The organism is Gluconacetobacter sp. (assembly GCF_047721585.1).
Taxonomy (GTDB): domain Bacteria; phylum Pseudomonadota; class Alphaproteobacteria; order Acetobacterales; family Acetobacteraceae; genus Gluconacetobacter; species Gluconacetobacter dulcium.
The window spans coordinates 1-57,671 of sequence record NZ_JBDNXE010000005.1 but is presented as its reverse complement, the minus strand read 5'-3'; the positions used below and the strand labels follow the sequence as shown (position 1 = coordinate 57,671).

Annotated in this window: 48 protein-coding genes, 1 tRNA gene, 4 pseudogenes and 2 other annotated features (1 of these 55 running past the window's edge); of the genes and pseudogenes, 15 read left to right on the top strand and 38 right to left on the bottom strand. The window is 63.2% G+C overall.

The features are described 5' to 3' along the window. From ABF821_RS02270 to ABF821_RS02235, 8 genes are all read right to left on the bottom strand, one after another. A protein-coding gene (locus tag ABF821_RS02270; protein ID WP_415528930.1) for an L-serine ammonia-lyase crosses the window boundary here: on the bottom strand, positions 1–619 show its start. The gene continues 752 nt to the left of window position 1, outside the view; the window shows 619 of its 1,371 coding nt (coding positions 1–619); the start codon lies at positions 617–619; its stop codon lies off the left edge, out of view. A gap of 21 nt (positions 620–640) precedes the next feature. Beyond that, positions 641–1,948 carry a serine hydroxymethyltransferase gene (gene glyA / locus ABF821_RS02265; protein WP_183008032.1) on the bottom strand — a complete coding sequence of 436 codons (1,308 nt, stop codon included), beginning with the start codon at positions 1,946–1,948 and terminating at the stop codon, positions 641–643. A gap of 309 nt (positions 1,949–2,257) precedes the next feature. Further along, a complete protein-coding gene (locus ABF821_RS02260) occupies positions 2,258–4,714 on the bottom strand; it encodes a TonB-dependent receptor (RefSeq protein WP_415528929.1) in 2,457 nt (818 codons plus the stop codon). Positions 4,715–5,184: 470 nt separating this feature from the next. Then, on the bottom strand, positions 5,185–6,363 hold the full coding sequence (locus ABF821_RS02255) for a quaternary amine ABC transporter ATP-binding protein (protein WP_182973896.1): 1,179 nt from the start codon (positions 6,361–6,363) through the stop codon (positions 5,185–5,187). Continuing rightward, complete coding sequence (gene choW, locus ABF821_RS02250; protein WP_182973897.1) at positions 6,360–7,211, bottom strand: choline ABC transporter permease subunit; 852 nt, start codon at positions 7,209–7,211, stop codon at positions 6,360–6,362. Before choW ends, ABF821_RS02255 begins: the two co-directional genes overlap by 4 nt. An 80-nt stretch (positions 7,212–7,291) precedes the next feature. Beyond that, entirely contained in the window at positions 7,292–7,705 is a 414-nt protein-coding gene (locus tag ABF821_RS02245; protein ID WP_415528928.1) for a ketosteroid isomerase-related protein, read from the bottom strand. Between the two features lie 29 nt (positions 7,706–7,734). Beyond that, positions 7,735–8,616, bottom strand: coding sequence for a carbon-nitrogen hydrolase family protein (locus tag ABF821_RS02240; RefSeq protein ID WP_415528927.1), 882 nt, complete (start codon positions 8,614–8,616; stop codon positions 7,735–7,737). Then, the gene (locus ABF821_RS02235; protein ID WP_415528926.1) at positions 8,613–9,248 is read right to left on the bottom strand and encodes a GNAT family N-acetyltransferase; all 636 of its coding nucleotides are present in this window, start codon (positions 9,246–9,248) and stop codon (positions 8,613–8,615) included. The genes ABF821_RS02240 and ABF821_RS02235 overlap by 4 nt, the downstream gene beginning before the upstream one ends. 291 nt (positions 9,249–9,539) lie before the next feature. On the opposite strand from ABF821_RS02235, the gene ABF821_RS02230 reads away from it, so the two are divergent. From ABF821_RS02230 to purU, 3 genes are all read left to right on the top strand, one after another. After that, the gene (locus ABF821_RS02230; protein ID WP_182973901.1) at positions 9,540–10,517 is read left to right on the top strand and encodes a glycine betaine ABC transporter substrate-binding protein; all 978 of its coding nucleotides are present in this window, start codon (positions 9,540–9,542) and stop codon (positions 10,515–10,517) included. Positions 10,518–10,653: 136 nt separating this feature from the next. Then, positions 10,654–11,727, top strand: a complete 1,074-nt coding sequence (locus tag ABF821_RS02225) for a GlxA family transcriptional regulator (protein ID WP_220791763.1) — start codon at positions 10,654–10,656, stop codon at positions 11,725–11,727. 17 nt (positions 11,728–11,744) lie between these two features. Continuing rightward, the gene (purU, locus tag ABF821_RS02220) at positions 11,745–12,596 is read left to right on the top strand and encodes a formyltetrahydrofolate deformylase (RefSeq protein ID WP_415528925.1); all 852 of its coding nucleotides are present in this window, start codon (positions 11,745–11,747) and stop codon (positions 12,594–12,596) included. Between the two features lie 33 nt (positions 12,597–12,629). Here purU and ABF821_RS02215 read toward each other — a convergent pair whose 3' ends face one another. From ABF821_RS02215 to ABF821_RS02140, 16 genes and pseudogenes are all read right to left on the bottom strand, one after another. Continuing rightward, a complete protein-coding gene (locus ABF821_RS02215) occupies positions 12,630–13,130 on the bottom strand; it encodes a prolyl-tRNA synthetase associated domain-containing protein (protein ID WP_415528924.1) in 501 nt (166 codons plus the stop codon). Further along, positions 13,123–13,875: an electron transfer flavoprotein subunit beta gene (locus ABF821_RS02210; RefSeq protein WP_415528923.1), complete on the bottom strand. Its 753-nt coding sequence runs from the start codon at positions 13,873–13,875 to the stop codon at positions 13,123–13,125. The genes ABF821_RS02215 and ABF821_RS02210 overlap by 8 nt, the downstream gene beginning before the upstream one ends. Next, a complete protein-coding gene (locus ABF821_RS02205; protein WP_415528922.1) occupies positions 13,875–14,966 on the bottom strand; it encodes an electron transfer flavoprotein subunit alpha/FixB family protein in 1,092 nt (363 codons plus the stop codon). The genes ABF821_RS02210 and ABF821_RS02205 overlap by 1 nt, the downstream gene beginning before the upstream one ends. Beyond that, positions 14,963–16,852, bottom strand: coding sequence for a DUF3483 domain-containing protein (locus ABF821_RS02200; RefSeq protein WP_415528921.1), 1,890 nt, complete (start codon positions 16,850–16,852; stop codon positions 14,963–14,965). Before ABF821_RS02200 ends, ABF821_RS02205 begins: the two co-directional genes overlap by 4 nt. Positions 16,853–16,856: 4 nt before the next feature. Further along, positions 16,857–18,905 carry an FAD-dependent oxidoreductase gene (locus ABF821_RS02195; protein WP_415528920.1) on the bottom strand — a complete coding sequence of 683 codons (2,049 nt, stop codon included), beginning with the start codon at positions 18,903–18,905 and terminating at the stop codon, positions 16,857–16,859. Between the two features lie 10 nt (positions 18,906–18,915). Continuing rightward, positions 18,916–19,881 (bottom strand): GlxA family transcriptional regulator, encoded by a 966-nt coding sequence (locus tag ABF821_RS02190; RefSeq protein WP_415528919.1) that lies wholly within the window; start codon positions 19,879–19,881, stop codon positions 18,916–18,918. A 4-nt stretch (positions 19,882–19,885) separates the two neighbouring features. Continuing rightward, a complete protein-coding gene (locus ABF821_RS02185) occupies positions 19,886–20,968 on the bottom strand; it encodes a hybrid-cluster NAD(P)-dependent oxidoreductase (protein ID WP_259654505.1) in 1,083 nt (360 codons plus the stop codon). 28 nt (positions 20,969–20,996) lie between these two features. Beyond that, positions 20,997–22,253: an aromatic ring-hydroxylating oxygenase subunit alpha gene (locus ABF821_RS02180; protein WP_183007927.1), complete on the bottom strand. Its 1,257-nt coding sequence runs from the start codon at positions 22,251–22,253 to the stop codon at positions 20,997–20,999. 130 nt (positions 22,254–22,383) lie between these two features. Beyond that, the gene (locus ABF821_RS02175) at positions 22,384–22,926 is read right to left on the bottom strand and encodes a sarcosine oxidase subunit gamma (protein ID WP_415528918.1); all 543 of its coding nucleotides are present in this window, start codon (positions 22,924–22,926) and stop codon (positions 22,384–22,386) included. Then, positions 22,919–25,927, bottom strand: a complete 3,009-nt coding sequence (locus ABF821_RS02170; protein WP_415528917.1) for a sarcosine oxidase subunit alpha family protein — start codon at positions 25,925–25,927, stop codon at positions 22,919–22,921. Before ABF821_RS02170 ends, ABF821_RS02175 begins: the two co-directional genes overlap by 8 nt. Continuing rightward, entirely contained in the window at positions 25,924–26,211 is a 288-nt protein-coding gene (locus ABF821_RS02165) for a sarcosine oxidase subunit delta (protein WP_182973912.1), read from the bottom strand. The genes ABF821_RS02170 and ABF821_RS02165 overlap by 4 nt, the downstream gene beginning before the upstream one ends. 24 nt (positions 26,212–26,235) lie before the next feature. After that, on the bottom strand, positions 26,236–27,489 hold the full coding sequence (locus ABF821_RS02160) for a sarcosine oxidase subunit beta family protein (protein WP_415528916.1): 1,254 nt from the start codon (positions 27,487–27,489) through the stop codon (positions 26,236–26,238). 335 nt (positions 27,490–27,824) lie between these two features. Beyond that, positions 27,825–27,998: pseudogene (locus ABF821_RS02155) on the bottom strand (IS1380 family transposase); the annotation flags it as partial. After that, a pseudogene (locus ABF821_RS02150) lies at positions 27,986–28,339 on the bottom strand (IS3 family transposase); the annotation flags it as partial. The pseudogenes ABF821_RS02155 and ABF821_RS02150, both read right to left, overlap by 13 nt. Then, positions 28,021–28,136, bottom strand: a sequence feature (AL1L pseudoknot). It overlaps the preceding pseudogene by 116 nt. A 143-nt stretch (positions 28,340–28,482) precedes the next feature. Beyond that, positions 28,483–29,736 (bottom strand): arsenic transporter, encoded by a 1,254-nt coding sequence (locus ABF821_RS02145; protein ID WP_415528915.1) that lies wholly within the window; start codon positions 29,734–29,736, stop codon positions 28,483–28,485. Next, the gene (locus ABF821_RS02140) at positions 29,733–30,992 is read right to left on the bottom strand and encodes an MFS transporter (RefSeq protein ID WP_415528914.1); all 1,260 of its coding nucleotides are present in this window, start codon (positions 30,990–30,992) and stop codon (positions 29,733–29,735) included. The genes ABF821_RS02145 and ABF821_RS02140 overlap by 4 nt, the downstream gene beginning before the upstream one ends. Before the next feature lie 174 nt (positions 30,993–31,166). Here ABF821_RS02140 and ABF821_RS02135 point away from each other — a divergent pair. Beyond that, positions 31,167–31,597 (top strand): annotated as a pseudogene (locus tag ABF821_RS02135) (transposase); the annotation flags it as partial. Continuing rightward, positions 31,448–31,564 (top strand) — a sequence feature (AL1L pseudoknot). Its footprint overlaps the pseudogene before it by 117 nt. Positions 31,598–31,954: 357 nt before the next feature. Here the strand turns inward: ABF821_RS02135 and ABF821_RS02130 are convergent. The 10 genes from ABF821_RS02130 to ABF821_RS02085 form a co-directional block, all read right to left on the bottom strand. After that, a complete protein-coding gene (locus tag ABF821_RS02130; protein ID WP_415528913.1) occupies positions 31,955–33,490 on the bottom strand; it encodes an efflux transporter outer membrane subunit in 1,536 nt (511 codons plus the stop codon). Then, positions 33,487–36,627 carry an efflux RND transporter permease subunit gene (locus tag ABF821_RS02125; RefSeq protein ID WP_415528912.1) on the bottom strand — a complete coding sequence of 1,047 codons (3,141 nt, stop codon included), beginning with the start codon at positions 36,625–36,627 and terminating at the stop codon, positions 33,487–33,489. Before ABF821_RS02125 ends, ABF821_RS02130 begins: the two co-directional genes overlap by 4 nt. 14 nt (positions 36,628–36,641) lie before the next feature. Next, the gene (locus tag ABF821_RS02120) at positions 36,642–37,802 is read right to left on the bottom strand and encodes an efflux RND transporter periplasmic adaptor subunit (protein WP_415528911.1); all 1,161 of its coding nucleotides are present in this window, start codon (positions 37,800–37,802) and stop codon (positions 36,642–36,644) included. 159 nt (positions 37,803–37,961) lie between these two features. After that, positions 37,962–40,430: a TonB-dependent receptor domain-containing protein gene (locus ABF821_RS02115; RefSeq protein ID WP_415528910.1), complete on the bottom strand. Its 2,469-nt coding sequence runs from the start codon at positions 40,428–40,430 to the stop codon at positions 37,962–37,964. 203 nt (positions 40,431–40,633) lie between these two features. Next, positions 40,634–41,077, bottom strand: coding sequence for a c-type cytochrome (locus tag ABF821_RS02110; RefSeq protein WP_183007921.1), 444 nt, complete (start codon positions 41,075–41,077; stop codon positions 40,634–40,636). Continuing rightward, entirely contained in the window at positions 41,074–41,583 is a 510-nt protein-coding gene (locus tag ABF821_RS02105; protein ID WP_183007920.1) for a c-type cytochrome, read from the bottom strand. Before ABF821_RS02105 ends, ABF821_RS02110 begins: the two co-directional genes overlap by 4 nt. Continuing rightward, the gene (locus ABF821_RS02100; RefSeq protein ID WP_182973295.1) at positions 41,517–42,056 is read right to left on the bottom strand and encodes a methylamine dehydrogenase light chain; all 540 of its coding nucleotides are present in this window, start codon (positions 42,054–42,056) and stop codon (positions 41,517–41,519) included. The genes ABF821_RS02105 and ABF821_RS02100 overlap by 67 nt, the downstream gene beginning before the upstream one ends. A gap of 64 nt (positions 42,057–42,120) precedes the next feature. Continuing rightward, positions 42,121–42,720, bottom strand: coding sequence for a thioredoxin fold domain-containing protein (locus ABF821_RS02095; protein ID WP_182973296.1), 600 nt, complete (start codon positions 42,718–42,720; stop codon positions 42,121–42,123). 22 nt (positions 42,721–42,742) lie between these two features. After that, on the bottom strand, positions 42,743–43,258 hold the full coding sequence (locus ABF821_RS02090) for a MauE/DoxX family redox-associated membrane protein (protein WP_183007919.1): 516 nt from the start codon (positions 43,256–43,258) through the stop codon (positions 42,743–42,745). After that, positions 43,258–44,253 carry an amine dehydrogenase large subunit gene (locus ABF821_RS02085; RefSeq protein ID WP_182973298.1) on the bottom strand — a complete coding sequence of 332 codons (996 nt, stop codon included), beginning with the start codon at positions 44,251–44,253 and terminating at the stop codon, positions 43,258–43,260. Before ABF821_RS02085 ends, ABF821_RS02090 begins: the two co-directional genes overlap by 1 nt. A gap of 10 nt (positions 44,254–44,263) precedes the next feature. Here ABF821_RS02085 and ABF821_RS02080 point away from each other — a divergent pair, with 10 nt between their 5' ends. The 3 genes from ABF821_RS02080 to ABF821_RS02070 all read left to right on the top strand — a co-directional run bounded on the left by ABF821_RS02080 (position 44,264) and on the right by ABF821_RS02070 (position 47,910). Continuing rightward, on the top strand, positions 44,264–45,493 hold the full coding sequence (locus tag ABF821_RS02080; RefSeq protein WP_415528909.1) for a helix-turn-helix domain-containing protein: 1,230 nt from the start codon (positions 44,264–44,266) through the stop codon (positions 45,491–45,493). A 166-nt stretch (positions 45,494–45,659) separates the two neighbouring features. Continuing rightward, positions 45,660–46,438 (top strand): IS5 family transposase gene (locus ABF821_RS02075; protein ID WP_415528947.1). Its coding sequence is split into 2 segments (ribosomal slippage): positions 45,660–45,984 and positions 45,984–46,438, totalling 780 coding nucleotides; the frame shifts between segments, so codons are not numbered across the junction. Between the two features lie 833 nt (positions 46,439–47,271). Further along, positions 47,272–47,910: a hypothetical protein gene (locus tag ABF821_RS02070; RefSeq protein ID WP_415528908.1), complete on the top strand. Its 639-nt coding sequence runs from the start codon at positions 47,272–47,274 to the stop codon at positions 47,908–47,910. On the opposite strand, the gene ABF821_RS02065 is transcribed toward ABF821_RS02070, so the two are convergent. Further along, a complete protein-coding gene (locus ABF821_RS02065) occupies positions 47,836–48,684 on the bottom strand; it encodes a hypothetical protein (RefSeq protein ID WP_415528907.1) in 849 nt (282 codons plus the stop codon). The two genes, ABF821_RS02070 and ABF821_RS02065, sit on opposite strands and share 75 nt — an antisense overlap. 239 nt (positions 48,685–48,923) lie before the next feature. Here ABF821_RS02065 and ABF821_RS02060 point away from each other — a divergent pair. After that, positions 48,924–49,651 (top strand): annotated as a pseudogene (locus tag ABF821_RS02060) (IS5 family transposase). 263 nt (positions 49,652–49,914) lie between these two features. Here the strand turns inward: ABF821_RS02060 and ABF821_RS02055 are convergent. Continuing rightward, positions 49,915–50,004 (bottom strand) — tRNA-Ser (locus ABF821_RS02055). Positions 50,005–50,284: 280 nt separating this feature from the next. Between ABF821_RS02055 and rplU the strand changes: the two genes are divergently transcribed. The 4 genes from rplU (at position 50,285) to proB (ending at position 53,241) form a co-directional block, all read left to right on the top strand. After that, positions 50,285–50,599, top strand: coding sequence for a 50S ribosomal protein L21 (rplU, locus tag ABF821_RS02050; protein ID WP_114727576.1), 315 nt, complete (start codon positions 50,285–50,287; stop codon positions 50,597–50,599). A 69-nt stretch (positions 50,600–50,668) separates the two neighbouring features. Further along, complete coding sequence (rpmA, locus tag ABF821_RS02045; protein ID WP_114727575.1) at positions 50,669–50,938, top strand: 50S ribosomal protein L27; 270 nt, start codon at positions 50,669–50,671, stop codon at positions 50,936–50,938. A 123-nt stretch (positions 50,939–51,061) separates the two neighbouring features. Continuing rightward, positions 51,062–52,114: a GTPase ObgE gene (obgE, locus tag ABF821_RS02040; RefSeq protein WP_182973303.1), complete on the top strand. Its 1,053-nt coding sequence runs from the start codon at positions 51,062–51,064 to the stop codon at positions 52,112–52,114. Then, positions 52,093–53,241, top strand: coding sequence for a glutamate 5-kinase (proB, locus tag ABF821_RS02035; RefSeq protein WP_183007913.1), 1,149 nt, complete (start codon positions 52,093–52,095; stop codon positions 53,239–53,241). The genes obgE and proB overlap by 22 nt, the downstream gene beginning before the upstream one ends. Before the next feature lie 337 nt (positions 53,242–53,578). Here the strand turns inward: proB and ABF821_RS02030 are convergent, their stop codons facing one another. Then, positions 53,579–54,289 carry a hypothetical protein gene (locus ABF821_RS02030; protein WP_182973305.1) on the bottom strand — a complete coding sequence of 237 codons (711 nt, stop codon included), beginning with the start codon at positions 54,287–54,289 and terminating at the stop codon, positions 53,579–53,581. 293 nt (positions 54,290–54,582) lie between these two features. Further along, complete coding sequence (locus ABF821_RS02025) at positions 54,583–54,858, bottom strand: DUF2312 domain-containing protein (protein ID WP_114727655.1); 276 nt, start codon at positions 54,856–54,858, stop codon at positions 54,583–54,585. Positions 54,859–55,112: 254 nt separating this feature from the next. Between ABF821_RS02025 and zwf the strand changes: the two genes are divergently transcribed. The 3 genes from zwf to petA form a co-directional block, all read left to right on the top strand. Beyond that, complete coding sequence (zwf, locus tag ABF821_RS02020) at positions 55,113–56,594, top strand: glucose-6-phosphate dehydrogenase (protein WP_182973306.1); 1,482 nt, start codon at positions 55,113–55,115, stop codon at positions 56,592–56,594. Next, positions 56,591–57,055: a hypothetical protein gene (locus ABF821_RS02015; protein WP_182973307.1), complete on the top strand. Its 465-nt coding sequence runs from the start codon at positions 56,591–56,593 to the stop codon at positions 57,053–57,055. The genes zwf and ABF821_RS02015 overlap by 4 nt, the downstream gene beginning before the upstream one ends. A 34-nt stretch (positions 57,056–57,089) precedes the next feature. Next, on the top strand, positions 57,090–57,671 hold a 582-nt coding region (petA, locus tag ABF821_RS02010), incomplete at its 3' end, for a ubiquinol-cytochrome c reductase iron-sulfur subunit (RefSeq protein ID WP_415528906.1).

Below are 57,671 nucleotides of genomic sequence, written 5' to 3'. Positions count from 1 at the left end.
CGAGATAGGCTTCGATCTCGGCACGCGGCCGCAGCGCCATTTCATTGGCCATGACGATCTCGGCGATACTCAGCCCGTTGCGCCCGGTCTGCTCAAGCAGTTGCACGCCGCTGGAGAAATCGAACGGCACATCGGGCTGCACATAACCCGCGCTTTCCGTCGCATCCTCGTGCACGATGAAACCACCGCCGACCGAGCAGAAGCGCACGCACGCCACCACCGCGCCCCCGCGGTCGCAGGCTTCGAACTGCATCGTGTTGGGATGGACCGGTGGAATGGTGTCGCGGTCCAGAACCAGGTCCGCCCCCGGATCGAAGGCAATGCCGCGTCCGTGGATGACGACGCTCCCACGCGCGCCGACATCCGCCACGATCCCGGCCACCCTGTCGGGCTCCACACTCTGGGGGCTTTCACCCATCAACCCCAGAATGACGGCCGTGTCCGTGGCGTGGCCCTGAGCGGTCCACGCCAGCGACCCGTAGAGGGTGACCCGGATCCGGGCCACCCCGTCGAGAGACACCAGAGAGGCCGCGAAACGCTGTGCGGCGCGCATGGGTCCGACCGTATGCGACGAGGACGGACCGATACCGACTTTGAAAAGGTCGAACAGGCTGATCATGCGGCTCTCGGCAAAGGGCGCTCAGGCGCCGGGATAAGCGACATTATAGATCGGAAAGCGTCGGCAGAGCGCCTGAACCTCGCCCTTCACGCGCTTTTCGACGTCTTCGGCGGCCGGCGTACCATGCGCGCTGAGCACTTCGTCGATAAAGCGCCCGATCTCGCGGAACTCGGCCGTGCCGAAGCCTCGGGCGGTGGCGGCCGGGCTGCCCAGCCGCACGCCCGACGTGACGAACGGCGATTCGGGGTCATCCGGCACCGCGTTCTTGTTGGCGGTGATGCCCGCCCGTTCCAGCGCCGCGTCCGCGACTTTTCCCGTCACCTTCTTCGGACGCAGGTCGACCAGGACCAGATGGCTGTCCGTCCCCCCGGTCACGATGTCGAAACCGCGTCCCAGCAGTTCGTCGGCCAGCGCCGCCGCGTTCGCGACCACCGCGCGCTGATAGGACGCATAGGAAGGCTGTAGCGCCTCCCCGAACGCAACCGCCTTGGCCGCGATGACATGCATCAGCGGGCCGCCCTGCAATCCGGGGAAAACCGCCGCATTGACCTTTTTCGCCAGATCGGCGTCGTTGGTCAGGATAATGCCGCCGCGCGGCCCGCGCAGCGTCTTGTGCGTCGTGCTGGTGACGATATGGGCATGCGGAAGCGGGTTCGGATAAAGCCCCGCCGCGACCAGACCGGCGAAATGCGCCATGTCCACCATCAGATAGGCCCCGACCTCGTCCGCGATCTTGCGGAAACGCGCGAAGTCGATGACCCTGGGATAGGCCGAGCTGCCGGCGACGATGATCCTGGGCCGATGTTCGCGCGCCAGCCGCTCCGCCTCCTCATAATTGAGCAGGCCGGTGTCGGGGTGAACGCCGTACTGCACCGACCGGAACCATTTGCCGGAATAGTTCGGCGCCGCACCGTGCGTCAGGTGCCCGCCGGCCGCCAGGCTCAGGCCGAGTATGACATCGCCCGGCTTGCCCAGCGCCATGAAGGCCGCCTGGTTGGCATTGGCGCCCGAATGCGGCTGTACATTGGCGAACGCCGCGCCGAATATCCGCTTGACGCGCTCGATGGCCAGCGTTTCCACGCGGTCCACATCGACGCAGCCGCCATAATAGCGTTTGCCAGGCAGCCCTTCGGCATATTTGTTCGTCAGAACCGATCCCTGGGCTTCCATGACCGCGAACGAGGCCAGGTTCTCCGACGCGATCAGTTCGATACCGTCCTGCTGCCGAACCAACTCGTCACGGAGCATCGCCGCGACCTCCGGATCGGTCGTGTCCAGAGGCCCGCCGAAAAAGCGATGGCGCTCGTTCTGTTCCGCTTCATTCATCATAACGTGCATAAGACTGCCTTTCCCGTGCCAGACCACTTTTCCCTGGAGGATGCAATGCTCGCCGAGGTCACCGGGTCCCGACTGTGATGCACTCGCCGACTCATGGAATGCCGAAAATCCTAGGGCGGATTCCCTCTCGTCATCGCTGACGCAGACGACATGGCCTTGAAGTCCTGCGACAGAATATCGTCAGGGCAGGAGGCCCCACGAAAAGCAAAAACCCCCCGGCTTGCGCCGGGGGGTTGCCATCAGCCCGCGAAGGAACCGAAAACCGGCATCCCCCGCATATCGCCCAGGACAGGCGCGGCTTCAGAATTCGGCACGAACCGACCCGAAGAACTGGCGGGGAGCCGCCAGCAGGAACGACTGATAATCGCCCGACAGCGGGAAGCCGTTTTCGCCCATCGTCGAAACATAGGACTGGTTGGTCAGGTTGTAGATATTGAAGTCCAGTTCGAGGTTCTGCATGAACCCCAGAGAATGGGCATATTTCCCCATATTGCCGAATTTGTAGCGCATGCCGAAATCCGCCAGCCAGTAGGACGGCACCTTGGTGTCGCCGGTATAGCTCAGATTACGCTGCGACATGTAGGATGCGTCGATATGCGCGTCGAACCCGCGATAGCTGTAGCTCAGGCTCGATTTGTACATCAGGCGCGGATAGGCCACGACCTGAGACCCTTTGGTGTAATAGGTCACGCCCTGCGATGACACGTTGCTGTCATACGTCGAATGGTTATAGCTGATGCTGTTATAGAGCGACACCCCACGGAACAGACGCATCGTCAGGCCGGCATCCACACCATTCATCGTGATGCCGCCGACATTCAGCACCGTGGAAATCGGGTTCACGATGTTGCCGGACGTGATCTGCTGCAAACGGTTGGAAAAATCCGTGTGATAGGCATGCAGCGTCGCATCGAGGAAATGATCGGAATAGCGATAGCCGACCGCATAGGCCCAGTCGCTTTCGGGCTTCAGGCTGGGACGCGCATAATCGAATGCAGCCTGCGTCACCGCGAAAGGCGACGCGATGGTCTTGAACTGCCCCTGCGGATAGGCATGAACGTTCTCGGCGACATCGAAATACAGTTCATGATGCTTCAGGAAGTGCCAGTCGCCGCTGATATGCGGCAGGAAGGCGCGTGCGGTCGTCAACGTACCCGTCGCCGACGCACCGGCCCCGTAGTAGCTCGTATTGTAGTAACCGTCCCCGGCGCGCGAGGTATTCAGCAGCGACTTGAACCCGAAATGCAGCGCCACATTCGGCAGCGGGTTATAGGTGTCCTGAACGAAGGCGGTAAACGTATTCGTATTCGTCGTCTGTCCATAAAGCTGCATGAAAGGCGCCTGCCGGATCTCGCCGACCGGATTGAGCATCGCGCCCTGGATCACGCCATCGACCACGTTCGGCTGCGAATACCCCCACATCGTCGAGACGAACTGGTTATTCTCATACCAGACACCGCCTTCGATATGGTTATGGGCGATCTCATACTGCACCGAGGACAGAATACCGAAGCGCCGGATGCTCGGCTCCTTCACCTGCTCGAACATCGGCGCTCCCGAAGGAGACGGATAGAACGGATTGGTCCAGTGATTGAACTGATGTTCGCCATGCCCATAGAAGGTGGTCTTCCACCGCACCCTGTCCGTCAGGCGGAAATCGCCCGTCAGACCGCCGAAATAATCGGTCGAAGCCGACGAACTGTCGTAATAGGCGGCGTCGGCCTTGTCCGAGATCCCGTCGAGCGAAGCGGGATAATGCCCCAGAGCGGCCTGAATGGCCGAGAGATAGCCGCTCGTTTTTCCATTATAGTAATTGTCGATGTAATTTCCGCCATGCTTCCAGATGTCCAGCGAGTAGTCCTGATAGTTGAACTGGGCATACTGACTGAAATCGAAAAAACTCGAAATCTTGCTGTCTTCCCCGATCGGCTGGACGAATTTCGCATTCGCCTGCTGGAAGAACTGGTTGCCCCCGCCCTTCCACTTCTCGGTATCGTTGCGCATATACGACACATAGAACTTGGTGCCGGTATGGTTCAGCGCGCCGCTGTCCACACGGATGAAGGTATGATACAGCGCGTTGCTGCCGAACGTCTGGGCCACCGTGCCGCCCAGCTTGTTCTTCGGGTCCGATGAATGGTACTCGATGGAACCGCCCAGATTATTGGTGCTGGCCACGGATTCGGCACCCGCTCCGGTCGATACGTCCAGCCGCCCGACATTCTCCGAACTGATCGCCTGAATGGGATTCAGGCCGTTATAGTTGCGGTAGGACAATTCACCCAGCGGGATGTCATCCAGCGTCGTGCTGATCTGGTTCTGCAAAAACCCGTGCATGTAGATCTGGGTCGACCAGGTATCGACACCCTGCGGATCGTCCGCCTGGAACATCACGCCGGGCTGCTGCGCCAGAACCTTCAGCGGGTTCGTGCCCGGCACGGACCGCGCGATCGCACTGGCCCCCACCGTGATCATCGTGCCATGGGCGCGACGACGGGCCGAAATGGCGACATCCTCGTTCTGCGGCAGCGGGGCGCGGACAATCGCCCGCTTCGTCGCGGCATGGGCGGCGGCTGGCGCAGGTACCGCCGCGGCAGGCGTGGCCGTGGCTGCGGTCCTGGAAGCCTTGGCGTGGTGCCGACTGTTCGGCGACGCCGCGCTTGCGCCATAGGTCGCCGCCAGGATGGACGCCATGACGGTGGACGAAAACAGGATCGTCGAGAACCGTTCGCCGTGGTTTTTTGCAGGTCGTCGCATACTGCCAAGGACTCCGAGATCTATGTCCGCAACCGGACTCTGAGAAGCAATATTCAGGATGGAAAGACCTTCGACATACGTCCCCGAAGCGGGCGGATGGCCTTCATCCGCGCCTCCCGGAGCAACCTTTCGCCCGGAGCACACCGGCAAAACCGGTGGTCCGCCATGGGCGATGCGGTCGTCTATCTGTTCAGTCCGTCCCCGGGACGAGGCTTCGCCAGCCCGTCTCTAATACGGAACGTTACAGAACCAGATTGAGATACGCATGAACGAAAGCGACGCCTATTATTTCGTTCTCGTCATAATATTCCCATCCTCGTGAACCCCGGATTGCCCGTCCCGAACGGCCGATCCGGCACGGCCGGCTTCAACCGCCGAAGGTCCGAGGACGACCCCGCGTCAAGGCGGCGAAGGTCAGGACGACAGGGACACGTTACCGCCCGAAGCCGATGCCTCGCACCGGCCACGGACTATCCGTGGCGCGCTTCTCCCGACAGGGCCTGGAGAATATCGGCATCGTCGCACAGCCCGATCAACCGCCCCTCGTCCTCCACCAGAACGGGAAAACCACTGCGCTGGCGCACCGCGATGACCTCGCCCAGGCTCATCCCGACCGGTACGATACAGACGGCCCCGCGCACCCACTCATGATGTGCCGTCGCCACGCGCTCCTGATCGCCGATGCGTACCGCCCTCGCGTCCGGACCGATTGCGATATTCCCGCCATCAATCATCCCGTCCGCCCGCAGGGGCAGATCATGGAAACGCCGCATGAAGGTCGATGCCAGAATGGTCGGCAGCGGATTCATGTGCCGGATGAATTCCGCGACATAGTCATTGACCGGACGCAGGGCGATATCGTCGGGCGTGCCGGTCTGGATAATGCGCCCCTCGCGCATGATCGTGATCCGGCTGCCGATCTTCAACGCCTCGTCGATATCGTGGCTGACGAACAGAATCGTCTTTTTCAGCCGTTTCTGCAGGTCCATCAACTCGTCCTGCAATTTTCGGCGAATCAGCGGATCAAGCGCGGAAAACGGCTCGTCCATCAGCAGGATATCGGCATCGGTGGCGAATGCGCGCGCAAGGCCCACACGCTGCTGCATCCCGCCCGACAGTTCGTGGACCTGGGCATCGGCCCAGTTCGAAAGCCCGACCAGCGCCAGTTTTTCCTCGACGATCTCCCGCCGGATCGACGGCGCCATCCCGCGCAGTTCCAGCCCGAATCCGACATTGTCACGCACACTCCGCCACGGGAGCAGGCCGAATTGCTGAAAGACCATGGCGATGCGCGTCTTGCGCAATTCGCGCAACGTCTCGTCGTCGCAGCGCGCGATATCCAGCCACGCGGACCCGTTGCCGATGCGCACTTCGCCACGCACGGGCCGGTTCAGGCGATTGGCCGCGCGCAGCAGCGTCGATTTGCCCGATCCCGACAGCCCCATCAGCACGCTGATTTCACCGCGTGCCACCGCCAGGTTCGCGCCCGCCACGCCCACCGTCACCTTCAGGGCGCGGCCGATTTCCTCGCGCGTCTCGCCGGCATCCAGCCGCGCCAGCGCCGCCTCGATCGCGCCGCGCCGGCCGCTGCGGTCGAACAGGATGTCGATATTGCGGAATTCCAGCGCCGCGGTCTTCGTCTCGGTCACGATGCGCTATCCTTCGAACGGCAGAGACGATCGAGCATGATGGCGAGAAGCACGATCACGAAACCGGATTCGAAACCAACATCGACCTGCACCGTATTCAATGCCCTGACCACCGGAACGCCCAGGCCGCCGGCCCCAACCAGCGCCGCGATCACGACCATGGACAGGCTGAGCATGATGCATTGCGTCAGTCCGGCCTGGATCATCGGCAGGGCGGCCGGCAATTCGATCTTCCACAGAATCTGCCGTTCTGTGGCGCCGAACGCCTCGCCGGCCTCGATCAACGCCCGCGGCACCCGCGCGATCCCCATCTGGGTCATGCGGATCGGCGCGGGCACGGCAAAGATGATGGTCGAGATCATGCCCGGCACCGTGCCCAGCCCGAACAGGATCAGCGTCGGGATCAGATAGACGAAGGTCGGCAATGTCTGCATCAGGTCAAGGATCGGATGCAGCACCATCGCCAGGCGCGGACGATGCGCGGTGGCAACCCCCAGCGGCACGCCGATCGCCATGCAGCACAGGGTCGAGAACAGGATCAGCGACAATGTCGCCATCGTCTCGTTCCAGTATCCCTGGTTGATGATGAACAGCAGCCCCAGCGCGATCAGCGCCACCAGCCCCCACGACCGGCGCAGGAACCATGCCCCGGCCACGGCGGCCGCGACCACCAGCAACGGCGGCACGTCCAGCAGCACCGTGGTCAGTCCGTCCGCACAGGCGCCGACCACGTCGCTGATCGCGTCGAAGACGCCCATCCCATAATGCCGGATCACATCGATCACCGCCGCCATGGCGGTGCCGATGGGAATCTTGTGTCCTGCAATCCAATGTTCTGGTGCCATCATCCGTGCGCCCTTCATTCAGCAGTGATCAACGCCGGTCCGTTCGATCGTCATCCATCGCGGCAATCCCATGCAAGCCGGCGCTATCCGCCGGTAACCTGGCGCGTCCATTCCGGCAGATTGTAAAAGTTCGAGATCCGGGCGACCTTGCCCTCCCGCAGGGTAAAGAATGCGCCCGCGGGCAGGACGTAACGCTGGCCATAGGCCTCCGGCAGCCCGTCGTCGGTGCTCAGATAGGTTCCGTGAACGACGAATTCCGCCGCCGCCCGGTCGCCAAGCCCATCGACCATCACCACCACGTCCCGGATCTCTTCGCGATAGCAACGGTCCATGCGGGCCAGGAAGGTACGAAACGCCTCCACGCCGCGCTCGCAGCCGCCCTGGTTGATGTCATGCACGACATCGTCGGTCAGCAGGGCCAGAAAAGCCTCGCGATCGCCGGAATTGAAGGTGCGGTAATAGGTTTCGATCAGCGTGCGGGTATGTTCAGCGGACATGATGGGCTCCGGTCGATCTTGCTTGAAATTCAGACAAAGGAATGGACGCCGGCCGGAGGCACATGGGCTGGCCAGTCGCGGCAGTTGCGCACCGCCCCATCCTGGCGCACCGCGTCCAGCGCGGCCGGGTCGAGTGTGGCAAAGGCCCAGGACCCGGTATTCATCGCCCCCTGCGCGATGATGCCATCGGGCGGAAATCCCCGATCCATCGGGCCATAGATCGCGGCACAGCCGCAATTCGCGTCCAGCGTCTGCAACCACGGCGCGTCGCCGACCGTCGGCGCCACCGCGACGAAACACTGGTTTTCCAGCGCCCGCGCCTGGGCCGACACGCGGACGCGGTTGAAGCCGTGCAGCGTATCGGTGCAGGTCGGCACCAGGATCAGCCACGCCCCCGCCTCGACCTGCGCGCGGGTCAACATCGGAAATTCGGAATCGTAGCAGATCGCCGTGCCGATCCGGCCCCAGGGGGTGTCGAACACGCCCGGCGGGTCGCCGGCCCGCACGCCCCAGGCTTCGGTCTCGAAACGGGTCATGACATGCTTGTCCTGAAACGCAACCCGCCCGTCGGGCGCAATCAGCGGCGCGCGGTTGCGCACGAAACCGGCTTCGGGGCGCGGCAGGGTGCCGGGCATCAGCCACACCCCATGGCGCTTCGCGGCACCGATCATGATGTCCAGCAGGGCATCGCTGCGCCGGCATACGGCATGCAGTTCCGCCGTGGGGTCGGACTGCCCCGGCGCCGTCATCGCCGATGCGGCCTCCATGCAGGCATATTCCGGCAACAGCAGCAGGTCGGCCTGGCGCGCGCCTTCCGCGACGACACGATCCAGATGGGCGTCGTAATCCTCCAGGGTGCGTGCCCGCTCGACCGGCCACGCATAGGCTCCAAGACGCAATGTCCGGCTCATCTGTCCTCCACAATCCGTTCGGGCAACGCTGCCGTGCCCAGGGCTTTCCCCCAGAAATCGAGGCGATGGGGAACCTCGTGCCCGGTCCCGACCTCCTGCCAGGGATAGACGCAGGTCAGACCGGGCAGCGGGGCGTACCCCCGGCGGGCCCAGAATGCGTCCAGCGGCGCCCAGCCCTCGGGCCTCGCCGGGTGGTCCGGCGGGCGGCGGACCGCGCAGAATACGGCGAAATCAGCACCGGCCGCGCGCGCCACCTCCTCGCGCATCGCAAAGAAGCGGACCCCGGCCCCCTGCCCCCGCCATGCCGGCAGCAGAACGGATTCGCCAAAATAGAAGAACCGTCGCAGATCCTGCCCCCGCGCCTCGAACGGCGCACGCATGGGACCGGCTTCGTCGGCCAGCGGCAGGCAGGTGGACGCACCGACGATCCGCCCGCCACCGTCACGCGCGACGATGGCCGCCGCCTGCGGGCTGCGCAGATAGACTTCGAGATACTGCCGCTCATAAAGCGGGTCGGCCCCGTCATAGAGATAGGGCCACTCGCGGAATACCGTAATTCTGAGCCGCGCCAGGTCGTCGGCGATCTCGGCCAGGCATCCGGCATGGCGGATTTCGAACGAAAGCGGCTCCATCAGGCTTCATCTCTCCGCAGGGACTGCGCATCGCAGCGCGAGGCATCGATCCGGATATGGCGCGAGACGACATCCGCACACACCAACGCCCACGCGTTTTAAGGCCGACGCGCGGGTGATGGAATACGCAGCATGCCGAACCAAGCCCACAAAACCGGCCCGGCGGCCTCAAACATCGCCTCATGTCGAAACCAAACCATTCCGCGACGCAAACATTCGGGTGAATAACGAATGGAGGCGGACATGATATTCCCATGACGTCCGCCAGTCCGCGAAGGAGTGATCATCCGGATGCCCAAACGCACCGCCCGCCCTGGCCGGATCGCCTGCCTGTTCGCGGCGGCGAGCCTGCTCGCCGCGCCCGCCGTCGCGGCGTCTCCCGCCGGCGATCCGGCGGCCTGCGTGCCCATCCGCCTGTCCAATGTGGGCTGGACGGATGCCGAAGCCGTCACGTCGGTCGCCGCGACGCTGTTCGACGCGCTCGGCTACGCGCCGCAGACGCCGCTGCTGCCGCTGGTCATGACCTATATGGCGATGCGCGACCGGCGCGTGGATGCGTTTCTCAGCAACTGGCAGCCCATGGGCAGCACGCCGATCGCGCCTTTCCTCGCCGATGGCTCGGTGGAGCGGCTGGCCGTCAACCTGTCGGGCGCCCATTACACGCTGGCCGTTCCCGAGTTCGTCTGGCAAGCCGGTCTGCGCGATTATCGCGACATCGCCAAATGGGGTCCGCGCCTCGGCTACATGATCTTCGGCCTGGAAGCCGGCAATGACGGCAACGCCCTGGTGCTGGACATGATCCGCAAGGACCAGTTCCACCTGGGGCGCTTCCGCCTGGTCGAAAGCAGCGAGCAGGGCATGCTCAGCCAGGTCGACCGCAGTATCCAGAGCCACCGGCCGATCGTATTCCTGGCGTGGGAACCCCACCCCATGAACCTGCGTTTCGCCCTGCACTACCTGACCGGCGGCGACGATGTCTTCGGCCCGGACGGCAAGACCACCGTCAACACCGTCATCCGGCGCGGCTATCGTACGGACTGCCCGAACGCCGCGCGATTGCTGGCCCAGATCCGCTTCACCATTCCCGACGAGAACGGCATGATGCTGGCCATCCAGCAGGACCACACGCCGCCGCTCCAGGTCGCCCGGCAGTGGCTGCGCGACCACCCGGACGCCTGGCGCGCCTGGCTGGACGGCGTGACGACGCGCGACGGGGCGCCGGCCCTTGCCGCCGTGCGGGCACATCTGTCACTGCCCCCGGCCAATTGATCGGTTATGGCGAAATATATGAAATTTATGTCGTATTTTAAGCAGGCGTCCACAGCCCCCCGCACTTAACCTTGTTTCGAACAAGAAACTACGTGCCGGACCGATTGCCGGGGCCGGCTCGTTCGGGAGAATGATCATGTCAGAAGGAGCATCGGGCGACACGAAGCCGCGACTGCGCGTCGGCTTCATTCTCGCCGAACATTTCACGCTCTCCGCGTTCGCCCTGTTCGTCGACCATCTGCGTCTGGCCGCCGACAAGGACGACCGGAGCCGTCCGATCCATTGTTCATGGCAGGTCCTGTCCTCGTCGGTCCACCCGGTGCGGTCCAGTTGCGGCGTCGCGATCGCGCGGGACGCCTCCCTCGGCGATCCGCGTGCGTTCGATTACATCGTCGTGGTCGGCGGCCTGCTGCACGGGCAGAAGCAGATCGATTACGTGACGACCGTCTGGCTGCGCCGGGCCGCGGAGATGGGCATCACGCTGATCGGCGTCTGCACCGGCACCTTCGCCCTCTGCCAGGCCGGCCTGATGGATAATCGTCGCGTCTGCGTCAGCTGGTACCATCATCGGGACTTCCAGGAAGCCTTCCCCGCGCACGAGGTCGTCAGCGACCAGATGTTCCTCGACGATGGCGACCGCATCACCTGCTCGGGCGGCGGAGCGGCGGCCGACGTGGCCCTGCACCTGATCGAACGCAGCATCGGCCGCCCGGCCGGGTTGAAGGCAAGCCACATCCTGCTGATGGAACGCGCGGGCAAGATCAGCAACCAGATCAGGCTGCAACCCCAGCCGCCGACCCTGGTTGCGGAAACCCGTTTCGCCGATCCGCGGGTCCGGCGCGCGGTGCTGCATATGGAACAGAACATGGCCCGGCCGCTGCCGATCGCGCAGCTCGCCGCGCGGCTGGGCATTTCCAGCCGGCAGCTCGAACGCCTGTTCCAGACCACGCTGGGCCGCAAGCCGCAGGATTTCTATCGCACGCTGCGCCTGCGCCATGCCCGCGCGCTGCTGGAGGCGGGGGAAATGAGCGTGACCGAAATCGCGATCGACATGGGCTTTTCCGACTGCTCGCATTTCTCCCGTCATTTCAAGAGCATGTTCGGCATCAGCCCCAGTGCCTGCCACCGCACCACCCTGCCCGGTTTCACCTCCCGTCACGACGCGCCCGACATGCAGTCCCATGCCGGCATCCGTCTGTTCTCCGATTGATGAAGATACCCAGATCCATGGCCCATTCCGACGCGCACGTCCTGATCGTTACCTGTGCCAGCCAGCCCGGCCTCGTCGCCGCCTGGTCGGGTTGCCTGTTTCAGGCCGGCGCGAACATCATCGAAATCAACCAGCATGCCGACCTGGCGGAAAACCAGTTCTTCATGCGCATCGCCTTCACCGCCGGCATCCCGCCCGAGCGGAGCATGCTGGCGGCGGTCGCCGCGCGCTTCGACGCCCACTGGCAGCTCCACCCGCCGCGCGAACGGCAGCGCGTGCTGATCATGGTCTCGAAATTCGACCATTGCCTGGCCGACCTGCTGTATCGCTGGCGCATCGGCGAACTGGCGATGGACCCGGTCGCCATCGTCTCCAACCACCCGCGCACGGCCACGCAGGCCGTCGAGATCGGCGACATCCCGTTCCACCACCTCCCCGTCACGCGCGACACCAAGCCGGAGCAGGAGGCAAGCCTGCGGGCCTTGATCGAGGAAACCGGGGCCGACCTCGTCATTCTCGCGCGCTACATGCAGGTCCTGTCCGATACGATGTCGGCGTCGCTCGCCGGCCGGTGCATCAACATCCACCATTCCTTCCTGCCGGGCTTCAAGGGCGCGCGGCCCTATCACCAGGCCCATGTGCGCGGCGTGAAGCTGATCGGCGCAACCGCCCATTACGTCACGACCGATCTCGACGAAGGACCCATCATCGAACAGGATGTCGAGCGCATCACCCACGCGGATACGCCGGACGACCTGATCCGCAAGGGCCGGGATGTCGAGCGCCGCGTCCTGTCGCGGGCCGTGAACTACCACCTTCAGCATCGTGTCATTCTCGACGGGCATCGCACCGTCGTCTTCCCCGACTGACAGGCTCCCCCTGCCGGTCGGGACGCCAGACGGTCAGATCTCGGCGGCGACGCCTGCGAACGAGAACACGACCGGTTCGACGCCCAGATCGGCCATGATCCGCCCGAATGCGCTTCGCGGGATCACCCAGGTCTCGGTATTGTCCAGCGGATGGCAGGTGATGGCATCGGCTTCGAGCAGCGAGGCTTCGATGGCGAAACGCACCTGGCGCTGCGTGTCGGCGACCAGGCTGAGCGGCCCCAGCGCGCCCGGCTCGGTCCCCAGGACCGTGCGCATCAGGTCGGGACTGGCGAAAGAGAGGCGTTTGGTGCCGATCAGCGCCGGCAGGGCCTTCATGTCCAGCCGGCAATCCGCCGGTACGGTAACCAGCACCAGCACGCCCTTGGCATCCTTGAGGAAGGCATTCTTGGTATGCACGCCCTCCAGCCCGGCATAATGCAGATCCGCCTCCTCCACCGTCTGCACCGGCGGGTGGCGCACGCTCTTCGGCTGAAAGCCCAGACGGTCCAGCAGGGCACGTAAATCGTCACGCATCAGGCGATGCTCCTCGTGATGGTCCAAGCACACCCAGCGCCCGGAGATGGTCTCGCAGTACGGTCGCCGCCTCGGCGATATCCGGATGATCCAGCACCTGTCCCGCCCCCGTCCGCGCCGACGCACCGATCAGGCGCGGCCGCGCGCGATAGGGCCGGTCGTCGCCCTCCGCCGCACCCTCGGCCGCCACCGGCGCGGGACCGGCCACCGGCACGACCCGCAATTCGGCCCGGCGCGCCCGATCGAAGACGAAAGGGGGAGCCGGCGCCGCGTCATGGGCGACCAGGATGCAGGGCAGGCGGACACGCGCCTCCTGCCGCGCGCCCTGCGGCAGGCCGATCATGACGGACAGCCAGCCATCCGCCGCCGCGCCGACGGCGATCACCCCGGCCAGCAGCGGCCAGCCGAGTCGTTCGGCCAGCAGATAGGGCAGCATGCCGCTATCCTCGCCGCCGCGCGCCTGCCGCCCGGCCAGCACCAGGTCCGGCGGATCGGCGCCCAGGTAGGTCGCCTGGTACGTGGCCAGGGCCTCGACCGCGTCGCCTCCCCCGTCCAGGCAGTCCACGCGGGCCAGCCCATGCGCCGCCGCCAGTCGCAGGGCGGGCGACGGGCCACCCGCATGCAGGCCCTCGGCCGCCCCGCCGATCGACCGCGCCAGCCCGATCGCGGCAATCTCACCCTGCGGCGGCGCCGGACGACCGGAAAGCGGATCGATCCCGCCCGACAGGAGTACAATGCTCCGCATCACGCCCCCTCCTCCCGCAACAGGGCCAGCAGGGCCGGCATCACCGCCTGCGCATCGGCAACGATCGACAGTCCGGCGCGTGCGATGATCGCGGCATGCAGGTCGGTATTCACCGCCACGACGTGCTCCACCTTGCCCAGCCCCTGAAGATGCTGCGGCGCGCCGGCAATGCCGAACGCCAGATAGCATCGCGCATCCAGCACCGTACCCGACGCCCCCACCTGGGCGGCGCGCGGCATCAGGCCCGCATCGCAGACCACGCGGCTCGCCCCCTCCGTCGCGCCCAGTGCGCGGGCAAGGGCATGAAATGTCTCGAAATCCGTGACGCCCTGCCCCGCCGACACGACGAACGGCGCCTCCGACAGCGGGACCGCGCCGGCCGGTGCCCGCGCGACGGGTCCAAGCACCACGCCTCCCACCGGCCGCGCGGACGGCGAGGCTGGCGGCGGCCCGGCCTCCAGCATCCGTCCTTCGCGGGCCTCTCCGGCGTAGGGGGCCACCCGGTCGCACGGCAGGGTCACCACCCGCGCCACCGCCGCGACACGCTCATACCGGCCGCCGCGACACGGCCGGATACCCTGGCGGACATTCAGCGCCTCGACCCCCGGCTGGATCGGCCAGCCGCTCCGCGCCGCCACCCGCCGCGCGAGATCCCCGCCGACCCTGCTCTCGGCGAACAGCACATGGCGCGGATCGAAGGAGCCGAGCAGGTCCATCAGCACTCCGGGCACCGCTTCCGGACCGTCCGTGCCGCCGACCGTCAGCACGCGATCCGCGCCCGCCTCGCCGGCCGCATTGCCGGCCACGTCGCCGAGACCGATCAGCACGACACCGCCATCGGTTCCGGCCAGCATCCGCGCCGCGCCGACAAGCTGGCGGCCCCAGCGGTCCAGCCCGCCATCGACGGCCTCGACGACGGCGGCCACCCAGAAGGCGGGCGTTTCGATCCGCCGGACGGTCGCTTCGCGCGGCCGGCGCGACACGACCATGCCCGCGACATTCCCGTCACGCGCCAGGCGCGGCCGCTCTCCGCCGGGCACAAGGCACCGCGACCGCTCGGCACGCGGGTCCCGCCTGATCCGTCCCGTCATGGCACCACGGCCTCCAGCACGAGTTCAGCCACGTCCTTCACCTCGGGGCGCTCCCCCGTCACGCCTTCGAGCATCGCCGTGCATCCGGGGCACGCCACCGCGACGATGGACGCGCCGCTCTGCCGGACCTGCTCCATCCGCAGGTCGGGAATCCGGGTGACCGCATCGACATCGCTCGCCGGGCTTCCGCCGCCACCGCCGCAGCACATGGACCGCATGCCGTGGCGCTCGACTTCCACGCGGGTGCGACAGGCCGCGTCCAGCAGGCGGCGGGGCGCGTCGATCACACCGTTATAGCGCCCCAGATAGCAGGGATCATGATAGGCCACGGCCGGCCCGTCACGCTGCGCGAGGACAAGCCGCCCGTCCCGCACCAGTTCGTCCAGCAGGGTCGTATGGTGCTCGACCACCCATGTCCCGCCCAGCGCGGGATATTCGTTTTTCAGGACGTGGAAGGCATGCGGGTCGGCGGTGACGATCCTGCCGAATCTCCGTGTTCCAAGCACCCCGATCGCATCCCGCGCCAGCGCCTGGAACGTCGCCTCGTCCCCCAGCCGCCGCGCGACATCGCCGCAATCGACTTCGTCGGCGCCCAGCGTGGCGAACCGCAGCCCCGCCTTGCGCATCAGCGTCACCAGCGCCCGCAGCGATCGCCCGTAACGCAGGTCGTAGGCCCCCTCGCCCAGCCAGAGCAGGATATCGGTCTCCTCCCCCGGCGCGAGGACCGGAACATCCAGGGCCGCGATCCCGTCCGTCCGCGCATCGAGCGCCCGCCCGCCCGGCTCCGCCTGCTCCCGCGACGCACGCAGCACCTGCTCCGCGCCCGCCGGCACCGCGCCTTTCATCAGGGTCTGGCCACGCCGCAATGCAATCACCGCGTCCACATGCTCGATCAGCATCGGGCATTCCTCGACGCAGGCGCGACATGTGGTGCAGGCCCACAAGGTGTCGGGTGCCAGCACTTGTCCGACGATCTCGGCATCCATGCCGCCACCGCCGGGCATGGCCGGCGCATGGGGCGCGGGGCTCCCGGCATAGGGCGCGGGCCGCTCCCGCATCGCACCGGAGAGCCCCTGTATCAGCGCCTTCGGATTCAGGCGCTGCCCCGCCGCGAAAGCCGGACAGGCTTCCTCGCAGCGCCCGCACTGAATGCAGGCATCGAAACTTGCCAGTTCCGGCCGGGTAAAATCGCGCGGCGTCAGCACACCCAGCCGCTCATGCACAAGATCGAGCGGCCACAGCGCCGTATCGAACGGGCGCAGGAGACCGGCACGGGCAAACCGGCCGGGCCGCGTATGTCCGGCAAGCCAGGCAATGCCCGCCAACCCATGACGCATCGGCCCGCGCCCGACGGCGACCAGCAGCGCGACACCGCCAGCCAGGGCCAGGGTCAGTCCGGCCAGGCCCGCCGCATGAAGGCCGGTGTCACTCACGGAGAGCGCGACGACCACATTCCCCACACACCACGCAAGCAGCGCGACCGGCAGCCAGACAAACGCCCCCCCCGAAAGCTGGGACGGGGTATGCGGCCGCCTGCGGGCGCGATCAATCAGGGCACCCCACGCCCCCAGCACGAAGAAAACGATCGCGACAATCCGGATGATGAATCCGGGCACCGGCGGCATCCCCGGCAGCACGCCCAGCAGCAACGCCAGCGAACCGCCCAGCAATCCCCCGGCGGCCAGCGCGTGCATGCGCGCATTCCTCGGCCGCCTGGCAACGACGTGATGAACGTCCACGAGATAACGCCGCGGCACCAGCACCAGGCCGGCCAGCCAGGACCGACCGACCGGGCGCCCCTTCAGCCAGCGCGCCAGCAGAACCATCCAGACGAGGGCCACAGCCGCCCCCGCGCACGCCATTTCCGCAAGAACCAGCCAGCGCATGGTGTCAAAGATCCTTGCACAGCCGCAGCGCGTCATAGAGCGCGGCATGAATGTTGCGCGCCGCCACCGCATCGCCGATGCGGAACAGCGCATAATCGCCCATTTCGATCCGCCCCATCACCGGCTGGGGCCGCCCGGCGATCAGCGCATGCGCGTCGGTCTGCCCGGCATTGGCCGAGCCCGCTTTCAGCGCGTCATAAAGCGTCGTATCCGGCACCCCGCCGCGATCGACCACGATGTGATCGACCACCCGCTCCTCTTCCGTGCCCGTCATGGTGTTGCGCAGCACGGCGACCAGACGGTTCCCCTCGCGCCAGGTCTCGGTCAGTTCCACGTTCGGCGTCGTCACCACGTTCAGCCGATAGAATTCGCGCAGATGCACCGGCTGGTTGGTGGTGCCGACCTCCTGCGCCACCAGCCGGTCATGCGTCGCCAGTTCGACCAGGCAACCGCGTGTCGCCAGCAGTTCGGCCACCGAGGCGGCATTGTGCTGGCCCATCTCGTCGAACAGCAGCACGCTGCCCGACGGCACGACCCGCCCCGCCAGCACGTCGCGCGTGGTGCAGTGCAGGTCGCTGCCCGGATCGTCCCCCAGGATCGCATCGCCCCCCGTCGCCAGAATCACGACATCCGGCGCGCACAGCAGGATATCGGCCATCGTGGCCTCACACCCCAGCCGCAGATCGACACCCAGCTTGCGCACCTGCCCGTCCAGCCAGCGCACGATGCCCGACAGCGCCTCGCGCCACGTCGCGCGCACGGCCAGGTTCACCTGTCCGCCGGTGCGGTCGTCGCGCTCGAACACCGTCACGGAATGGCCGCGCAGGGCACAGACCCGCGCCGCTTCCAGTCCCGCCACCCCGGCGCCGACAATGACGACGCGCCGCGCCGTTTCGGCGGGCGGGATCTCGTGCGGCATCGTCGCCTCGCGGCCCGTCGCCGCGTTCTGCAGGCACAGCGCGTCGCCGCCGACATAGATCCGGTCGATGCAATAGCCGGCGCCCACGCATTGCCGGATATCGTCCTCGCGCCCGTCCGCGAGCTTGCGCACCAGATGCGGGTCCGCGATATGCGCGCGCGTCATCGCCACCATGTCGATATGGCCTTCCGCCACCGCGCGCGCCGCCGTCGCCAGGTCGGTAATCCGCTGGGCATGGAAGACGGGCACATCCACCGCCCGCTTGACCGCGCTGGCCAGACCCAGAAAAGGCGCGACGGGAAAAGCCATGTTGGGCAGCGACACCGCGTGCGCCATCTCGTCGCGCGCCTGGCCGCCGATCACGTTGACAAAGTCGATCAGGCCCCGCCCCGCATAGGTTTCGGCGATCGCGATGCATTCATCCTGCGTCAGGCCGCCCTTCAGCATTTCGTCGCCCGACATGCGCATGCCGACCACATAATCGTCGCCGACCGCCTCGCGGATCGCACTCAGCACCTCGATCCCGAAACGCATCCGGTGCTCCAGGCTGCCGCCATAGGCGTCGCTCCGGTGATTCACCCCCGGGCTCCAGAACTGGTCCAGCAGATGCCCGTGCGCACCCGAGATTTCCAGCCCGTCCAGCCCGCCTTCGCGGCAGCGCCGCGCCGCGGCGGCGAACGCGCGCACCACGCGGGCGATATCCTCCGGCTCCATCTCCTTCGGAATCGACCGCGACGCCGGCTCGCGCCGGACCGAAGGCCCGATCACCGGCAGCCACGCATCGGTATCCCAGCGGGTGCGGCGGCCCATATGGGTCAACTGGACCATCAGCCGGGCACCATGGTCATGCACCCGGTCCGCGAACTGGCGGAAATACGGGATCACGCTGTCGTCGGACACCGCGATCTGGCTCCACGGCGTGGCCGGGCTGTCCACCTCGACCGACGACGATCCGCCGAACATGGTCAGCCCGATACCGCCCCTGGCCTTCTCGGCATGATAAAGCTGGTAGCGTTCCTGCGGCTTGCCATCGACACCGTAACCCGGCGCGTGGCTGGTGCTCATCACCCGGTTGCGAATGACCATCGACTTGATGCGCAACGGCTTCAAGAGAGCATCGGCGTGGGGAATCATGGTCGTTCCTCTAACGTGCCTGCCGCTGACGTTCCTGGCGCGGCGCGTAGCCGAACCGGTTGCGAAAGGCAGTCGAAAAATGGGTCAGGGACATGAAGCCGCAGGCAATGCCGACATCGGTCACCGACATGCTGGTCTGGCGCAGCAGGCGCCGCGCGCGTTCCAGCCGCGCCGCCGCCAGATAGGCGGCCGGCGTCGCCCCGGTATGCGCCCGGAACAGGCGTTCGAGCTGGCGTTCCGACAGGCCGGCGGCACTGGCGATCTCGCCGACGCTCAGCTTCTGGTCGATACGGCTTTCCATCAACTGCACCGCCCGCCCCAGTGACGGCGGCAGAGGGTCCAGCGCGATCACGGGCTGCGCCTCGCTGCCCGTCCGATCGCGCGCCAGCAGAAACTGCATCGCGATCTCGCGTGCCCGCGCCGGGCCGACATGCGCGGCGACGATCCGCAACATCATGTCCAACGGCACCGCCCCGCCCGTGCAGGTCATCCGGTCGCGATCGATCACGAACAATTCGTCCACGATATCGATCTCGGGAAATTCCTCGCGGATCGCCCCCAGATTTTCCCAATGGATCGCGCAGCGATAGCCACGCAGCAGCCCGGCTTCGGCCAAAGCGAACGTACCGGTGCACAACGCCCCGATCACGATCCGCTGCCGCGCCACCCGCCGCAGCGCCACCCGCAACGCCTCGCTGGTCGCGGCACGGACATCGATCCCGCCGCACACGAACAGCACGTCCAGCTCCGCGCCATCCCCCAGCGCCCCGGTCGGATGCAGCGCCAGCCCGTTGCTCGCCTCGACCGGCGCCCCGTCCAGGCTCAGCACCTGCCAGGCATAATCGTCCCGGCCGGTCACCCGGTTGGCCATGCGCAGGGCCTCGATCGCGTTGCTGACCGCGATCATCGAATAGGTCTTCAACGTCAGAAACCCGAAGCGGCGCAGGCTGGCCAGGTCGCTGGCGCGTGATGCCATCGGTCTAACGCTCGATCACAAGGTCGCTGGTGGGGCGCGCGCAGCAGATCAGGATCATGCCCTGATCGATCTCGCGCTGACGGATGCCGCCGTCATGCTGCATGTCCACAGTCCCCGACACCAGCTTGCACTTGCAGGTTCCGCACATGCCCTTGGCACAGGATGCCGGCAGGCGCATGCCCGCCGCCCGCGCGGCGGAAAGTACGAACGTGTCCGCGCCACATTCGATCTCGCGCCGGCTGCGCGTGAAACTGACCTTGTGCCGCGCCGCATCCAGCGCCTCGATCTGCGCTGGAATGTCGGGCTCCTCCGCCGCCAGCACGCCAAAATCGAAGCTCTCTTCGTGAAAATGCGCCATGTCCAGTCCGGCCTGCCCGACCAGGGCGCGAACCGATGCCCGGTATCCTTCCGGCCCACAAACGAAAACATGACGGTCGCTCAGGTCCGGCACCTCACGCGCCAGCAATGCGGCGTCGAGCCGACCCATCGCGCCCGGCCAGCGGTTCTGCGGCGTGTCGCGCTCGCAGATCGACCGCACGCGGAACGACGGCGCCTGCTCCGCCATCCACGCCAGTTCCCGCGCGAAGATCAGGTCTTCGGGCGAACGGGCGGAATGCAGAAACACCGCGTCCACATCGAAGCGCGTGTCGATCAGGTTCCGCGCCATCGACATCACCGGCGTGATCCCGCTTCCCGCCGAAAGAAAGAGATATTTCTCCGGCGCGGCATCACGGGGCGGGTCCAGCGTAAAATCGCCCATCGGGCCTAGCGCCGCGATGTCCATCCCCGGTCGCAGATGGTCGTGCAGCCAGTTGGAAACCGGCCCGCCGGGCACGCGCTTGACCGTGATCGCCACGGAATCCGGCCGGCTCGGCGACGAAGACAGGGTATAGCAGCGATGGATTTCCGCACCGTCGATCCTGACGGTAAACGTCATGAACTGACCGGGCGTGTAGCGGAACCGCCTGGGCTGGGCCGCCGTCAGGATAAAGGTCGCGACATCGTGGGTCTGCCGCCGCACGGCGCGGCAGACCAGCACGTCATCACTTTCGGGGTCCCAGAAGGGGGGCGGATCACGATCGCTCATCTGCATCCTGCACGCTGCGTTTCATCCATCAACCCAGATGCACCTTGAGACGCGCGCAGTACCACTCCATGAATTTCTCCACGAGTCCTTCGGTATGCGGCGAATAGGGGCCGGGGATATAGGCAGGGTCGCTCACCCCGCGCTGCGTCATTTCCACCAGATCGGCATCCTGCCGGTTGGTGGCGTTCCATACGCCGGTCAGGTTTTCCAGATCGTAATCCACACCCTCGACCGCGTTCTTGTGGACCAGCCATTTGGTACGCACCAGCGTGCGTCCTTCGTCAAGCGGAATGACCGAAAAGGTCACGACATGGTCGCCCATGAAATGGTGCCACGAATTGGGCTGGGTCCAGAAATGCAGGCCACCCGCCGCCTTGTCGCGCAGCGCGCCCAGCGGCAGCCGGCAGGCCGCCATCGTGTCCATCGTCTGGCTCTCGCCCGAACCGTCCAGCGGCAGCCGCTCGGTCCGGAAGCCGGTGGGCCTGTCCTCCAGATGCTCGATCAGGCGCGACGGCAATCCCCCCGCTTCCCACCGTTCATGCGATGTCCGGCGCAATGTCGCATAGCGTTCCGCCTGCTCCAGTTCCTCCGCGCCCAGTTCCTCGGGCGCGAAGCCGAAACCGTAGGCGAAGAGGGGAATGGTCAGTTCCGGGTGGTTGGGCATGCAATGGTAGCACTCGCGGTTATTCTCCAGCACGAGCTTCCAGTTGCCATATTCGATCAGGTCCGCCGTATGGGCGACGCGCGTGTTCTTCAGGTCATGCGGCGCCAGATAGGGCTCCATCTGGCCGATCACGTCGTCGATATCGTCCGGCGGATCGTCGGAGAGGCAGACGAACAGCAGCCCGGCCATCGAGCGCAGCGCGACGGGACGCAGCCCCAGGCACGCATGATCGAACCCTTCGCCCATATGTTCGGCGAATTTCAGCGTCCCATCCAGCCCATAGGTCCAGGCGTGATAAGGACAGACCAGATTCCCGACGATGGCCGGCCCCGGCGGCAGCAGGCGCGCGCCGCGATGGCGGCAGACATTATGGAAAGCCCGGATCTGCTCGTCGTCGCCCCGAACGATCACGACCGAGGATTTGCCGATCTCGACGGCCAGGGCGTCGCCGGCCTCCGGCACCTCGCATTCCACGGCCACATAAAGCCAGTGGCGATGGAAGATCGCGTCCATGTCCGCCGCGAAGACCTCAGGCGAGGTATAGAACGCGCTCTCCAGCGCATGCCGCGGTCGCCGGCGGGCGACCAGTTCGCGAATGGCGGCGATATCGTAGTTCGTCATGGCACAACGGTCTCCAGCGGAGGACGAGACGGATATATGGAGCAGACCCGGCCCGTTCGACGGGGCCTGGACGATGACGTTACGATATCGATATACTATGGCACCTTTCAATTCGCGCCATGAATTTCCGCTATATCGCCAGACTCGCAAAAGTGATGCCCCGCGCCACCTCGCGGATGCCGTTCTCGGCATAGGCGGCGAAGGACCGCCAGACCTCGATATGGAAACGATGCGGCGCCGTCCGCCAGAAAACGGCATCGGCCTTCTCCAGCACCGAGCGCGTGGCCATGCTGACGGGAAAGGCGTGTTCCGCGAAATCCAGCGGGCAGAGCCCCGACAGAATCCGCGCCGCCCACGGCCCTTCCAACGTCAGCGTCACATTGCGGTCGGAAACCCCGACCAGACTGTGCGGCACGGCACCCAGAGCCGCCTCGATCCCCGCCGGATCGTCGGCCTGCGGCAGAAGGAGCAGTTCGAACGGCCCCAGCCGCAGGGCCGTGCCGCCCGCCCCGGTGGCGGCACGCAGCAGCGCGGGCGCGTCGTCCAGCCCCAGCAGCCTGCCGGCCGCCTGAAGCGCGGGCGCCCGTCCCTGCAACACGTAACGCGGCGACTGGCGTTCACGGACCAGCGCGGTATCGGGGGCGATCATCCCCTCCGCCATCGACCTAGCCATTCACACGCACTCCTTCGGTATCATAGAAGACAGGGTTGACGATGCTCACCTTGATCGCGGCACCGTCGATCGCGGGCGCATACAGCGTCTCGCCCATGCGATCGCGCCCCCCCTTGACCATGGCGATGGCGATCGACCGGCCCAGTGCCGGACTGTAATAGGACGAGGTGACATGCCCGTCGGCCGACACCGGCGCCGGCGCTTCGGGCGCGCGCACAAGCTGCATGCCCTCCTCCAGCACCGTCCGCGGGTCGTCGGTCAGCAGGCCGACCATCTGCGGCCGGTCGGGGGCGTTCAGCGCCGGCAGGGCCAGGGCGCGCTTGCCGATGAAATCCGGCTTGGCCTTGCTGACCGCCCAGCCGCAGCCGACATCGCCGGGCGTCATGGTGCCGTCGGTTTCCTGCCCGACGATCAGGTAGCCCTTCTCGGCACGCAGCACATGCATCGCCTCGGTGCCGTACGGCGTCAGCCCGTGCGGGCTGCCCGCCGCCCAGATCCGCTCCCACACCGCACGCATCCGCCCGGACGGGACGTTGATCTCGAACCCCACCTCGCCGGTAAAGCTGACCCGGAACAGCCGCATCGGCACGCCGCCGATCGTCCCTTCCTTCAGCCCCATGTGCGGCAGCGCCTCGGCCGAGATGTCCATGCCGTCCACCAGCGGCGCCAGGATCTCGCGCGCCTTCGGTCCCTGAAGCGCGATGACGCCCCATTCCTCGGTGATCGAGGTCAGCCAGACATCCAGATCCGCCCATTCGGTCTGGAGATAATCCTCCATCATGTTCAGCACGCCGGCCGCGCCGCCGGTGGTCGTGGTGACATGGAACCGGTCGGCGGCGATCCGCCCGACCACCCCGTCGTCATAGACGAAGCCGTTATCGCGGCAGACCAGGCCATAGCGGCACTTGCCGACACCCAGCTTGGTCCAGGCATTGATATAGAAACGGTTCATGAACTCGGCGGCATCGGGGCCGACGACCTCGATCTTGCCCAGCGTCGAGGCATCGAAGATCCCCGCCGCCGTCCGGACCGCGCTGCATTCCCGCGTCACGGCGGCATGCATGTCCTCCCCGCCGCGCGGGAAATAGCGGGCGCGGCGCCACAACCCGACATCCTCGAACACCGCCCCCTGGGCGCGTGCCCAGCCATCGGCCGGCGCCAGCCGCAGCGGGTCGAACTGGTCGCCCCGCGCATGCGCGGCAAAGGCTCCGAACGTGACGGGCGTATAAGGCGGCCGAAACGTCGTCAGCCCCACCCGCTGCGGCGCGCGCCCCAGTTCCTTGGACGCGATTCCCAGCGCATTGACGTTCGAGCTCTTGCCCTGGTCCGTCGCCATGCCGGTGGTGGTGTAGCGCTTGATATGCTCGATGGACTGGAAGCCCTCGCGCACCGCCAGCTTCACGTCCTTGGCCGTCACATCGTTCTGGAAATCGACGAAGGCCAGCGCCAGGCTACCCAGGCCACGACGCGGCAGCGCACCCGCGAACCCGCCCGCTCCCGGCGCGTCGGCGTCCGTCACGCGCGGCGCCGGCCGCTCCGCATCCCCGCCGCCGGCCGCCTTCGCCGCCGCGAGGCCGGCCGCCGCGCCGTCATCCAGCACGTCCTGCAAGGCGAAGAGCCCACGGCACGATCCGGCGGAGCGCAGGCGCTCGACGGACCGATCCGGCAGATAGACACCCAGCACCTCGTCGAAACGCATCGTGCCGCGCGCCTGGCTGTGGATGTGCAGGCTCGGGGTAAAACCACCCGCCATCAGCACGCAGTCGCAGACGAAGCGCTGCCCCTTGCCGACGCGCCCGTTGTCCGCCACCGGCGCCAGTTCGACACTCCTGACCCGCAGGTTGCCGTTCGCCTTCTGAATGGTCGTGGACGGCAGGACGACGATGCCGCGCGCTTTCGCTTCCGCGACGACCGGCGCATCCGGGTTGGCGCGCAGATCGGCGATCGCGGCGATCCGCACCCCGGCTTCGGCCAGTTCGATGGCCACGCGATAGGCGGAATCGTCCGCCGTCACGATCACCGCGCACTTGCCGGGAAGCACGCCGTAGCGGTTGAGGTAGGTACGCGCCGCCGTCGCCAGCAGGATACCGGGCCGGTCATTGCCCTCGAACACCAGCGGCCGCTCCAGCGCACCCGCCGTAACCACCACTTCGGCCGCCCGCACCTGCCAGATCCGCTCGCGCGGCATCGCCGGATCGGGGGTCGCGAGATGCTCGGTCAGGCGCTGGTTGAGCGCCACCATATTGTGCGGCCCATAATTGAAGGCCGTGCAGCGGGTCATCACCTGCACGTTGGGCAGCGCCTTCAACTCGGCGCCGGCCTTGGCCACCCATTCGGCGGCGGAAAGCCCGTCGATCCGGCTATGGGCGTCGGACAGCAGGGTGCCGCCCAGCTCCGGCGTCTCGTCGCACAGGATGACGCGCGCGCCCGTCCGGCCCGCGGCCAGCGCCGCCGTCAGGCCCGCCGGGCCGCCGCCGATCACCAGCACGTCGCAATGGGCGTAGTGCAGCGCATAATGATCCGGGTCCGGCGCGGTCGCGACCTTGCCCAACCCCGCCGCGCGACGGATCACGGGCTCATAGACCTTGTCCCAGAACCCGCGCGGCCACATGAAGGTCTTGTAGTAGAACCCGGCGGGAAAGAGCGGTGCCAGCCACGTATTGATCGCACCGACATCGAAATTCAGGCGCGGCCCCCGGTTCTGGCTGACGGTCACCAGACCCTTGTGGATCTCGACCTGGGTCGCCCGCAGGTTGGGCGTATGCCGCGCCCCCTCGCCCACGCCGATCAGCGCGTTCGGCTCGTCGGACCCCGCCGAGATCGGACCGCGCGGCCGATGGTATTTGAACGACCGCCCCATGAGATGCTGGCCCTGGGCCAACAGGGCGGAGGCGACGGTATCGCCCTCATAGCCGCGAATGGTCCGGCCGTCGAAACGGAAGGAGACCGGGCGCGCGGTATCGACCCGCCCACGCCCGGACACGCGGAAAGCGCCGCTCATGCCGCTTCTCCCTCTTTGATATCGGGCCGTGGCGTGCCCATCTCGTAGGTTGTCAGGATCCGGTCCGTCCGTGTGTCGCGCAATGCGTTGAAGAAGCGCCCGCAACCATGGGAATGGCGCCAGCGCTCTGCCAGCACGCCCTTGGTATTGTCACGCAGATACAGGAATGCGGCCCATTCCTCCTCGGTCACGCCGGGGCCGGGGCGGGCGATATGCGCCTCGCCGCCATAAGCGAACTCGATCTCGGCACGCGGGCCGCAATAGGGACATGCGATCAGCAACATGATCTTTCTCCGTCTGGCGGCACGTCAGTGCGCGACCGCCGCCGCGGCGGCTTCGTCGATAAGGGTTCCTTCGCGAAAACGTTCTATCGTGAAGGGGGCGTTGATCGGATGCGGCTCGTCTCGCGCGATCGTCCAGGCGAACAGGTTCGCCGCACCCGGCGTCGCCTTGAAGCCGCCGGTGCCCCAACCGCAATTGACATACAGGCCCGGCACCGACGTCTTCGCCGTGATCGGCGACCGGTCGGGCGTGTTGTCGGTAATCCCGCCCCACGACCGCAGCATCCGCAAGCGGCGGAAATCCGGCACCAGTTCGCAGATCGCCTCCAGCGTATGGGCCGGAATATGCAGCCCCCCGCGCTGGGTGTACGAGACATAGGAATCGGTCCCGGCGCCGATCACCATCTCGCCCTTGTCGGACTGGCTGATATAGGCGTGGATGGTGTTGGACATCACCACGCAGGGAAAGGCCGGCTTCACCGGCTCGGACACCAGCGCCTGCAACGGGTTGACCTGCAACGGCAGACGGATGCCCGCCATCGCCATCACCACCGAGCTGTGACCCGCCGCCGAAACGCCCACCTTCCCGGCCCGGATCGCCCCCCGCGTGGTCTGCACCCCCGTCACGCGCCCGGACGCATCGCGGTCGATGCCCGTGACCTCGCAATTCTCGATGATGTCCACGCCGAGATCGCTGGCCGCGCGGGCATAACCCCAGGCCACCGCGTCATGCCGCGCCGTACCGGCACGACGCTGCAACGCGCCCCCCAGAACCGGATAGCGGATATTCGGCGAAATATTCAGCGGCGGACAGAATGCCTTGACCTGCTCGGGCGTTAGCCATTCATTGTCGATACCGTTCAGCCGGTTGGCATAGACATGCCGCTTGAACACCTGCACGTCATGAACGTTATGCGCGATCATCAGGCAGCCGCGCTGGCTGAACATGACATTATAGTTCAGTTCGTCCGACAGACCCTCCCACAGCTTCAGCGCATGCTCGTAGTAGGAGGAACTCTGCTCGAACAGATAGTTCGAGCGGATGATGGTCGTGTTGCGCGCGGTATTGCCACCGGCCAGCCATCCCCGCTCGACCACGGCGATGTTGCGCAGACCATGCTGCTTGGCCAGGTAGTAGGCCGCGCCAAGTCCATGGCCGCCTCCCCCGACGATGATGATGTCATAGCTCGGCTTCGGTGCCACCGAACGCCATTGGGGCTGCCACCCCAGATGACGCCCAAGCGCCTGACGGGCGAGCGAAAAGGCGGAAAATTTTTGCATAACGGCCTAAACTCACTTCCTCACCGGCTCAAGAACTGGTTTTGAAAATGAAAGAACCGCCAGCAAAAATCTTTTACGAAAATGACGCGACACTTGCATATTTGCGACATGACGCGCCTGTGTGTCGGTATGTCGGCTGGCCGTGAAGCCTCCCGGGTTTTCCCGGAGGCTCCTAACGTGCCGATCTCACAGAGAGGTATGAGCCTGGCTCTGTGGTCTGGATTGAATTCCCACTGACGGTCGAAATTGGTGATGCCCCCTGTTTTCCGGTTTTCCGGTCGAGCGAATGCGTCACCGCCGGATGAGGCGGTGTTTTTTGGGGGCGGCATGGCGATCCGGAACCGCCGGGCCGGCCTGCCGGTCATGCGGCTTTGGGCCTTGGCGGCCGCCAGTTCGCCCGTGATCTCCGCGACCAGCCGTGCATTGCGCGGCAGGCCGAACAGGAAATCGACACGGTTGGCCCCGCACCGGGCCATCAGGCTGTCGCGACAGAACCCGCCATACGCGCGGCATGTTCATGACAGGAGGATGGGGCCGATCGCCAGTTCGCGGCAGATCGGCTCGATACCCAACTCCTCACGATGGCCGTCGATGAACGACATCATCATTTCCCGCGGCGGTCGAGCCCCGCCATCGCAAAATACGCCGATCCCTCTCGCCGCCTGGCCCCATCGCGGCACCAGCGACGCAAAGTCTCCGCCGTGCAGCCAATCTTCGAGGCAATCGACCTCATCGCTGCCCACTCCGAGCCGTAGTCGGCGCGAGGCTCCCCAACCATACGGGGGCCGTGCCCCATACGGACCGCACGTTCCCGGACCTCAGGCGAAAATTTCTGGCTCATTGTGTTCATGATAGCTCCTGCTCACAGATAGGAGCCTCCGGGAAACCCGGGACGCTTCAATGTGTCTGACCGAAGAGGAGATTGAAACGCTCGTGTCCCTGCTCAGACATGTGCTTAAAAACGTTGATTCCATGGAATCATGAACGGAAACCTCATCCCATCAACAGTCGCGCACCGAGGGCGGTCAGCAGCGCCACAGGCATTGCAACGGCACCTATCTTGAGAAATTGCAGGAATCCGACATCCTCGCCGCCCCGGCGGATCACCTGAAGCCACAGGATTGTGGCCAGCGATCCCGTAACCGACAGGTTGGGGCCGAGATCGACGCCGATCAGGAGATTATCGACTACGAGACGCGGCGGATGCGCCTGTACCACGGCTTCGCTCGCGATCAACCCGGCTGGCAGATTGTTCATGAGGTTTGAGATAAACGCCAGAAGGGAACCGGAGCCGAGAGCGGCCGCTGTCGGATCAGACTGGGCCGCACGCTTAAGTATCTGCGCGATTTCCCCAATCAGTCCGGTGCTGTCGATGGCTTCGACCAGAACGAACAGCCCTGCCACGAGAGGCAGAACGCCCCATGAAATCTCCTTCACCAATGTTAATGGTGAGCGTCGTGCCAGCACGGATACTGCCAGAGCCGTTGCCACACCGGCCAGCGCGGTCGGCAGACCGAGGGGACGATCAAAAGCGGATATCGTCACGAGCAGGACGGCCGTCATCACGATCCCGGCAAGAGCGGCTCTTCCGCCCACGGTCAAGCGCATTGGCTCCACCTGAGATGCACACGCCTGCCTGAGATGTTTGCGCTCAATCAGACGGAGGACCAGATAGGTTGTCACGATGGCCATCAACGACGGCAGTGCGAACGATGCCATCCACGATCCCAAAGCCGGAAGCGCACCATCGTAGAGAACCAGATTAGCCGGATTGGAAACCGGCAGGACAAAGCTGGCCGCGTTGGCAATAAGCGCACAGGCAAACAGTAAAGGAAGAGGATCCGCTTTCGCCTTGGTTGCCACGGCAAGCACCGCAGGTGTCAGCACGACTGCCGTCGCATCATTGGACATGAATGTCGTCACGACGACACCAGCCAGATAGACCAGTGTGAACAGTCTGCGCGTTGAGCCCGCAGCATGATTGACTGCCGATGTCGCAATCCAGTCAAACAGACCGTTTGCCCGCGCCGTCTCACTGAGCAGCATCATGCCAGTCAGAAAGAGATAGACATCTCCCCCTTTCAGGATTCCTGCTCCAGCCATGGAAACTGGGATCAGACCCATCACGACAAGAAGTGCGGCTCCTGTTACAGCCCACACCCACTCGGCAATCCGAAATGGCCGGATAATGACTCCGGCCGTTGTCAGTGCTGCAATCGCCCAGATCGCCTCATGATGAAACATCATGCGTGTGCATGCTCCGCAGAACGTATGACCGATGCCGAGAAAATCCATAGTCCCAATGATGTAATTGCGAAACAACCAAGAGTGTAAAATGCGGTTGAATAGCCCAGTTCCTCGGCAAGCCATCCCCCCAACGCAGGTGAGAGACTTGCCCCGATGTCTTGTGCCGTCATGACGACACCCTGCCCCACATTGACCCGGCCTGTGCCATTAAGGAGCCGCGCCACCAGACCTGGCACGGCAACGCTCTGAAGCCCCGCGCCTATACCGTCCAGAAACTGTACGGGCCACACACCCCAGTGCTCGATAAACGTACCGGCAATCACGCCCCGGAGCGGCAGGGCAGCAAATGAAATCAGCAACACGATCCAATATCCACGGCTCGCCACAAAACGCATGGCCAAAAGACTGACGCCGATCATCACAGCCTGAGCCACCACCACAGTCATCGCCGTAAACATTGCGGGGTTCCCTTTCCCCGCGCTGACGACAGCCATACCGTAAAGCGGCAACATCGCAGCGTTGCCGAGATGAAAGAAGCAGAGACAGGCCGCGAGGATCAGAAGCGGTTTGTGCCGAAGAAACGACCTTATCCCTTCCGCCTTACCTTCAGCATGGCTCTTTCCATCTTCCAGCCCTCGCGCAGCCTGATGGTCGATAGATTTCTCAGGAATCAGGAGAACGGCCGCGATAGCCAGCAGACCAAATGTGACTTCAAGAAAGAAAATCGCGGGCAGGCCAAACGTCCAACCGAGCCAGCCAGACAATCCGGCCCCAACCATATTGCCCGCGTGGTTCCAGGCCTGATTCCGGCCAATCTGCGCGTTGAAACCTTTTTGGCGAACAATCCCGAGCGTCATTCCGGCCATCAAGGGGCCGATCCCCGCCCCGGCCAGCGCCGTGGCCATCTGGCTGATCGTTACGACAAGCGTCGATTGTGAATTCAGCAGGAGAAGAGAGGCTGAAATGGTGCAGAGTGCCGCAATAATGACCAACAGACGTTTTTTCGTTGTCTGGTCGATGAGCGCACCAACAGGGACGGTGGCGAGCATGCCGACAATGCCACCAGCCATCATGACGGATCCGATCGGCCCGGTCTGCCAGCCATGACGCTGAAGAAACACACCCAGGAAAGGACCAATCCCCGCCTGCACGTCAGCCATAAAGAAATTCAGGGCACATAATGAAAACAATGCCCGGTTTGACAGGATGCCTTGCGGCCCCTCTGTCTTCAGACCAGCCACACAAGCGTGCATCATAGGGCTCTTTTCACCAGATCGGAGAGCTTAACAACATAGCAAACAATAAGTTACAAGAACCCATTAAAAATACACAGCCATGCGATCCATTAAGATGCGACAGCAACGAAACATCATGTGAGCATGAAGCGTCCCGGGTTTCCCGGAGGCTCCTATCTGCGAGAAGGCGCTATCATGAACACGATGAGCCAGAAATTTTCGCCCGAGGTCCGGGAACGTGCGGTCCGTATGATTGGTGAGCATCGCGCCGACTACGGCTCGGAATGGGCTGCGATGACATCGATTGCGGCCAGGATTGGTTGCCCGGCGGAGACTTTGCGCCGCTGGTGCCGCGATGAGGCCAGGCGGCGAGAGGGGCCGGCTGGGCAAGCTGGTGACGAGCGGGTTCGGTTCAGGGCGCTTGAGCGCGAGGTCAAGGAATTGCGCCGCGCCAACGAGATCCTGCGCAAGGAATCGGCGTATTTTGCGATGGCGGAGTTCGACCGCCGCGGGAAATGATGATGGCGTTCATCGACGGCCATCGTGAGGACTTAGGGATCGAGCCGATCTGCCGCGAACTGGCGGTCGCCCCATCCTCCTATCATGAACATGCCGCCCGTATGGCCGGTAGCGTAGGGGCAGGCCCGTTTAGGTGGGAATCGACAGAAACGCCATTGCGGCCAACCTGATCTCACCGGATGGCTTAGCTCAGGCCCATCTGGCGATGCCAGTCTCGGCGGTCTCGCCCGTCACCGGCACCCATACCCCACACTCAGCCACGAGCATCCCCCCCATGCGCGACGGCTTTCAAGCCGGAACACTATGCTTTGATTTAATTGGATATTTTCCATACTATAGTGATTCATCCAGACTTCAATTCGGTTCCAGCCGGCCGAACGACGCGCCCCCGACCTATCAGGCAGGACCAAGCGCAGCGCGGCCATGCCTCTCGTCTCCATCGCGCCCCATGACGCAGCATGCCATCATCCTGCGTGGCGCACATCGGCAAACGGAGCGGCGCCCCCGTCGGCATTCTTCATACCCGGCCGGGCCGTATCGTCATGCCATCCCCCACCCAAGGCGCGGTAAACAGTGATCAGGTTCTGATACCGCGCCGCCTGCACTTCGATCCGGCTTCGCTGGGCGGCATAAAGCGTCCGCTCCGCGTCCAGAGTGGTCAGATAGGAATCCACCCCGGCGTCGAAGCGTGCCCGCGCCAGCCGGCAGGCATCGGCCCAGGACATGACCAGCGCATCAACCTGCCGCGACTGGTCCAGATACGTGGCACGCGCGGTCAGCGCGTCCGACACTTCATGGAACGCGGTCTGAACCGCCTTTTCATAAGCAGCCACACGCTGGTTCCGCATGGCGCGGGACGCCTGTAGATTTCCTTCGTTCTGCCCCCAGGTAAACAGAGGGATCTGTATCTGCGGGTTCAGGCCGAACGTCGTCCCGCCCCTCGTGAACAGATTATGGAACTGAAGGCTGGAAACACCATTCGAAGCCGTAAGGATCACACGCGGAAAGAAGGCGGCCCGCATCGCACCGATATCATCATTGGCCGCAAGCAGGGAAAACTCAGCCGCCTGAATATCGGGGCGCCGATCCAGCAGATCGGACGGAAGCCCCGCCGGCAGATCGGCCAGAAGCGTCTGTTGCCCGAACGGCGCCGGCGGGGGCAGATCCTTCGGCAACGGCGCGCCAACCAGCAGCGCGAGTTCATTTTCGTCCTGCGCGACCTGCCTCTGGAACTGCGCATAATCCGCCGCAGCCTGCTGGAACTGTCCTTCGACCTGCCGCAGGGTAAGTTGACTGGCCTCACCGCTGTCGAAGCTGGCGCGGGTCAGACGCAGCGTTTCGCCCCGCGATGCCATGGTTTGCCCCGTTATTTTCAGCTCTTCGCCGTGCGCAAGCCAGGCAACATAGGTAGTGGCCACCTGTGCGATCACACTGATCAGCAAAGTGCGCTGGTTGGCGGACTGGCTCAGGGCGCGATCCGCCGCCTCGCGCGAAAGACTGCGGATACGACCGAAAAAATCGACCTCATACGCGGAGAAACCGATATCGGCCTGATAATATTTGAAAACATTGCCGTTCGCATAGGCGGAATTGCCCCGCCCCTGCTGCAAGCCCGGCGCAAAGCTCAGCCCCGCATTGTCCGATGGCGCCTGATAGAGCGCCTGCCCCGTCGCCCCGATCTGCGGGAACAGCGACGCATTCTGCACACGATACTGCCCCTGCGCCTGCACCACGGCAGAGGCCGCCGATCGCAGATCGCGGTTTTCCCGGATAGCGAGGGCGATCAACGCCCTGAGCCGCCGATCGACGAAAAAATCGCGCCATCCCAGATCGGCGGCGGCGGTTTCGACAAAAGTCGACGCCCCGGCATGATACGCCGCCCCCTGCGGCCAGATGGCGGAGACCGGCAGCGCCGGTCGATGGTAATCGGGTATCAGCGTACATCCCGACAGCGCCGCGAACAGCAGCGGACCAAACCTGCGCATAAGATACCCCGTCATGAACCCAGGTTTCCCGCACGGGACAGTTCCACGCGATCCTTCCGCCGACGAACCCGGAAAACCCGAAGCACGAGCACGAAGAACACGGGAACGAAATAGATCGCCAGCACGGTCGCCGACATCATGCCGCCGACGACGGCGGTACCGATCGCAGTCCGCGCCCCCGACCCGGCCCCGGTTGCGATCGCCAGTGGAAACACACCGCATACGAACGCGATCGACGTCATCAGGATCGGTCTCAGACGTTCGCATGCGGCCTTGATCACCGCATCCGCAAGCGCGTCGCCGGCCTCGAAGAAAGCCTTGGCGAATTCAACGATGAGAATGGCATTTTTCACAGTCAGTCCCACGGTGGTCAGCAGGCCCACCTGGAAATAGACATCGTTGGCCAGTCCGCGCCACAACGTGGCCGTCAGCGCCCCCAGCACACCCAGCGGAATCACCAGCATCACCGCGAAGGGCACCGCCCAGCTTTCATACAGCCCGGCCAGACAAAGCAGAATCACCGTTGCCGCCAGCGCATAAAGCGGCCCGGTCGCGCTGCTTGAGCGCATCTGCTCGAACGACAGGCCCGTCCATTCGTACCCGATGCCGGGCGGCAACCTGTCCATGATCTCCCGAATGGCCGCCATGGCTGCGCCGCTGCTATAGCCAGGGGCCGGCTGGCCAAGGATTTCATATGAATTCAGTCCGTTATAATTCTCGACCTTCTGCGGGCCGAAGGTCCAGTGACCTTTCGCGATCACATCGAAGGGGACCAGCCCGTTCGCGGCGTTGCGCAGATACCATTTGCCGAGATCCTCGGCCAACCGGCGTCCATCGGCCTCGCCCTGAATGTAAACCTGCTTCACCCGATCGTTGCGCATGAACTGATTGACGTAGATCGACCCCAGCGCCCCTTCGATCGTCGTATTGATTTCGGCATTGGTCACACCCAGCGCATTCGCCTTTTCGCGGTCGATCTCCAGCTTGTATTGCGGCGCGTCCTCCAGACCGTTCGAACGCACGGCCGCCAGACGCGGGTCCCTGGCCGCCGCCATCAGGATCTGGTCGCGGGCGGCCAGCAGCTTCTCATGACCGAGATGCCCGCGATCCTCCAGTTCAAGATCGAAACCGGTCGCGTTGCCCAACTCCAGCACCGCCGGCGGGTTGATGGCGAAAATCTCGGCGTCCCGGTCCGTCTCGAAATGCGTCATGATCCGCATCGCGATCGCGGCCGACGACCGCTCAGCGCCCTGCCGGATGCTCCAGTCCTTCAGACGGATGAAGAAAGCGCCCGCATTCTGCCCCTCGCCCGCGAAATTGAATCCATTCGTCGCGAAGACCGACACCACGTTTTCACGTTCGCTCCGAAGGATATAATCGCCAACCCGGCGATTGACCGCCGCCGTCTGCTCCTCCGTAGCCCCCGGAGGCAGCGTCACCTGACCGAAGAGCAACCCCTGATCCTCGTCCGGAAGAAACCCTTCCGGAAGCCGGATGAACAGGAAGACGACCAGACCGACCAGCAGACCATATATCACCAGCGACGCCCCACCGCGCCGCAGCATCCATCCGGCACTCGCCCGGTACCCATCGGTCATTCGGCCAAAGGCGCGGTTGAACCGCCCCGCCAGCCCGGTTGTCCTCTGATGCATGTCCGGTTTCAGCATCGTCGCACACAAGGCAGGCGTCATGATCATCGCCACCAGCACCGACAGCCACATGGCGGCGACGATGGTGATCGAGAACTGGCGATAGATCACGCCGATCGAACCGCCAAAGGCCGCCATCGGCAGAAACACCGCCGTCAGCACCAGCACGATGCCAACCAGCGCGCCCGAAATCTCGTCCATCGAGACCCGCACCGCCTCCCGTGGCGGCAGCTTCCTTTCCGCCATGACCCGCTCGACATTCTCGACGACCACGATGGCATCATCGACCAGCAGCCCCACCGCCAGCACCATGGCCAGCATGGTCAGCGTATTGATCGAAAACCCCAGAGCCGCGAGAATGCCGAACGTCCCCATCAGCACGACGGGCACGGCGATGGTCGGAATCAGCGTCGCACGGAAATTCTGGATAAAGATCAGCATCACAACGAAGACCAGCGCGATAGCCTCGGCCAGCGTGATCACGACCTCCTTGATCGACAGCACGATGAAGGGCTCGGTATCCAGCGGATAGATGGCCTGTAGACCCGGCGGAAAGAATTTCTCGAGGTTCTTCATCTCCGCGCGCACGGAAGCTTCCGTGGTCAACTGGTTTGCTCCGGGCGCCAGCTTCAGTGCCAGACCGACCGTCGGCTGGTTGTTGTAGAAGGAGGTCACGTTATAGCTCTGCGGCCCCAGTTCGATCCGCGCCACGTCCTTCAGACGAACCTGCGAGCCGCCGCGTTCGACACGCAGCATGATGTCCCCGAACGCCTCGGGCGAGGTCAGCCGGGTCGGACCGATGATGGTGGCGTCTATGCGCGTGCCCGGCCTGGCCGGCAGCCCCCCGATCTCGCCGGAGGAGACCTGCACGTTCTGATCCATCAGCGCGGCCCGCACGTCACCGATCGTCAGCCCGTATTTATAGAGCTTCCCAGGGTCCATCCAGATCCGCATGGCATATTCCGAGCCGAACAGCGTATGGTCGCCGACACCGGACACACGACTGATCGCATCCGACACGTTCGATGCCACGTAATCGGCGATGTCGAAGCCCGACATGCTGCCGTCCCTGGAAATGAACGCCAGCACCATCATGAAGTCCTTGACCGCCTTCGTGACCGTCAGACCCTGCGCCGTCACGGCAATCGGCAGGCGCGGCAGCACGAGTTGCAGCCTGTTCTGCGCCTGAACCTGGGCGATATCCGGATCGGTCCCCTGCGCGAAGGTCAGGTCGATTTCCATCTGCCCGCTGGCATAGGATTGCGAGGACACGTACACCAGATGATCGAGCCCGAACATCTGCTGCAGGATCGGCCGCACCACGGTATTGTTCACCGTCTCGGCGGAAGCGCCCGGATACATCACACTGATCGCGATCTGCGGCGCGGCGATTGACGGATACTGGGCAACCGGCAGGCGAAAAAGGGAAATCCCGCCCAACAATATGACAATCAGCCCCACCACCCAGGCAAGAACCGGCCGATCGATAAAAAATCGAGACATAATCTGTTCTGCCTTCAATCGGCGTCAACGGACGGTACGGACCGGGGCGCCGCGACGGGATCAACGGTGTCGCCCGCGCGGATCTTCTGCCGTCCGCTCACCACGATCCGCTCGCCGCTCTTCAGGCCCGACATCACGATCCAGTCGCCACCGACGGCCGGACCGGTCACAATCGCCCGCGCACTGGCCACATTGCCACCGTCCACGACCATGACCATCGGATCGCCATGCGCATTACGAAAGACCGCATCCTGCGGCACCCGCAGCGCGGCAGGATCGACGCCCTCTTCCAGCCTGGCATGGACATACATACCCGGAAGCAGCATGTGTTCCGGGTTAGGCATCACCGCGCGCACCACGACGGTGCCGCTGGCCTCATCCACATTGACTTCGGAAAACTCCAGTCTTCCGGCCTGCTCGTACAGGCTGCCATCCTCCAGCGTCAGCGTGACTGTCGCAGCATCCTCGCTGACCCGCCGCAAACGTCCCTGGGCCAGTTCCCTGCGCAATTGCAGCAATCTGGTTGCCGGCAGATTGACATCCACATAAATCGGATCAAGCCGGGTGATGACGGCAAGACTGGAATTCTGCCCTATGGCCGCCAGCGCCCCGACAGTCATGAGAGAGCGCCCCACACGACCGGAAATAGGCGCGCGTACTCGGGTGTAACTGAGATCAACCCCCGCACGCGCGACATTGGCTTTCGCCTGGGCGATATCGGCGTCCGCCTCCCGCGCCAGCGCCAGGGCATCGTCATAATCCTGGCGGCTGACCGCATGAATCCGCACCAGCGGGCCGTATCGGTCCAGCCGCGCCCGCGCCGAGCCTTTCACCGCCTGCGCATGCAGAACCCGCGCGGCAGCGGCATCGTAAATCGCCTGATAAGGGGCCGGATCGATCACATAGAGCGGCTGACCGGCCATAACATCCGTCCCTTCCTTGAACAGTCTTTGCTTGATGACCCCGTTCACCTGCGGACGAACCTGCGCGATCTCCACGGCCTCAGTTCGTCCGGGCAGGTCCGCGGTCCTGGTGAACGGCGCGGCCCGTACACTCTGCACAAGCACCTGCTGCGGCGGCACGGAAGGCGCCACCGCACAGGATGTATAAGCGATCAACGGCTGCACGGCGCATCCGGCAAGGATCACCGCGCGACATAAGAGGCGATACGTCATGACCTGGTCCCGGCAAAGCCGACAGCACCCGCCATCACCTGCGGGCTCTGACGCACGACAAGCGTCCGTCAGAACCCGCTTCCGATGTTGACTGCTGCCAGGCCTGGAATTGGCGATATGCGAACCGGTACCATCAGTGACGATACCGGCGGCAGATCATCAGAATTTTGCGGACAGCGTGCCGAAAAACTGTCGCGGCGCACCAGCAAACAGGGTCGGATAATCGCCCGATACCGGATATCCCGAGAACCCCATGCCGCCGATATATTTACCGCCGAACAGATTGGTGACACCCAGATCCGCCCGCAGGTTCTGCAACACCCCAATCCGTCCGAAATCGTAACTCGCCGATACGCCTGCCAGCCAATAGGCCGGCACGAAAACATCGTTGGCATAAGAAAGCGGGCGCCGATCCGTATAGGTCGCATTGAATGTGGCGCGGAACTGGCGATAGGCATACGAGACATTCGTCTTGTATATCCAGCTCGGGTAAGCGACCTGCTTCTTCCCCTTCAGTTCGACATAGGCACTTTCATACATGATGCCGCGCTGATATTCCGAATCGTTGTAGCTGACCGAATTGAAGATCTCCAACCCGTCGAACGGCCGTACCGTCGCCGACACATCCGCCCCATAGATCGACTCCCGACCCGCATTCACAACCGTGCTGATCGGCTGGACGATCAAACCGGCGGTCGTATTGAGCAATCTATTATAGTAATCGGCATGATAAACATCCGCCGTCAGGTCGAAATGCTTCGTCGTAAATCGGTACCCGAGAACATAATCCCACACACGCTCCGGTTTGATCGTACTCTTGTTACTGACGAACTGCTGCTGGTTCTGAACGGCCCACGCCCCCCCGTTCGCGACAAACCAAGGGCTATAGCTGTACGCACGCATGTTTTCGGCAATATCGACATAAATTTCGTTATGCGAATCAGGCTTATAGTTGACGGAAAAATGAGGAAGGAACGCACTCGAAGCCGTCAATGTCCCGCTCGGGAGTTCATCTTCCCCCGTGAAGGCCGAATCATTGCTCTTGGCCCCGCCATGCGTGGTCTGGATAAACGACTTGAAACCGGCACTGATACGCAGATCACGCCGGATCGCGTAGGTGTCCTGAAGATAATACTGAAAAATATTGGTATTGAACTGATCGGTCAACTCCCGCGCAAATGGATCCTTGAACGGACCAAGCGGGTTACGCGGCGGCCCTTCTCCCAGAAGCGGCTCCTGAAAGAAATCGGCCGGATAAAAATAGCCGCTATTTTCGTACCAGACCCCCGTCTGAATAGTATTTCCTGCAATACGGTAATCCAGAGACTCGACAAAGCCGATACGCCGCAGATTATTGGGGCCATTTTGCTGAGCAAGCGGCGCACCATTGGGCGAGGGAAAATTCTCCGTCGCTTCGATATCGCTATTGGACAGATGCGCGTAAAGTATCGTCTTTTCATCAAGGCGCGATGTCAGATGCAGATCGGCAATCACCGCCATCAGATAGTTCTGCTGGCTCTGTGCCCCGTCCAGATACGTTGCATTCTGCAGATCGGCCGAGTTGCCCAGAACTTGATATGCGGCGGGATAATTTCCCAGAGCCGCATTATAGGCCGTGCTATAGTCAGGATACAGGTAATCAAGCTTCCGGCCCAATTTTCTGAACATATTCATGCTCAGGCCAAGATAATTGAATTGCTGGAACTGCGACCAGTTGAACATCGTCGTGATCTTGCCCAGCGAGCCCAGAGGCTGAACCAGCTTGGCATTGACCTGCTGCTCGAACTGGCTGCCATACCCCTTCCATTTGTCGTTATCCGTCCGCGCCATCGAGACAAACAGCTTCGTACCGGTCGCATTGAGCGACCCGCTATCGACACGCGCAAATGTTCTGAAGGAACTATTGCTGCCGAAAAGCTGCGATACTTTTCCGCCGAACTTGTCCGTCGGATCGGAGGAATAAAACTGGAGGGCGCCACCGAGATTCTGCGTGGACGGCACCGTCAAAGCACCACCGCCCTGCGACAGTTCCATCCCGGAAATATTGTCCTGGATTTCAGCCTGATCGATGTTGAGCCCGTTATACTGAAGGAATCCCTGATCCCCCATGGGGATTCCGTCAAGTGTCGCCCCGATCTGGCTCTGGTTGAAACCACGAACATAAAGCGTGTTGGCCAGCGTATCCAGACCGAAGGCATCGTCGGACGCGAATGTCACACCGGGCGTCGTCGCCGACAATATCTGCATAGGGCTCGTGCCGGCCACAAAGCGGTCCATGACATGGCGCGTCACACTTGATTCCGCACCATGCGAGCGAAAACGCGAAACCTGAACGCTGATCACTTCATCACGAGGCGGCACACCCTTTCGTCCGGCTTCATTCCGGTGAACCGGCCGCGCATGATTTTTCTTGCTGACAGTATCCGCGCCATAAGCCGAAACACATCCCGACGCCATCAGCAGCGACAGTACAGGCAGAATCATCCGACGACGCAAAGCAAGACTGGAATGCCGCCGCATATCGGAATCGACGCCCTCTTCATCACCGCGAATAACAAGTCGCACGCCCGTCTTCATGAACACGACGCCATCGACCCTATTCGCGCGAGACGCATTTCGTTTCTTCATCGCAACACTCCTTTCACAGAAAGATATTCCAGTCCCCTCGCCGACCCACAGAATGAGTACAGACAAGCTTAGAATCTATACTTATCGCCTACCTTCCCATCCCGCCGATATTCCACCGACAGACAGATCAGGATAAATAAAGACGGACTTCAGACCCGACCGTCCCTATGCCTTCTTTTTGTCCGGCATTGTAAAGACCACGTTCAAGGCCAGGGATACGCAGGTGCCGTCAAACCACGCGCCGCAAGAATGTTAGCGACTTTCCTGCGATACTCGACAACATTTCCGATATTTTCCGCGCGAAGCCTGGCCACCTCCTCCGCCGTGAACGGCCTGGAGTCCGGCGACAAGGACTTTCCCGCGAAAGTCTTCATGATGTAATTCAGCACGGCCGATATGTCCTGATCGCTCAGGCTCGACCCGACAACTCCCGGAACATGCATGATATAGGCACGCCCTTCGGGAATATCGGCAAACATGCCCACCTGGCCGATAAAATTGGGTATGCCGTGTGACGGCATCCCTTCGCCATCAGCCAGATGACATCCGGAGCATTTGAGCAGATATTCATTTCGCGTCGGCATTGCCAGCGCCGCGCATGAAGACGCCAGAACCAGCAGCCCTGCCCCGATGATTGTCCGAATCATTTTAACGCAGCGTCCCGCATCATCATGATTTTGGCATGAGACGGCGGCGCCGCACGCGTGCGCGCAAAATCCTCCCCCGCGGCATGCGTGTCGATACCGTTCAGATCGTTGAATATATAGTTGGCAACCAGAGCCAGTTCGCCGTCGGTCAGATGATTCTGCGGCGGCATGGCAAGATCCGAATATGTCTCCCCTTCCGATACGATCTTTCCGACAAGGCCGGTCAACGCAACACCCGCGATATATTGGGTTCTGCCATCGCCCATCCCCTGCCAGAGCCGCTTGTTCGTCAGGGGCGGCGCGAGACCCGCCTGACCATTGCCGTTGCTCTGATGGCAGGCAGCGCAATTGTTCAGAAACAGGTCCTTTCCGGTATCGGCGCAATAGGCCGGCGACGCCAGAAGGGTCAACGCCAGACAGAAAATACCGGCCGAATACTTCATTCCGCCATCCCCACGACCACGGCAACCGTGCAGTGGACGCCACTGCCTCCATTCGCGATACACCAGCTCGACTCGCTCGCCAGCCCCATGCGATATCCGGGGCGATCGCGTTCCTGACGCGTACACTCCTCGCCGCAGGCCCCGGCCTTCCCGCAACAATCGTTGTAGGAGACAAGGTAATTCTTGTTATCCTTCGGATTCCTGCATGTCCCGACCCAGGCAACCTTCGAGGGCGTCGTGCCGGGCGGACACTGCGTCACGCTTCCCCCACACTTGCTGCACAGCGATCCATGGAGCGAGCAATACCGCCAGTAGTCGCAATTATCGGGGATGGCGTTGGGATCACTGACATCCCGCGCGTGGGCGACGCCGTTGGAATTATCGTAAGGCAGCATCGGCAAAACCGCCCCCCCGACGAAAATCCCCCCCGCCTTGTGCAGAAAACTCCGTCTTCCGGCACGTCCGGCCAGGCGCCGCATACGCGCTTCGGCACGGGTATCGACCCATGAAAGCAGACTATCGATCAGATTATCCATCAGAAATGTTCCAATATTTTGAACGGGCAATAAGGGTTAAAGAGTGAGTCCGAAGACACTCGGATCAGTATTGCGCTACCGCCCGGTCATCGAGATAAGCCTGGATCGAACCGACCTTCATCTCGAAAGCATTGAACAGACTGTCGAACTGTTCCCGGCTATTGATGAGCCCCTTGGCGCGGATGATGCCGTGTTCGTCGAAAAGCACCGCATAGGGCAGGCGTGCGACACGATAGGCCAGCCCAAGTTCCGCCGAGACGACATACGGATAGCTGGAAAGTCGGGCATTTTCGATAAAGCGTTTGTGCTGCCCATCCTCGCCATCGCTGGCCAGGATGACATCCAGCCATTGACCTTCCGACTTCCGAACCGAATCCAGTATAGGCAGAAGCTTTTTGCAGATCGGGCAGGTCGGCGACAGAAAGAATACCAGCGTCGATCGCAGGGATTTCGGCCCTATGACGGCCTGCCCGCCCGTAAGGCTCGGAAGACTGAATTCGGGCGTGCGTTGCCCCACCTCGGGACCGGAATCGTTGACCAGCGCGCCCATGGGAGAAATTCTCTCAAAAAGAATTCCAACCTGGCGCGCGAGAGTCCAGAGACCGATCGCCAACGCCAGCACGACGAAAGTCAGAATCACAAGAAGGAAGACAACGAGTTTCATGACAAATCCCTGTAGACAGAAGCTAGCTGGCGCGCGTCACCATGGACGAATTGGCAATGATCTGATCACCGAGCAGAAAGACGACCCAAAGCAAAAACCCGCCGAAAGCCGCCACGGCATAATCCAGACCACCCGAAGACGAACTCTGTTGCTTCATCGCGATCGCGATCAACCCAAGAAGAATGCCGTTACGAACGACCAGCGGCCACGACAGCACCTGCGCTCCACCACCGCATCCACACTCTATATTTATACGGCCTCGATTTATGTTTATGGAAATCCCAAAGGAATAAAAAAACAGAAGCAGAGCCGCCAACGAAAGACCGAACATCCGTAACGCCGGCAATTCCTGGCTGAAGACGACCAGCAACTCCGCACCCACGATGGATGCGGACGCCGCGCGTACAAGCCGCAAAGGAATCAACCTGTAATCTTCGACGTAACCGGTAAAAACCGTAAATCCCGATATCTTATGGAAAAACGCACGCAGAAACACCAACGCGATCAACGTCGATATCGATACGGAAAGCATTGACATCAATGCGCACCCATAATCATGGTCGCGAACCCGAAATCGGTCCTTTGCGCGGACAGCTTCAGGGAATAGCCGTTCTTCGGGTTGATATCGTATTTTACGATAATATTCTTCTTGATATCCAGACCGAAGAGATTCGTCTGCTCGCCCTTCACGACGCCGATCGTCGAAATATCCTTTACAGGAGAGCGGGATACGATCTTCTTTTTCTTCATGTCATATGCCCAGATCTCGGTCGCACCATGATGATGCGTGCCTTCATGACGATTGGAGGACATGGCCATGAACATGATGCCCGTCTCGCTGTCATAGGTCATCACACCATAGCCGGAGGCCCCCCAACTGCCGGGAACGCCTTTCGTCGCAGCTATAACATCGACTTTCCTGATGACGCCGGACGCATCGGATACGCGATAGAGATTTCCATTGTAGGACAGGAACACCAGATCGGAATCGACACGAGCGGACGCCAGAAAAATCGGATCTTCATCGACATCGAAGATCTTCTCGCTCTTCTGGCTCGTAAAACTCTGCCCATCGGGGCTCAGCTTGAATGTCGCAAAGCTCCCGTCGCTACAGATCGCCGAATAGCCATATCCGCTTTCCATAGGATAAATGCCGTAACAGCCGGGCGAAGGGATTTCCTTTACGACTTTTCCCCTTTCCAGATCCACGACGGTCACCGACGTCGCGGGGGTGGCGTTCTGGATATAGATGAATTTTTCATCCGCGCTCAAACGCAACTGCGCGGCGTCGGGCGTATATTGCGTCAATTTATAAGGAAGTATTATTTCCTTTTTAACCGTATTTGTCGGAACATCAAAAATCTGCAGAACGTCTTCACCAGTGCCATACGCAACACGGCTCAGAAACCCCGATGCCATGTAAGCCGTATTGCCATCACGCGACAATGTCGCCAGTCCCCAGGACCCTCCGCTGACGTTCCCCTTCAACGTCAGATCCTTCGTCGAGAAGATATAGATCGTACTGGTCGCCATATCCATCTGATTGACAAAGACATTCGGACCCGGCGACATCCTCTCCTTCACGCTCACCACTTCAGGTACAAAAGCCGCATCATCAGCCCAGGCTCCGACAGGAAGCAAAGCCAGACCAGCCAACCAGAACCAGACCGAGGACTTTTTACTCATCGCGGCTTTCACCTCCAGCATTCGTTCCGTTATCGGAGCAGAACGGCGGGAGGCTCGATATCCATTTTCGAAAATTTTTCCTGTATGGAAACGTTCGAACGTCGTATATTCTGTTTCGACCTCAAAAAGGAAACCGCTGGTTACGGAGATGGCACAAGGGCTGGATTCAACGACCCATGTTTTTTTTGCGCCCTCCTTTCAGGAGTCAGGACTCCCGCTGTGGAATCAGCGCTATATACAGTTGGGGAAGGGTACGTTCAAAGGAACGGTCTCGGTTCTGACCTTCGGCAAGCTGACGCTCATCGAGGAAACGATCAATGTATCGGTCGGCCAGACGACATGTCCGCCGGACGGCACGATCGCGGTCGTTTTCCCCGCCCATCGGAGCGAATTGGGTACGATCAATGGGGAAGTCCGATCGGACAAGGCTTTCGTCCATGTCGGCGGCAGGGAAATCACCGTAAGCGGCGCGGAAAACTGCCGCGCTTATTACCTGCTTGTCCAACAAACCGATCTGCCGGAATTTGATTTCCGGAAATTCGGTGCCATCACACCGGTCGCCCCCTCCCTTCACATCGCGGAGATGTCGGCATGGCTTGCGAGCCTTTTCGCCGGCACATGGCAGCCGAAGATACGCTTGTCCGGGCGGACCGATCAGGTCCTGTCCGAAATCCTCCTCGATCGTGTCAAAGACATCCTCACCGAGATTCAGCAGAAAGCCAGCATTGCCCCGCTCCGCGGGACTTTCTCATACAGCCTGTTCCTCAAGGCCCAGCGTTTCATCGACGATTATGATGACGCGATCATGTCCGTGACCCGACTGACTGAGGAACTGAACATCCCGCCCCATATCCTGCGCGCGGCATTCGTGCAGACGACGGGCGTCTCCCCCCGCCTGTGGCTTCGTCAGCGGGCATTGGATCGCGCGCGCCGCGCACTGCTCGATCCGGCGCAGGCCGGCAAGGGCGTATCCCAGATCGCCCTGGAATGCGGATTCTTTCACTTCGGACGTTTCGCGGGATATTACGCCGAAACCTATGGCGAACTCCCGATCGTCACCATCCGCAATACCTTGTCGATCCGATAGCGCGCGCGTGTCGCCCTCGGTTATTCAGTGTCCGTCCAAGATCATCTTGAATCATTGGAATTGTTTGTGATTCCCTATCAGCGCGCTCGGTTCGCAGGAGTTTCTGATGTGAGCGGCCGAGAACCGTGCCCGATATGACCGGAGCCAGCTTCGCTATCCGAGCGATCTGACGGACGAGGAATGGTCGCTGATCGCCCCCCTGATCCCGGCCGCCCGGCGTGGCGGCAACAAGCGGACAGTGGATATACGGGAGGTCATGAACGGCCTGATGTATGTTCTTGGAACGGGTTGCCAGTGGCGCGCGATCCCGAAAGACCTGCCGCCGCGCAGCACGGTAAATTACTATTTCTGCCGCTGGCAGCATGACGGCACACTCGATCGTCTGCACCATGCGCTCTACATCATATGCCGGGAGCAGGCGGGCCGTGAGGCCAGTCCGACAGCGGCGATCATCGACAGCCAGAGCGTCAAGAATGCCGAAAAAGGGGGCGGAGCATCGATCCGTCCGGTTTTGATGCCGGCAAGAGAATCAAGGGCAAGAAGCGGCATGTCCTCGTCGATACGCAGGGTCTATTGATGGAGGCAACGGTCCACGCAGCCGATATCCAGGATCGTGATGGCGGTGTCATGCTGATGGCGACATTGTTCGGACTGTATCCGTTCCTCCTGAAACTCTACGCCGATGCGGGCTATCAGGGGGCAAAGTTTCAGCAGGGACTGGCTCATGTCTGCCGTTCTGTGAATGTCGAGATCGTGCGGCGCTGTAATGTCGGAAAATTCGTGGTATTGCCCAAGCGCTGGATCGTGGAGCGCACCATCGCATGGTTGAACCGCTGCCGACGCCTGAGCAAGGATTGGGAGTGCCTCAATCGCAATGCACTCGCTTTCCTCCGATGGGCCTCAGTCCGGATGATGCTCAGAAGGCTCTGTAATCATACATCATGATCTTGGACGACTCTGCGCGAAACTGCCTCCCAGTGCTATTTTCCAAAGTAAATCTGGAAGAAGTATCTTTCGATACAATAAACAGGATGCGGTTTCTATGGTGACCCCACAGGTCAATTTCAAACTACTCACTCAGGGAAATGGCATTTTTGAAGAGATCTGATGCTTGATTATTGCAGAATAAGTTTTATATTTTGCATACTCAAAGTGAGATGTGGAATGGCTCAATTCGACTACAGTTCAAAGGTGCGGCGCGTATCGCCCTCCTCGGCGATGGCTCGCGTTCTGCGCGATCTTCACCGGGGCTTACCCGCGTGGGCGCACATGAAGGGCCGCGCAATGCCTGGCGGCACGGCTCGTACGGAAGAAGGGCTCCGTCAACGTGGTCTCGTCACGGGCTCCGGTCACAGTCTGTCCCTCACCGAGGCGGGCCGCGAGTGGGTCGCGCATATTGAGTCAGGAGGAGAATAAACGGACCTGCTTGCCCTGTTCCCCGAGAGTGGTGTCCGGTCCTCGCCTGTCGGGATCCCGATGTCGGTCCACATCGTTAAATAATATGCACGTCAAATTTATATATAAGCGAACAAATTCAAATAACAAACTTCGCGAATCAATGATATAAGTTAATGACTTAATAATATTAAATAAGCAGCCTCTATTCGGGCAATCAAGCCCGAATAGAGGTTTTTATGCCAACAGTCCTTCGTCCACTCCTGGACGCAATTGAGATAAACCACGGGCCCAGAATCGAGCTCGGTCGATATTTTCTCCAACTCGCAGAGGAAGCTCGCCAAATTGGAATATCGCTACATATGGGGCGCGGTAGCGGTCGCTTGAATGAAGTAAACAAGAGGAATCAGGACACTTGGAAACCCTTGGGACCCGTCTATGATCCTAGCGTTTCTAGTATTGACGAGGGGAACTCCATCTACATCGAAGGACAATGTGAGGGTGAACCAGTCCTGACGTTGATCCTGCGCCGGTATGATTGGCCGCAAAGCACGCTCCGCGAAGAATGGGAGTCTGGCCGCTTCGCCTATCGTGACCCGGACATCCAGATGGACCCAGGCGAACGATGGATCGCCGAAGCACCTGCGGCTGGAGAAATTTCGGGCCGGGTAGTGTTCGTCGGCGGTTTGTGGTCGCATCCGACATTCCGTCGCAAGCAATTGCCAGTGCTGAGCATTGCTTTGATGCGGAGTATTTCTCTCGCAACATGGCGCCCCGATTTCGCCATCGGTATGATTGAGACTGGGCCAATGACACGTGCTCTGCTTCCTCTCTACGGCTACCCGCCCATCCAGCCAGGAATGATGATCGTCGGTGGCTGGCGCACCTTTGAAAGCAATCTGATATGGGAAACGCCGAATATGCTCACGGAGCATGTTTTGAATAGTTTAACAGGCCCGGATCAGCCTGATCAAAGGAATCGACGTGACGAAGGTATCCGTCGCGCTCGTGCGCCAAGGTAAAATGAGCCTCTCATAACGGGACCAGAACCTGGAGCCATCGTGGCGTGTCACAAGCGCTTCGATGAGCTCCAGGCGCGGTGTCTGGTGCTGAGCAGCGGTAAAATAGCCGCGAGTTGTTGGAACAACATATGCGCTGTCAGGTAAGTCCCTGATGTCACGGCCGATGAAGTCATCACATGAGTTCTCCCCATATGATCTGTAGCTGCTGGGCCATGCTTCAATCAGACACCGATCGCGATCCGGCATCCATGCCATGCCACCGTTTCCAAATGCTGTGTCTTCGCGTATCTGGGATATATTTTTGGTCGTAACATAGCGGCTTTCCTGTTCCCAGATATCCAATGCTTTGCGCATACCGATGCGCTTCGGATCCTGGATCCGATCGAGGGACAAGCCGATGATGGTGGGTGATCCCGGCGGCTCCAATGTCTCTGAAGTCGCCGCTTGCAGAGAAATCAGACGAGCGACGGCATCGTTAAGATTATGTATGACTTCAAAAGGAGCAAACGGCGTGCCAACGCGCTCGAGGACGAAGCGCGACTCGCCATTATACAGGATGATCTCGAGTACAGTCTGAAGACAGGGCGCAGGAAACAGAGCAGGCTGAAAGCGGATGCGTGTATAGCGGGGAAATGTCGCAATCGCTGCAAAACCAAGATTGTTGATCGCGTAAGCGACGAGATCAACGTCCCGACCAAAATACCCAAGGTATTCAAGAAAATCAGGACTATTTTCATAGAATATCTTTCCGTCAGAACTAACAATTAGGATCATTTTCTCGTTCTTTATATTCAAGATCGGTCAACACTTGCCTTTTATCTATATGGCAGCAACCCGAGACATAACAAATGGCTCTGGTTTCGGAAGATGCTGAGTGTCCGTCCAAGATCATCTTGAATCATTGGAATTGTTTGTGATTCCCTATCAGCGCGCTCGGTTCGCAGGAGTTTCTGATGTGAGCGGCCGAGAACCGTGCCCGATATGACCGGAGCCAGCTTCGCTATCCGAGCGATCTGACGGACGAGGAATGGTCACTGATCGCTCGCCTGATCCCGACTGCCCGGCGTGGCGGCAACAAGCGGACAGTGGATATACGAGAGGTCATGAACGGCCTGATGTATGTTCCTGGAACGGGTTGCCAGTGGTGCACGATCCCGAAAGACCTTCCGCCGCGCAACACAGTCAATTACTATTTCTGCCGCTGGCAGCACGACGGCACACTCGATCGCCTGCACCATGCGCTCTACATCCTTTGTCGGGAGCAGGCGGGCCATGAGGCCAGTCCGACAGCGGCGATCCATCCGGTTTTGACGCCGGCAAGAGGATCGCGGGCAGGAAGCGGCATGGCCTCGTCGGTACGCAGGGTCTGTTGATGGCGGCAACGGTCCACGCGGCCGATATCCAGGATCGTGATGGCGGTATCATGCTGATGGCGACATTGTTCGGACTGTATCCGTTCCTCCTGAAACTCTACGCCGATGCGGGCTATCAGGGGGCAAAGTTTCAGCAGGGACTGGCTCATGTCTGCCGTTCTGTGAATGTCGAGATCGTGCGGCGCTGTAATGTCGGAAAATTCGTGGTATTGCCCAAGCGCTGGATCGTGGAGCGCACCATCGCATGGTTGAACCGCTGCCGACGCCTGAGCAAGGATTGGGAGTGCCTCAATCGCAATGCACTCGCTTTCCTCCGATGGGCGTCAGTCCGGATGATGCTCGGAAAGCTCTGTAATCATAGATCATGATCTTGGACGGACCCTTGGAAAGTAAGGTCGTCCGGTGAGACACCTTCGGTCAGCCAGGCGCCATTGTCCGCCCGATAGAACAGGCACCCGGCCCGGAACACCTGGCCGGCTTCCACAGCCAGGATAACTGCCGTCCCGTGTCGCCACGATCCTCGTGCAAATTATCCCCGGAAGGTCGTTTCCACGGATTTGCACCGAAATTACGGAGTAATTTTTTTATGGGGGTTTGCACAAACTAAAAAGTGGCTGTTTTCTGCGGTCTCTGGCGGAGAGGGTGGGATTCGAACCCACGGTACGCTTGCACGCACAACGGTTTTCGAGACCGCCCCGATCGACCGCTCCGGCACCTCTCCGTCTTCGCTAGCGGCGATGGATCGGGCTTATAGGGTGGTGCCGCAGGGCGTGCAAGAGACCTTGATGCGTTTTTCCGACATAATATTCGCCCCTCTCCCGGCCAGCCCATCAATCGGCGGTTGACGGCGCGCGGCAGCCGGCAGTAAAAGCCGCACCTCGCCCCCGCGCTGACGAGGGGTAGCCGTGCCCGCACGGCCAATAAAAAAAAGCGACTGGGTCGCGTCGCCTGTCCCACCACGGGGCCGCACGCGCCAAGAGATCGGAAAGACAGGTTAGAGCATGTTTGCAGTCATTCGCACCGGTGGAAAGCAGTATCGCGTTTCCCCCAACACGGTCCTGAAGGTCGAGAAGCTGGAAGCCGAAGCCGGCTCCACCATCACCTTCACCGACGTCCTCGCCGTCGGCGGCGAGAGCGGCACGACGATCGGCGCCCCGCTGGTCCCCGGCGCCACCGTGACCGCCACGGTCATCGCGCAGGACCGTCTGGACACGGTCATCATCTTCAAGAAGCGCCGCCGGCAGAACAGCCGCCGCAAGAACGGCCATCGCCAGCCCGTCACCGTGCTGCGCATCGCCGAGATCAACGCCGCCTGAACCCGCCAGGCGGCCTAGCAGCGCCGCCGGCAGGCTTATCAGGTCAGTTCAGAGTCAGGAGTTCAGGCAATGGCACAAAAAAAGGCAGGCGGTTCATCCCGCAACGGGCGCGATAGCGCCGGACGTCGTCTCGGCGTCAAGAAGTTCGGCGGCGAGAGCGTGATCGCTGGCAACATCATCCTCCGTCAGCGCGGCACCAAGATGAAGCCGGGCACCAATGTCGGCCTCGGCCGCGACCACACCATCTTCGCGCTGGTCGATGGCCACGTGAAGTTCGAGCGTCGCGCCGAAGGCCGCGTGCATGTGTCGGTCGAGGCGCTGCCGATCGCGGCCGAGTAAGCTCCCCGCTTCTCGGGACCGTTTTCGACCCTGCGAAGGGCCGGTCCTCGGGACCGGCCCTTTTTGCGTCATGGCGGGGTATCATCCCCGACCAGGACCACACGCTGCCACCGGACCAGTACGATGAAATTCCTCGACCAAGCCAAGATTTACGTAAAGTCCGGTGACGGCGGCGACGGCGTCGTGGCCTTCCGGCGCGAGAAATACATCGAATTCGGCGGTCCGGACGGCGGCAAGGGCGGGCGCGGCGGCGACATCGTGTTCGTCGCGGCCAGCAACCTGAACACGCTGATCGATTTCCGCTACACCCAGCATTTCCGCGCCCGCAAGGGCGGCAACGGCGCCGGCTCCGACCGCACCGGCGCCGCCGCCGCACCAGTCGTGATCCAGGTACCGATCGGCACCCAGATCTTCGACGAAGACCGCGAGACGATGCTGGCCGACCTCGACGAACCCGGCAAGCGCATCGTGCTGTGCCATGGCGGCGATGGCGGCCACGGCAACGCGCATTACAAAACCAGCACCAACCGCGCCCCCCGCCGCGCCGACAAGGGCTGGCCGGGCGAGGAACGCTGGATCTGGCTGCGGCTCAAGTTGATCGCCGATGTCGGGCTGGTCGGCCTGCCCAACGCGGGCAAATCCACCTTCCTCTCCGTCGTCTCGGCCGCCCGGCCCAAGATCGCGGACTACCCTTTCACCACCCTGCATCCGCAACTCGGCGTCGTGCGCCTGTCGGTGTCCGAGGAATTCGTTATCGCCGACATCCCCGGCCTGATCGCCGGCGCGCATGAGGGCGCGGGCCTGGGCGACCGTTTCCTCGGCCATGTCGAACGCTGCGCGGTCCTGCTGCACCTGATCGACGGCGCGGCCGGCGACGTGGTCAAGGCCTGGCGCACCATCCGTCACGAGCTGGAAGCCTACGATCCCGGCCTGGCCGCCAAACCGGAGATCATCGCCCTCAACAAGATCGACGCCATGACCCCGCAGCAGATTTCCAGCCGCCGCCGCGCGCTGGAAAAGGCCAGCGGCGCAAAGGTCGTCACCCTCTCCGGCGTCACCCGCCAGGGGCTGGACGACGTGCTGCGGCTGTTGCAGGACGAAGTCACCGCGATCCGCGAAGCCGAACGCGACGAGGCCCCACCGGCCGCCGCCCAATGGCCCGAGCCCACGCCGTGACCTCCGCCGAACTGCCCAGCCTGGGCACAGCCCGCCGCCTGGTCGTCAAGATCGGCAGCGCGCTGGTGGTGGATTCGCAGAACGCAACCCCGCGCACCGACTGGCTGGACAGCGTGGCGGCCGATGTCGCCGCCCTGCAACGCAGCGGCACCGAAATCATCCTCGTCTCCTCCGGCGCCATCGCGCTGGCCCGACATAGCCTGGGCATGACCCGCCGCACCCTGCGGCTGGAAGAAAAGCAGGCCGCCGCCTCGGTCGGGCAAATCCGCCTGGCCCAGGCATGGACCGACGCCCTGTCGGCCCACGGGCTGGTCGCGGCGCAATTGCTGCTGACCCCCGGCGACACCGAAGACCGCCGCCGGTACCTGAACGCCCGCGCCACGCTCGACACCCTGCTGGGGCTGGGTTGCGTCCCCGTGATCAACGAAAACGACGCCATCGCCACCACCGAAATCCGCTTCGGCGACAATGACCGCCTGGCGGCACGGGTCGCGGAAATGACGGGCGCCGACCAGCTCGTGCTCCTGTCGGACATCGACGGCCTCTACACCGCAGATCCCCGGATCGACCCGACCGCCCGCCACCTGCCCGTCATTACCGCGCTGACGGCCGATATCGAGGCCATGGGCGGCGCCCCGCCACCGGGCTATTCCTCAGGCGGCATGCGCACCAAGCTGATGGCGGCCCGCATCGCCACCCAGGCAGGCTGCGCCATGGCCATCACGCTGGGCAAGGACCCGCACCCGCTGGCGCGCCTGCGCGACGGCGCGCGCTGCTCGTGGTTCCTGCCCCTCCCCGAGGGGCGCTCGGCCCGCAAACGCTGGATCGCTGGCGGCCTGGCCCCGGCCGGACAGATAGCGATCGACGACGGCGCGCGGCGGGCACTGGCGGCAGGCTCATCCCTCCTCCCGGCCGGCGTGCGCACGGTCGAGGGCACGTTCGAACGCGGCGATCTCGTTCTGGTCACCGACATGGACGGCAACGAGATCGCACGCGGCCTGTCAGCCTACGGCGCCACCGACGCCCGCCAGATCGCCGGCCACCGCTCGGACGACATCGAAACCCTGCTAGGCTGGCGCGGACGAGACGAAATGATCCATCGCGACGACCTCGTCTTCACAGCCTGAGCGGAGATGCGCGCTGGTGGCGATCCGACGCGCGTTCCCTCCGCTTCGGTGCTCACGGCCATCAAGGCCGCTCCGCTCCGATGCTCGGAAACACACGACGGCCGTGCCGCTGCGCGCCACTCTCACTTACCAGCCCACATCTCCGCTCAGGCTCAAATGCGGCAGCACGCGATCCGGCGCGCGTTCCCTCCGTTTCAGGGCTCACGGCCATCAAGACCGCCCCACTCCGATGCTCGGAAACACACGACGGCCATGCCGCTGCACGCCACTCGCGCTCACCAGCCCACATCTCCGCTCAGGCTGAATACGACCGCCTACGCTTGAGTTGTAACCCGGCTCAGGTACGCGGCGGCCAGCGCAGAGAGGGTTCGGATCGCGGCCGATCGCTCCAATCGTCCTCACGCGACGCCCGTACCTCACGCCCGGCGGGCATGCGATAGACCGGCCGCACGGGCACCTCGTCCACGGCTTCGGGCGCGACGGGCGCAACCGGCGGCGGCATCACGGGCGGCCGCGCCGCTTCAGGCGGCACGTAAGCCGGGTCGCGTGGCGCGGCGGCCGGCCGGTCATGCCAGGGCATGGGCCGCGCAGTATCATGCGAAACCGGCGCACCCGAACGCGGCGCATAAGCCGGCGGCTCGACCGGCGGCGCGGCGCGCACGCTGGCCGGGGCGGCAGGCGGCGGGTCGAAATGGGTCGGACGGGGGGGCGAGACCGGGCGCTCAGGCCGCGCCGCATAGGCGTCGCTGGCCACCACAGGTCCCGGCGCGCGTGCCGGCGGCGGCACCACGGGCTCGACCACCGGCGCCGCAGTGGGCGCGGGGCGTGGGGCCGCCGGCGAAACCGGCACCCGCTCCTCGGGCCGAACGGCCAGCACCCGCAATTCGGCTTGCAGATCCTCGATCTGCAACGCCAGGGCATCCAGCCGCCCCTTCACGCCGAATACCGCGAACGGCACCAGCATCCAGAGGAAAATGAACAGCATCCCCAGAATCAGCAGCGCCAGCTGCAACCACCAGGGCATCCAGTCGGAAAACGGAAACGGCATCTGCGCACGACCACGGAAAGTACGAACCCCACCGCCCATGTGACCAGATCAGCCACCACCAGCGCAAGGATCGCGTGAACGCCTATAACCCCAGAACAACCACGCCTCGGGACCCCGCCCCTGAGACGTAAAATCTGCCGTGAAAGCCGGTCTGCCGAGCGAGAGCGCCGCCCGGCGGCGCGCCCGTCGTGTGTTTCCGAGCATCGGAGCGGAGCGGCCTTGATGGCCGTGAGCACCGAAGCGCAGGAAACGCGCGTCGGATCGCCGGCAGAGCGGCTTTCACGGCAGATTTTTTACATGCCGAGGGCGCGGCGGTAGATATCGAGCAGCGTCTCCTGCTCTTCCACCTCGGCCGGCTCCTGCTTGCGCAGGCGGATGATCTGGCGAATGACCTTCACATCGAAACCGGCGGATTTTGCCTCGGTGAAAATATCCTTGATGTCGCCGGCCAGGGCCTTGCGCTCTTCTTCCAGGCGCTCGACGCGCTCGATAATGCTGCGCAGCCGGTCCGCCGCAATCCCGCCGACCGCCGCCGCCTTGTCGTCATCACCGAAATTTTCCGCGTCCATGGAACGGCCTGCCTCCAGCATGGGGATGAAATCTCGCCCTCCGATCCGCCCCCGATCAGGGGACCGGGCCGCAACCGGTCAGGGAACGGGGGGCTTATCGTGACGTTGCCGGCCGGTCAATGGCAACTTGACAGGTCGCGGCGCCTCGGCCCAAACCCGTTCAAGGCAGGTCGTCCCCATCCCAACGGTGCCGGTCCCCGCAGGGCCACAGCGCCCCAATAATGCTCCGATCCGATGCAAGGAGGCCATAATCGATGCCCCAACTCCCCCCCGTCGATGTTTTCGACTATATCGTCTTCGGCGCCACCGGCGACCTGACGATGCGCAAGCTTCTGCCGGCACTGTATTATCGCTACCGCGATGGACAGATCCCCGATCAGTCCCGCATCGTCGGCACCGCCCGCTCGCCCCTGTCCCGCGCCGACTATCAGGGCCGTGCTGAAAAGGCCCTGACCGAATTCGTCAAGCCGGCCGATTTCGACGAGGCAACCGCGCGCCGCTTTCTCGACCTGATCCATTATGTCAGCCTGAACGGCGCCGAAGCCGACAGCACCTGGCCGGCGCTGCAAAGCCTGCTGACCGAGGCGCCGGAAGACCGCATCCGCGTCTACTACCTGGCCACCGCCCCCGGCCTGTACGGCCAGATCTGCGAGAATCTCAGCAGCCACGGGCTGGTCACGGCGCAGTCGCGCGTCGTGCTGGAAAAGCCGATCGGCACCGACCTGGAAAGCGCGGACGCGATCAACGACCATGTCGGCCGCTACTTCCCCGAAAACCATATTTTCCGCATCGACCATTATCTGGGCAAGGAAACGGTCCAGAACCTGATCGCCCTGCGCTTCGCCAACCCGGTATTCGAGCGGCTGTGGTCCAGCGACGCGATCGACTATGTCCAGATCACCGCTGCCGAGACGGTGGGCGTCGAAAGCCGGGGTCCGTACTACGACAAGTCCGGCGCCCTGCGCGACATGATCCAGAACCATCTGCTCCAGGTGCTGTGCCTGGTGGCGATGGACCCGCCCGGCTCGCTGGAGGCCGACAGCCTGCGCAACGAGAAGCTGAAGGTGCTGCACGCCCTGCGCCCGATCGCCCCCGACGACGTGGCGACCTTCACGGTGCGCGGCCAGTACGCGCGCGGCCGCACCGCGGACGGCACCACCCTGCCCAGCTATCTGGAAGATTTGGGCGAGGACGCGACCAGCGACACCGAGACCTACGTCGCCATCCGGGCCGAGATCCATTCCTGGCGCTGGGGCAACGTGCCGTTCTACCTGCGCTCGGGCAAACGCCTGGCCGAGAAATGCAGCGAGATCGTCATCCAGTTCAAGGCGGCCCCCTGGTCGATCTTCCCCGGCAAGCCGCGCGCCAACCGGCTGCTGATCCGCATCCAGCCGGATGAAGGCGTCACCCTGTCGGTGTCGACCAAGGACCCGACCCCGACCGACAGCCTCGCCCTGCGCCCGGCCGACATCAACATCGCCTTCGAAAAGGCTTTCGGCACCCGCTACCCCGACGCCTACGAACGCCTGCTGCTGGATGTGGTGCGCGGCGACCCGATCCTGTTCATCCGCCGCGACGAGGTCGAGGCCGCATGGCGTTGGATCGATCCGATCCTGCGCGGCTGGGCTGAGAACAAAGCCCCGCTCCACACCTACCCGGCCGGTAGCTGGGGTCCCGAAGCGGCACGCGCCCTGCTGGCCCAGGACGGCCACGCGTGGCACGAGGACATGGCATGAAAACACCAACCTCCATAACCTCCGCCACGCCGGGGACAACGCCGCCGCGCCGCCCCCGGCGCACCATGCGCCAGCGCATCATCCGCCGGGTGGCCATGGTGGTGCCGCTGGTGCTGCTGGCCACGCTCGCCGCCCGCATGGGCTGGCTGGACCAGGCGGCGGACCAGATCACCTTCCGTCACGCGAACTGGTTCGACGACACCGCGCTGGTCGAGCATTTCCGCACGGTGGTGACGCATAACGGCATGACCGACACCCCCGGCCGCTGCCTGCTGTTCATCGTCAACGGCAACGATCCGCCGGATGCCGCGCGTTTCGACGTGATGGAAAAACATTCCGGCTCCTGCCCCGGCGACGGCAAGACGCTGCCCAAGCTGTTCACGCTCAAGGTCAACCGCATCGACCAGACCGTGCAGACCGACTGGGGATCGCCGGGCACATACCACCCGATGCCGAAGTGACACGCCTTACCGACCGAGCCCCGACAGACACCGCATGACCACGACCAGCCCGACCGACAGCACCGCCCCCGTCGCCCCTGCCACCGGCAAGCGGCGCGATTTCCTGACCCTGCTGACGGTGGCGGCGGGCGGCGCGGGCGTGGCGGCCTTCTCATGGCCGTTCCTCGACAGCCTGCGCCCCGGCGACGCCGGCTCGGCCCGCCCGCCGATCGATGTCGACGTGTCGAAACTCCCCCCCGGCCAACAGATCACGGTGGTCTGGCACGGCAGCCCGGTCTTCATCACCCACCGCACGCCCGAAGCCCTGGCGCGGCTGCAACAGGCGGCGCTGACGACGCGCCTGCGCGACCCGTCCTCGGGCGCGGTGCAGCAACCGCCCTACGCCGCCAACTGGCACCGCTCGATCGTCCCCGCCTACGGCGTGGTGGTTGGAATCTGCACCCATCTGGGCTGCGTGCCGACCTATTCCCCGGCACCCGACCCCACCACGCCGGTCGCCAACTGGCCGGGCGGCTATGCCTGCCCCTGCCACGGCTCGAAATTCGACCTCGCGGGCCGCGTCTTCATCGGCGCGCCGGCCCCCTACAACCTGCCGGTCCCCCCGTACGCGATGCCC

Bases quoted from the DNA above. Each gene is read 5' to 3' on its own strand.
- ABF821_RS02230 (WP_182973901.1), top strand. From the start codon at position 9,540: ATGCCCAAACGCACCGCCCGCCCTGGCCGGATCGCCTGCCTGTTCGCG.
- ABF821_RS02210 (WP_415528923.1), bottom strand. From the start codon at position 13,875: ATGCGGAGCATTGTACTCCTGTCGGGCGGGATCGATCCGCTTTCCGGT.
- ABF821_RS02245 (WP_415528928.1), bottom strand. From the start codon at position 7,705: ATGTCCGCTGAACATACCCGCACGCTGATCGAAACCTATTACCGCACC.
- ABF821_RS02170 (WP_415528917.1), bottom strand. From the start codon at position 25,927: ATGAGCGGCGCTTTCCGCGTGTCCGGGCGTGGGCGGGTCGATACCGCG.
- glyA (WP_183008032.1), bottom strand. From the start codon at position 1,948: ATGATGAATGAAGCGGAACAGAACGAGCGCCATCGCTTTTTCGGCGGG.
- ABF821_RS02185 (WP_259654505.1), bottom strand. From the start codon at position 20,968: ATGAGCGATCGTGATCCGCCCCCCTTCTGGGACCCCGAAAGTGATGAC.
- ABF821_RS02095 (WP_182973296.1), bottom strand. From the start codon at position 42,720: ATGAAACTCGTTGTCTTCCTTCTTGTGATTCTGACTTTCGTCGTGCTG.
- ABF821_RS02200 (WP_415528921.1), bottom strand. From the start codon at position 16,852: ATGCGCTGGCTGGTTCTTGCGGAAATGGCGTGCGCGGGGGCGGCTGTG.
- ABF821_RS02180 (WP_183007927.1), bottom strand. From the start codon at position 22,253: ATGACGAACTACGATATCGCCGCCATTCGCGAACTGGTCGCCCGCCGG.
- purU (WP_415528925.1), top strand. From the start codon at position 11,745: ATGGCCCATTCCGACGCGCACGTCCTGATCGTTACCTGTGCCAGCCAG.
- proB (WP_183007913.1), top strand. From the start codon at position 52,093: ATGGCCCGAGCCCACGCCGTGACCTCCGCCGAACTGCCCAGCCTGGGC.
- ABF821_RS02225 (WP_220791763.1), top strand. From the start codon at position 10,654: ATGTCAGAAGGAGCATCGGGCGACACGAAGCCGCGACTGCGCGTCGGC.
- ABF821_RS02065 (WP_415528907.1), bottom strand. From the start codon at position 48,684: ATGATCCTAATTGTTAGTTCTGACGGAAAGATATTCTATGAAAATAGT.
- ABF821_RS02100 (WP_182973295.1), bottom strand. From the start codon at position 42,056: ATGGATAATCTGATCGATAGTCTGCTTTCATGGGTCGATACCCGTGCC.
- ABF821_RS02030 (WP_182973305.1), bottom strand. From the start codon at position 54,289: ATGCCGTTTCCGTTTTCCGACTGGATGCCCTGGTGGTTGCAGCTGGCG.
- rpmA (WP_114727575.1), top strand. From the start codon at position 50,669: ATGGCACAAAAAAAGGCAGGCGGTTCATCCCGCAACGGGCGCGATAGC.
- ABF821_RS02140 (WP_415528914.1), bottom strand. From the start codon at position 30,992: ATGATGCACGCTTGTGTGGCTGGTCTGAAGACAGAGGGGCCGCAAGGC.
- choW (WP_182973897.1), bottom strand. From the start codon at position 7,211: ATGATGGCACCAGAACATTGGATTGCAGGACACAAGATTCCCATCGGC.
- ABF821_RS02190 (WP_415528919.1), bottom strand. From the start codon at position 19,881: ATGGCATCACGCGCCAGCGACCTGGCCAGCCTGCGCCGCTTCGGGTTT.
- obgE (WP_182973303.1), top strand. From the start codon at position 51,062: ATGAAATTCCTCGACCAAGCCAAGATTTACGTAAAGTCCGGTGACGGC.
- rplU (WP_114727576.1), top strand. From the start codon at position 50,285: ATGTTTGCAGTCATTCGCACCGGTGGAAAGCAGTATCGCGTTTCCCCC.
- ABF821_RS02215 (WP_415528924.1), bottom strand. From the start codon at position 13,130: ATGCGTGACGATTTACGTGCCCTGCTGGACCGTCTGGGCTTTCAGCCG.
- ABF821_RS02110 (WP_183007921.1), bottom strand. From the start codon at position 41,077: ATGATTCGGACAATCATCGGGGCAGGGCTGCTGGTTCTGGCGTCTTCA.
- ABF821_RS02115 (WP_415528910.1), bottom strand. From the start codon at position 40,430: ATGAAGAAACGAAATGCGTCTCGCGCGAATAGGGTCGATGGCGTCGTG.
- zwf (WP_182973306.1), top strand. From the start codon at position 55,113: ATGCCCCAACTCCCCCCCGTCGATGTTTTCGACTATATCGTCTTCGGC.
- ABF821_RS02090 (WP_183007919.1), bottom strand. From the start codon at position 43,258: ATGTCAATGCTTTCCGTATCGATATCGACGTTGATCGCGTTGGTGTTT.
- ABF821_RS02145 (WP_415528915.1), bottom strand. From the start codon at position 29,736: ATGATGTTTCATCATGAGGCGATCTGGGCGATTGCAGCACTGACAACG.
- ABF821_RS02235 (WP_415528926.1), bottom strand. From the start codon at position 9,248: ATGGAGCCGCTTTCGTTCGAAATCCGCCATGCCGGATGCCTGGCCGAG.
- ABF821_RS02130 (WP_415528913.1), bottom strand. From the start codon at position 33,490: ATGACGGGGTATCTTATGCGCAGGTTTGGTCCGCTGCTGTTCGCGGCG.
- ABF821_RS02085 (WP_182973298.1), bottom strand. From the start codon at position 44,253: ATGGCGACCAGTACGATCTATATCTTCTCGACGAAGGATCTGACGTTG.
- ABF821_RS02205 (WP_415528922.1), bottom strand. From the start codon at position 14,966: ATGACGGGACGGATCAGGCGGGACCCGCGTGCCGAGCGGTCGCGGTGC.
- ABF821_RS02025 (WP_114727655.1), bottom strand. From the start codon at position 54,858: ATGGACGCGGAAAATTTCGGTGATGACGACAAGGCGGCGGCGGTCGGC.
- ABF821_RS02160 (WP_415528916.1), bottom strand. From the start codon at position 27,489: ATGCAAAAATTTTCCGCCTTTTCGCTCGCCCGTCAGGCGCTTGGGCGT.
- ABF821_RS02175 (WP_415528918.1), bottom strand. From the start codon at position 22,926: ATGGCTAGGTCGATGGCGGAGGGGATGATCGCCCCCGATACCGCGCTG.
- ABF821_RS02195 (WP_415528920.1), bottom strand. From the start codon at position 18,905: ATGATTCCCCACGCCGATGCTCTCTTGAAGCCGTTGCGCATCAAGTCG.
- ABF821_RS02165 (WP_182973912.1), bottom strand. From the start codon at position 26,211: ATGTTGCTGATCGCATGTCCCTATTGCGGCCCGCGTGCCGAGATCGAG.
- ABF821_RS02260 (WP_415528929.1), bottom strand. From the start codon at position 4,714: ATGCGACGACCTGCAAAAAACCACGGCGAACGGTTCTCGACGATCCTG.
- ABF821_RS02120 (WP_415528911.1), bottom strand. From the start codon at position 37,802: ATGACGTATCGCCTCTTATGTCGCGCGGTGATCCTTGCCGGATGCGCC.
- ABF821_RS02240 (WP_415528927.1), bottom strand. From the start codon at position 8,616: ATGAGCCGGACATTGCGTCTTGGAGCCTATGCGTGGCCGGTCGAGCGG.
- ABF821_RS02015 (WP_182973307.1), top strand. From the start codon at position 56,591: ATGAAAACACCAACCTCCATAACCTCCGCCACGCCGGGGACAACGCCG.
- ABF821_RS02125 (WP_415528912.1), bottom strand. From the start codon at position 36,627: ATGTCTCGATTTTTTATCGATCGGCCGGTTCTTGCCTGGGTGGTGGGG.